The 56,056-nt window shown below is 73.9% G+C and carries 54 protein-coding genes (2 of these 54 cut by a window edge); 27 read left to right on the forward strand and 27 right to left on the reverse strand.

The features are described from left to right. A protein-coding gene (locus tag FXF60_RS03695; protein ID WP_151523903.1) for a DUF5926 family protein crosses the window boundary here: on the forward strand, positions 1-63 show its 3' end. The gene continues 843 nt to the left of window position 1, outside the view; only the last 63 of its 906 coding nucleotides appear in the window; its start codon lies beyond the left edge, outside the window; the stop codon is at positions 61-63. 29 nt (positions 64-92) lie between these two features. Beyond that, the gene (locus FXF60_RS03700; protein ID WP_151523904.1) at positions 93-1,019 is read left to right on the forward strand and encodes a glycosyltransferase family 2 protein; all 927 of its coding nucleotides are present in this window, start codon (positions 93-95) and stop codon (positions 1,017-1,019) included. Here FXF60_RS03700 and FXF60_RS03705 read toward each other — a convergent pair. Further along, positions 986-3,004, reverse strand: coding sequence for a hypothetical protein (locus tag FXF60_RS03705; protein WP_151523905.1), 2,019 nt, complete (start codon positions 3,002-3,004; stop codon positions 986-988). The genes FXF60_RS03700 and FXF60_RS03705 overlap by 34 nt on opposite strands. A 248-nt stretch (positions 3,005-3,252) precedes the next feature. Between FXF60_RS03705 and FXF60_RS03710 the strand changes: the two genes are divergently transcribed. Beyond that, positions 3,253-3,693 (forward strand): DUF4446 family protein, encoded by a 441-nt coding sequence (locus tag FXF60_RS03710; RefSeq protein WP_238335683.1) that lies wholly within the window; start codon positions 3,253-3,255, stop codon positions 3,691-3,693. Between the two features lie 177 nt (positions 3,694-3,870). Here FXF60_RS03710 and FXF60_RS03715 read toward each other — a convergent pair whose 3' ends face one another. Continuing rightward, the gene (locus tag FXF60_RS03715; RefSeq protein ID WP_151523906.1) at positions 3,871-4,911 is read right to left on the reverse strand and encodes a diacylglycerol/lipid kinase family protein; all 1,041 of its coding nucleotides are present in this window, start codon (positions 4,909-4,911) and stop codon (positions 3,871-3,873) included. Positions 4,912-4,948: 37 nt separating this feature from the next. Between FXF60_RS03715 and serS the strand changes: the two genes are divergently transcribed. From serS to FXF60_RS03755, 8 genes are all read left to right on the forward strand, one after another. Beyond that, positions 4,949-6,229 carry a serine--tRNA ligase gene (gene serS, locus FXF60_RS03720; RefSeq protein WP_151523907.1) on the forward strand — a complete coding sequence of 427 codons (1,281 nt, stop codon included), beginning with the start codon at positions 4,949-4,951 and terminating at the stop codon, positions 6,227-6,229. A gap of 84 nt (positions 6,230-6,313) precedes the next feature. Further along, complete coding sequence (locus FXF60_RS03725; protein ID WP_151523908.1) at positions 6,314-7,732, forward strand: sensor histidine kinase; 1,419 nt, start codon at positions 6,314-6,316, stop codon at positions 7,730-7,732. Next, positions 7,729-8,412, forward strand: a complete 684-nt coding sequence (locus tag FXF60_RS03730) for a response regulator (RefSeq protein ID WP_151523909.1) — start codon at positions 7,729-7,731, stop codon at positions 8,410-8,412. The genes FXF60_RS03725 and FXF60_RS03730 overlap by 4 nt, the downstream gene beginning before the upstream one ends. A gap of 154 nt (positions 8,413-8,566) precedes the next feature. After that, positions 8,567-9,451 carry an ABC transporter ATP-binding protein gene (locus FXF60_RS03735; protein ID WP_151523910.1) on the forward strand — a complete coding sequence of 295 codons (885 nt, stop codon included), beginning with the start codon at positions 8,567-8,569 and terminating at the stop codon, positions 9,449-9,451. After that, positions 9,448-10,629, forward strand: coding sequence for an ABC transporter permease (locus FXF60_RS03740; protein ID WP_151523911.1), 1,182 nt, complete (start codon positions 9,448-9,450; stop codon positions 10,627-10,629). Before FXF60_RS03735 ends, FXF60_RS03740 begins: the two co-directional genes overlap by 4 nt. A 20-nt stretch (positions 10,630-10,649) precedes the next feature. Continuing rightward, positions 10,650-11,486, forward strand: a complete 837-nt coding sequence (locus FXF60_RS03745; RefSeq protein ID WP_151523912.1) for an HAD family hydrolase — start codon at positions 10,650-10,652, stop codon at positions 11,484-11,486. 29 nt (positions 11,487-11,515) lie between these two features. Continuing rightward, positions 11,516-12,343 (forward strand): TrmH family RNA methyltransferase, encoded by an 828-nt coding sequence (locus tag FXF60_RS03750; RefSeq protein WP_437440847.1) that lies wholly within the window; start codon positions 11,516-11,518, stop codon positions 12,341-12,343. A gap of 26 nt (positions 12,344-12,369) precedes the next feature. Next, the gene (locus tag FXF60_RS03755; protein ID WP_151523913.1) at positions 12,370-13,017 is read left to right on the forward strand and encodes a VOC family protein; all 648 of its coding nucleotides are present in this window, start codon (positions 12,370-12,372) and stop codon (positions 13,015-13,017) included. A gap of 91 nt (positions 13,018-13,108) precedes the next feature. Here FXF60_RS03755 and FXF60_RS03760 read toward each other — a convergent pair whose 3' ends face one another. Continuing rightward, positions 13,109-13,894, reverse strand: coding sequence for an alpha/beta fold hydrolase (locus FXF60_RS03760; RefSeq protein WP_151523914.1), 786 nt, complete (start codon positions 13,892-13,894; stop codon positions 13,109-13,111). 73 nt (positions 13,895-13,967) lie between these two features. Between FXF60_RS03760 and FXF60_RS03765 the strand changes: the two genes are divergently transcribed. From FXF60_RS03765 to FXF60_RS03775, 3 genes are read left to right on the forward strand one after another with little or no spacing between them, the layout of a single operon-like run. Then, entirely contained in the window at positions 13,968-14,486 is a 519-nt protein-coding gene (locus FXF60_RS03765; RefSeq protein ID WP_151523915.1) for an EXLDI protein, read from the forward strand. 49 nt (positions 14,487-14,535) lie between these two features. Then, a complete protein-coding gene (locus FXF60_RS03770; RefSeq protein WP_151523916.1) occupies positions 14,536-15,309 on the forward strand; it encodes an ABC transporter ATP-binding protein in 774 nt (257 codons plus the stop codon). After that, complete coding sequence (locus FXF60_RS03775; RefSeq protein WP_151523917.1) at positions 15,309-16,145, forward strand: ABC transporter permease; 837 nt, start codon at positions 15,309-15,311, stop codon at positions 16,143-16,145. Before FXF60_RS03770 ends, FXF60_RS03775 begins: the two co-directional genes overlap by 1 nt. A gap of 12 nt (positions 16,146-16,157) precedes the next feature. Here FXF60_RS03775 and FXF60_RS03780 read toward each other — a convergent pair whose 3' ends face one another. Then, positions 16,158-16,673, reverse strand: a complete 516-nt coding sequence (locus FXF60_RS03780) for a putative immunity protein (RefSeq protein ID WP_151523918.1) — start codon at positions 16,671-16,673, stop codon at positions 16,158-16,160. Further along, on the reverse strand, positions 16,670-17,107 hold the full coding sequence (locus tag FXF60_RS03785; RefSeq protein WP_151523919.1) for a DUF6194 family protein: 438 nt from the start codon (positions 17,105-17,107) through the stop codon (positions 16,670-16,672). The genes FXF60_RS03780 and FXF60_RS03785 overlap by 4 nt, the downstream gene beginning before the upstream one ends. Positions 17,108-17,147: 40 nt before the next feature. Here FXF60_RS03785 and FXF60_RS03790 point away from each other — a divergent pair, with 40 nt between their 5' ends. Further along, positions 17,148-17,822, forward strand: coding sequence for a MerR family transcriptional regulator (locus FXF60_RS03790; protein WP_151523920.1), 675 nt, complete (start codon positions 17,148-17,150; stop codon positions 17,820-17,822). Positions 17,823-17,835: 13 nt separating this feature from the next. Here FXF60_RS03790 and FXF60_RS03795 read toward each other — a convergent pair whose 3' ends face one another. From FXF60_RS03795 to FXF60_RS03805, 3 genes are all read right to left on the reverse strand, one after another. Further along, positions 17,836-20,052, reverse strand: a complete 2,217-nt coding sequence (locus tag FXF60_RS03795; protein ID WP_151523921.1) for a heavy metal translocating P-type ATPase — start codon at positions 20,050-20,052, stop codon at positions 17,836-17,838. Between the two features lie 111 nt (positions 20,053-20,163). After that, a complete protein-coding gene (locus FXF60_RS03800; RefSeq protein WP_151523922.1) occupies positions 20,164-20,403 on the reverse strand; it encodes a heavy-metal-associated domain-containing protein in 240 nt (79 codons plus the stop codon). Between the two features lie 74 nt (positions 20,404-20,477). After that, the gene (locus FXF60_RS03805) at positions 20,478-20,759 is read right to left on the reverse strand and encodes a metal-sensitive transcriptional regulator (protein ID WP_151523986.1); all 282 of its coding nucleotides are present in this window, start codon (positions 20,757-20,759) and stop codon (positions 20,478-20,480) included. 164 nt (positions 20,760-20,923) lie between these two features. On the opposite strand from FXF60_RS03805, the gene FXF60_RS03810 reads away from it, so the two are divergent. Then, positions 20,924-23,437, forward strand: a complete 2,514-nt coding sequence (locus FXF60_RS03810) for a hypothetical protein (RefSeq protein ID WP_151523923.1) — start codon at positions 20,924-20,926, stop codon at positions 23,435-23,437. Here FXF60_RS03810 and FXF60_RS03815 read toward each other — a convergent pair. Genes FXF60_RS03815 through purB form a run of 3 tightly spaced genes read right to left on the reverse strand, consistent with a single transcriptional unit; the run spans position 23,401 to position 25,816 of the window. Beyond that, complete coding sequence (locus FXF60_RS03815; RefSeq protein WP_238335685.1) at positions 23,401-23,991, reverse strand: guanyl-specific ribonuclease; 591 nt, start codon at positions 23,989-23,991, stop codon at positions 23,401-23,403. The two genes, FXF60_RS03810 and FXF60_RS03815, sit on opposite strands and share 37 nt — an antisense overlap. Then, on the reverse strand, positions 23,988-24,353 hold the full coding sequence (locus tag FXF60_RS03820) for a barstar family protein (protein WP_151523924.1): 366 nt from the start codon (positions 24,351-24,353) through the stop codon (positions 23,988-23,990). The genes FXF60_RS03815 and FXF60_RS03820 overlap by 4 nt, the downstream gene beginning before the upstream one ends. Further along, positions 24,350-25,816 (reverse strand): adenylosuccinate lyase, encoded by a 1,467-nt coding sequence (gene purB / locus FXF60_RS03825; protein WP_151523925.1) that lies wholly within the window; start codon positions 25,814-25,816, stop codon positions 24,350-24,352. Before purB ends, FXF60_RS03820 begins: the two co-directional genes overlap by 4 nt. A gap of 92 nt (positions 25,817-25,908) precedes the next feature. On the opposite strand from purB, the gene FXF60_RS03830 reads away from it, so the two are divergent. Both FXF60_RS03830 and FXF60_RS03835 read left to right on the forward strand, forming a co-directional pair. Beyond that, positions 25,909-26,172: a hypothetical protein gene (locus FXF60_RS03830; RefSeq protein WP_151523926.1), complete on the forward strand. Its 264-nt coding sequence runs from the start codon at positions 25,909-25,911 to the stop codon at positions 26,170-26,172. Beyond that, on the forward strand, positions 26,169-26,738 hold the full coding sequence (locus FXF60_RS03835) for a hypothetical protein (protein WP_238335686.1): 570 nt from the start codon (positions 26,169-26,171) through the stop codon (positions 26,736-26,738). The genes FXF60_RS03830 and FXF60_RS03835 overlap by 4 nt, the downstream gene beginning before the upstream one ends. A gap of 21 nt (positions 26,739-26,759) precedes the next feature. Here the strand turns inward: FXF60_RS03835 and FXF60_RS03840 are convergent, their stop codons facing one another. From FXF60_RS03840 to galE, 7 genes are all read right to left on the reverse strand, one after another. Then, positions 26,760-27,098 carry a hypothetical protein gene (locus FXF60_RS03840; protein ID WP_151523927.1) on the reverse strand — a complete coding sequence of 113 codons (339 nt, stop codon included), beginning with the start codon at positions 27,096-27,098 and terminating at the stop codon, positions 26,760-26,762. 9 nt (positions 27,099-27,107) lie between these two features. After that, on the reverse strand, positions 27,108-30,560 hold the full coding sequence (gene cydD / locus FXF60_RS03845) for a thiol reductant ABC exporter subunit CydD (protein ID WP_192796577.1): 3,453 nt from the start codon (positions 30,558-30,560) through the stop codon (positions 27,108-27,110). An 8-nt stretch (positions 30,561-30,568) separates the two neighbouring features. Beyond that, positions 30,569-31,606, reverse strand: coding sequence for a cytochrome d ubiquinol oxidase subunit II (gene cydB, locus FXF60_RS03850; RefSeq protein WP_151523929.1), 1,038 nt, complete (start codon positions 31,604-31,606; stop codon positions 30,569-30,571). A 16-nt stretch (positions 31,607-31,622) separates the two neighbouring features. Next, on the reverse strand, positions 31,623-33,101 hold the full coding sequence (locus tag FXF60_RS03855; RefSeq protein WP_151523930.1) for a cytochrome ubiquinol oxidase subunit I: 1,479 nt from the start codon (positions 33,099-33,101) through the stop codon (positions 31,623-31,625). 86 nt (positions 33,102-33,187) lie between these two features. Beyond that, the gene (locus FXF60_RS03860; RefSeq protein WP_151523931.1) at positions 33,188-34,039 is read right to left on the reverse strand and encodes a M56 family metallopeptidase; all 852 of its coding nucleotides are present in this window, start codon (positions 34,037-34,039) and stop codon (positions 33,188-33,190) included. A gap of 16 nt (positions 34,040-34,055) precedes the next feature. Then, complete coding sequence (locus FXF60_RS03865; protein ID WP_151523932.1) at positions 34,056-34,442, reverse strand: BlaI/MecI/CopY family transcriptional regulator; 387 nt, start codon at positions 34,440-34,442, stop codon at positions 34,056-34,058. Positions 34,443-34,632: 190 nt separating this feature from the next. After that, the gene (gene galE, locus FXF60_RS03870) at positions 34,633-35,649 is read right to left on the reverse strand and encodes a UDP-glucose 4-epimerase GalE (protein ID WP_151523933.1); all 1,017 of its coding nucleotides are present in this window, start codon (positions 35,647-35,649) and stop codon (positions 34,633-34,635) included. A 144-nt stretch (positions 35,650-35,793) separates the two neighbouring features. On the opposite strand from galE, the gene FXF60_RS03875 reads away from it, so the two are divergent. Further along, positions 35,794-36,912, forward strand: a complete 1,119-nt coding sequence (locus FXF60_RS03875) for a DUF418 domain-containing protein (RefSeq protein ID WP_151523934.1) — start codon at positions 35,794-35,796, stop codon at positions 36,910-36,912. Then, the gene (locus FXF60_RS03880) at positions 36,909-38,657 is read left to right on the forward strand and encodes a gamma-glutamyltransferase (protein ID WP_151523935.1); all 1,749 of its coding nucleotides are present in this window, start codon (positions 36,909-36,911) and stop codon (positions 38,655-38,657) included. The genes FXF60_RS03875 and FXF60_RS03880 overlap by 4 nt, the downstream gene beginning before the upstream one ends. 33 nt (positions 38,658-38,690) lie before the next feature. Here the strand turns inward: FXF60_RS03880 and FXF60_RS03885 are convergent, their stop codons facing one another. Next, positions 38,691-39,293, reverse strand: a complete 603-nt coding sequence (locus tag FXF60_RS03885; protein ID WP_151523936.1) for an RDD family protein — start codon at positions 39,291-39,293, stop codon at positions 38,691-38,693. A 138-nt stretch (positions 39,294-39,431) separates the two neighbouring features. Here FXF60_RS03885 and FXF60_RS03890 point away from each other — a divergent pair, with 138 nt between their 5' ends. Beyond that, positions 39,432-40,067: a maleylpyruvate isomerase family mycothiol-dependent enzyme gene (locus tag FXF60_RS03890; protein WP_151523937.1), complete on the forward strand. Its 636-nt coding sequence runs from the start codon at positions 39,432-39,434 to the stop codon at positions 40,065-40,067. Further along, positions 40,064-40,552 carry a nucleoside deaminase gene (locus FXF60_RS03895; protein WP_202879540.1) on the forward strand — a complete coding sequence of 163 codons (489 nt, stop codon included), beginning with the start codon at positions 40,064-40,066 and terminating at the stop codon, positions 40,550-40,552. Before FXF60_RS03890 ends, FXF60_RS03895 begins: the two co-directional genes overlap by 4 nt. A gap of 146 nt (positions 40,553-40,698) precedes the next feature. On the opposite strand, the gene FXF60_RS03900 is transcribed toward FXF60_RS03895, so the two are convergent. The 4 genes from FXF60_RS03900 to FXF60_RS03915 are packed head-to-tail and all read right to left on the reverse strand — an operon-like array spanning position 40,699 to position 48,846. Then, positions 40,699-41,430, reverse strand: a complete 732-nt coding sequence (locus FXF60_RS03900) for an ABC transporter ATP-binding protein (RefSeq protein ID WP_151523938.1) — start codon at positions 41,428-41,430, stop codon at positions 40,699-40,701. Further along, a complete protein-coding gene (locus tag FXF60_RS03905) occupies positions 41,430-42,440 on the reverse strand; it encodes an ABC transporter ATP-binding protein (protein WP_151523939.1) in 1,011 nt (336 codons plus the stop codon). Before FXF60_RS03905 ends, FXF60_RS03900 begins: the two co-directional genes overlap by 1 nt. Further along, on the reverse strand, positions 42,437-45,211 hold the full coding sequence (locus tag FXF60_RS03910; RefSeq protein ID WP_151523940.1) for an FtsX-like permease family protein: 2,775 nt from the start codon (positions 45,209-45,211) through the stop codon (positions 42,437-42,439). The genes FXF60_RS03905 and FXF60_RS03910 overlap by 4 nt, the downstream gene beginning before the upstream one ends. Next, positions 45,208-48,846 carry an ABC transporter permease gene (locus FXF60_RS03915; protein ID WP_151523941.1) on the reverse strand — a complete coding sequence of 1,213 codons (3,639 nt, stop codon included), beginning with the start codon at positions 48,844-48,846 and terminating at the stop codon, positions 45,208-45,210. The genes FXF60_RS03910 and FXF60_RS03915 overlap by 4 nt, the downstream gene beginning before the upstream one ends. 213 nt (positions 48,847-49,059) lie before the next feature. Here FXF60_RS03915 and FXF60_RS03920 point away from each other — a divergent pair, with 213 nt between their 5' ends. Continuing rightward, positions 49,060-49,608: a SigE family RNA polymerase sigma factor gene (locus FXF60_RS03920; RefSeq protein WP_151523942.1), complete on the forward strand. Its 549-nt coding sequence runs from the start codon at positions 49,060-49,062 to the stop codon at positions 49,606-49,608. After that, positions 49,605-50,369 (forward strand): hypothetical protein, encoded by a 765-nt coding sequence (locus FXF60_RS03925; protein ID WP_151523943.1) that lies wholly within the window; start codon positions 49,605-49,607, stop codon positions 50,367-50,369. Before FXF60_RS03920 ends, FXF60_RS03925 begins: the two co-directional genes overlap by 4 nt. A gap of 316 nt (positions 50,370-50,685) precedes the next feature. Here FXF60_RS03925 and paaK read toward each other — a convergent pair whose 3' ends face one another. The 4 genes from paaK to FXF60_RS03945 form a co-directional block, all read right to left on the reverse strand. Then, positions 50,686-52,002, reverse strand: coding sequence for a phenylacetate--CoA ligase PaaK (paaK, locus tag FXF60_RS03930; RefSeq protein WP_151523944.1), 1,317 nt, complete (start codon positions 52,000-52,002; stop codon positions 50,686-50,688). Between the two features lie 91 nt (positions 52,003-52,093). Next, positions 52,094-52,633, reverse strand: a complete 540-nt coding sequence (locus tag FXF60_RS03935) for a hypothetical protein (protein WP_151523945.1) — start codon at positions 52,631-52,633, stop codon at positions 52,094-52,096. A gap of 13 nt (positions 52,634-52,646) precedes the next feature. Beyond that, the gene (paaI, locus tag FXF60_RS03940; protein WP_202879541.1) at positions 52,647-53,087 is read right to left on the reverse strand and encodes a hydroxyphenylacetyl-CoA thioesterase PaaI; all 441 of its coding nucleotides are present in this window, start codon (positions 53,085-53,087) and stop codon (positions 52,647-52,649) included. Next, positions 53,084-54,328: a 3-hydroxyacyl-CoA dehydrogenase NAD-binding domain-containing protein gene (locus tag FXF60_RS03945; protein WP_238335687.1), complete on the reverse strand. Its 1,245-nt coding sequence runs from the start codon at positions 54,326-54,328 to the stop codon at positions 53,084-53,086. The genes paaI and FXF60_RS03945 overlap by 4 nt, the downstream gene beginning before the upstream one ends. Before the next feature lie 221 nt (positions 54,329-54,549). On the opposite strand from FXF60_RS03945, the gene FXF60_RS03950 reads away from it, so the two are divergent. The 3 genes from FXF60_RS03950 to FXF60_RS03960 all read left to right on the forward strand — a co-directional run. Then, a complete protein-coding gene (locus tag FXF60_RS03950; RefSeq protein ID WP_151523947.1) occupies positions 54,550-54,999 on the forward strand; it encodes a hypothetical protein in 450 nt (149 codons plus the stop codon). A gap of 61 nt (positions 55,000-55,060) precedes the next feature. Then, entirely contained in the window at positions 55,061-55,858 is a 798-nt protein-coding gene (locus FXF60_RS03955) for a MerR family transcriptional regulator (RefSeq protein ID WP_151523948.1), read from the forward strand. A 162-nt stretch (positions 55,859-56,020) separates the two neighbouring features. Continuing rightward, positions 56,021-56,056, forward strand: partial view of a hypothetical protein gene (locus tag FXF60_RS03960; RefSeq protein ID WP_238335688.1) — the start only. It continues 960 nt past the right edge of the window; 36 of the gene's 996 nt are visible here — the first part of the coding sequence; it begins with the start codon at positions 56,021-56,023; the stop codon falls past the right edge of the window.

A 56,056-nucleotide genomic window follows, 5' to 3' on the forward strand; every position in this document is an offset into this window, starting at 1 on the left:
CTCACCCAGGAGGAGCGCCGGGCCAAGAACGCCCTGGTCTCCCGCCAGGTCACGCTGCGCTGAACGGCCCACGGAGCCGGAGGAGGACAGGGATGAGCACAGCGGAGGGCCCGGTCGAGGGCGTGCTGCAGCGGCAGGTCGTGGCCGTCGTCCCGGCCAAGGACGAGGAGGCGCGGATCGGCGCCACCATCGCCGCCCTGCGACGGCTGCCGGCGGTGGCAGCGATCGTCGTCGTCGACGACGGGTCGACCGACCAGACCGCGCACGTCGCGGAGTGGGCCGGGGGCGTCGAGGTCGTCCGGCACGAGCGCAACCGCGGGAAGGCGGCCGCGCTGACCACGGGTGCGGCCCGGGCGCACGACCTCGTCCCGGGCGCGCCGCTGCTCTTCGTGGACGCCGACCTCGAGGCGTCGGCGGCCGAGCTCGGCCCGATCATCACACCGGTCCTGGTGGGCCAGGCGGAGATGACGATCGCGGCGCTGCCGCCCCAGCCGGGGGCGGCCGGCCTGGGCCTGGTGGTCCGGAGCGCGCGGGCCGGCATCGGCCAGCTCACCGGCTGGGAGCCGGGCGCACCGCTGTCCGGCCAGCGGTGCATCACCCGGGAGGCCCTGATCGACGCCATGCCCCTGGCGCGGGGCTGGGGTGTCGAGGTCGGCCTCACGGTCGACGTGATCCGCGCCGGCGGCCGCGTGCTGGAGATCCCGTGCGAGCTCCGGCACCGAGCCACCGGCCGGGACGTCGCCTCCCAGGTGCACCGGGCCCGCCAGCTCGCCGACGTCTCGCTCGCCCTGGCCGAGCGGTCCGGTGTCCCCGACAAGGTGCGCGAGGGCGGCATCGAGGGCGGCCGGATCGTCCGCGAGCAGGGCACCCGCCTGGCCCAGGTCGCGCGGGAGCGGGGCGTCCCCGCGGCGCGCCGCGCGGCGGAGCAGGCCGGCGAGCAGCTGCAGCGGCACGGCCGGCCCCTGCTGGACCGGGCGCGCGCCGCCTACGAGGGCCGGCGCGGACCCACCGAGCGCTGAGCCCCGCCGCCGGCGAGGAGCACGATCCCGGCGGCCAGCAGCACGGTCAGGCACAGGGCGACCGCCGCGATGCCGGAGTCGTTGAGCACCCAGGCCACGGTCATACCCACCACGGCGGCCGCCGCCACCGGGGCGACCCCACGGTGCTCCCAGAGCGGTCGCGACCACGTGGGCCGACGGACCACGACCACAGCCATGGCGACCAGCGCCAGCACCGCCAGCCAGGACAACGGGTAGTCGACCAGGATGCCCAGGCTCTGCTGCAGCTTGCGGGTCACGATGCCCAGGGCCTCCCCGTCGATGACGGACTGCACGAACGCCCCGAGGTGGGTGCGTTCCTGCGGGCCGCGCGCCCAGTCGAGCACCATCGCCAGCGCGGCCAGGAGCGCGGCACCGACACCGACGAGCAGCAGCGAGCGGGGGCTCCACCGCACCCCGAGTGCGGCGAGCAGCACCAGCCCGGCACTCACGGCGGTGGCCGGCACGCTGCCGAAGTCCGCCCCGGCCTGCGGCGCGGCACCGAGGACGATCACCGAGGCGCCGAGCAGGGCGACCGCGGCGCCGGCCTCGCGCCGCCGGTGCCCGATCCACGTGAGCAGCGCCGACATGAGCACCAGCATCGCCCCCAGGACGATGCCGAAGCCGACGTTCCCCTGGCCGTAGAACCGGCCCGCGGTCACCGGTTGCAGGCCGAGCACGCCGACCAGGCCCAGCCGGGAAGACCAGATCGTGTCCACGCCGAGCAGCACGAGGGTGACGGCGGCGACGACCGCGGGCGGTCCGAGCGCGCTGCGCTGCGCCGACGGCAGCCACCAGGCGAGCGCGACGACGAGCGCGGCGGCTCCCAGCACGAGCGCGGACAGGGCCGCCCACGGCTGGCTGGCCAGCCACCAGGGCGCGAGGCCGGCCGCGAAGGTGGCGGCGGGCAGGCTCATCACCAGCAGGCCCGAGCCGGTCAGCAGGGTGCCGGAGCGAGCCCGCCCCCAGCGGCGGACGGCGGCTCCGGCGAGGAGGAGGGGCACGCAGATCGCGGCCAGCAGGCCCAGCGTCCACGGGGCCAGCCACTTCGCCGAGCTCACCGCGAGCGCGAGGTCGGCGGCCCGCTGTGCGGTGCCGTCGGCCCCGACCGTCCCGGTCACCTGGGCCACCGGCGCGCCGGGCAGGTCAGCGGGAGGGGTCACCCCGGCGAGCTGTAGCAGCGTCGCCGTGAGGTCGACGAGCTGCGCCAGGCCGGCCTGCCGGGTCGAGCCGGAGGTCAGCAGTGACGGACCGGAGCCAGCCACGACCAGCACCTGCGCGTCCGGCCGGGTGCCGACCTGTCCCATACCTGAGATGACGAGCGTCGACGCCGGGGGTAGCGCGGCGGCCAGCTCGCCGAGCGCGGCGTCGGTGTCCTCCAGCAGGTCGGTGCGGTCGCCTTCCTGGATCGCGGGCGAGGCGACCAGGTGGATGCCGCACGTGGGGTCCAGCGACGGCCGGGACAGCAACCCGGCGCTCTCGGTGTCGAGCTGGGGGCGGCCGTCGCTGCCGGGGGAGGTCGTCAGCCCGTAGGTCGCCACGCACGTGCCGGCCGCCGCCGCGGAGTCCCGGAGCCTCCCGAGAGGCGGCTCGGTCGCACCCTGCCCGTCCCAGAGCGGTCGCGCGTCGAACCCGCAACCGAGCGCCTCGCGGTCGACCCGGGTCCCCGCGCCGACGGTCAGCCAGGCGTCGGCGGCGCAGGTCACCTCGTCCGGCCCGCGCAGCACCAGGGCGGCGCTGCCACCGTCCTGCGCCATGGAGCGCAGCACCGGTGTCGCCTCACCGACGTGGTCCCAGGTCAGGCCGGGTATGCCGACCAGCACCACCGCGCCGTCCGCCCCGGTGTCGAGGGGCTCGGTGCGGGGTGCCTGGGCGGGGGCGATGCCGGCGACGACCGCCAGGGCGGCGAGGCACCACGAGCCGACCACGGCGAGCACGAGCGTCCACGCCAGCCCGCGGTGTCCCATTGCCTCACCTCCTGCGGGTGCATCGTCCCACGGCACCCCGGCGCGAGCGGTGACCTGACCTGCGGCACTCCTGTGCATCGGGTCGTGCAGCAGCTCGTGTCACAGGCGTGCTCCGAGGCACGCCTGTGTCCCAGGCTTGTGCACAGGCGTGCGTCCGGGCGTGGCTGGCCGATCCTCCCCGGGCGGACCGGCGTGTGGCGGGGGTATGCCGGGCGCTGCGGAGGTGGGCGAGCGCATACCCTGAGCGGGTGGACCCCGAGCTGCTCTCCTGGATCGCGTGCGGCGTCGCGCTGCTCGCTCTCCTGGTGGTGGCGATCGCGTGGCGGCGGTTGCGGGTGGTCGACCGCAGGCTGACCCAGCTGGTCGACGCCGGCGCGCCCACCACCCCGGAGCGGGACCGGATCGAGGCGCTGGAGGCCGAGCTGGCGACGGTGCGCGGCGATCTGGCGCAGGCACTGCGGCACGTGGCGGTCGTGCGCTACGACGCCTTCGGCGACATGGGCGGCCGGATGAGCTTCTCCGCGGCGGTCGTGGACGACACCGGCGACGGCATGGTCATCAGCTCGATCCACGCCCGGGGCGAGAGCCGGACGTATGCCAAGGGCATCGTCGGCGGTGACTCCGAGATCGTGCTCACACCGGAGGAGCGCCAGGCCCTGGACGCCGCCCGGACCGGCCAGGGCGACTGACCGGCCGCACACTTTGCGTCGACCGGCCGCACACTCTGCGTCGACCGGCCGCGCACTTTGCGTCGACCGGCCGCACACCATGCGGTCCGTGCGCGCAAACCATGCGGTCGGTGCGCGCAAACCGTGCGGTCGGTGGGCACAAACCGTGCGGTCGGTGGGCGCAAACCGTGCGGTCGGTCAGGGGTGGTGGAGGATGCCGCGGGAGCCCTGCGGCAGCCGCACCAGCAGGCTCCCGGGATCGATCGCGACGCGGATCGCCAGGGCAGACCCCAGGGTGTCCCCGTCGATCTCCAGCTCGACCGGCTTGTCCGACACGATGCGGACCTCGCGCGCCTGGAGGTGGTCGACCCGCTTGTGCCCGATCATCCGGCGGGTGCTGAGCTGGGCGATGGTCGCGGCCCAGCCGACGATGCCCTCCGGGGACAGCAGCACCGCGTCCATGGTGCCGTCGTCGGCGAGCGCGTCGGGCAGCAGCTCCATCCCGCCCTGCAGCTTGCCGACGTTGCCGACCACGACCGAGCGCACCCGCCGGTGCAGCGGGCCCGAGCCGTCCAGGCGCACGTCCACCGTGAACTGCGGTCCCTTGAGGTGCTGCACCCCGGTGACGAGATAGGCCAGCCACCCCACCCTGGCCTTGAGCTTCTCCGGTGCGGCCGCCATCACCTCGGCGTCGAAGCCGAGGCCGGCCATGACCAGGAAGCGGTGCTCCTCCCGCACGTCCGGGTCGCCGCGGTCGTCGACGGCGTCGTCGAAGTCGACGCTGCGCGCGGGCTGACCCTCCTCGTCCTCGAGCCGCGCCGCCAGCTGGGCCGACGTCGGGCGGATCAGCTCGAGCCGGCAGGTGTCGATCGGGGTCGACTCCCCGGTGAGGGCCACCTCGAGGGCCCGGTCGAGGGACTCGACCGGCAGGTCCAGGTTGCGCGCCAGCAGGTTGCCGGTCCCTCCCGGCAGCAGACCCACCGGCACCCCCGAGTGCGCCAGCGCGGCACCCACCGTCCGGACCGTGCCGTCACCGCCGAGCGGGCAGACGACGTCGACGCCGGCATCCACCGCCTCCTGCGTCTGACCGGTCCCGGGGTCCTCCGCCGTGGTCTCCAGCCACAGCGGGTCCGCCCACCCGTGCCGGCCGCATACCTGCTCCACCCGACGACGGACACGGGCCACGTCCCCGAACTTCGTGGGGTTGACGATGACCCCGGCGCGGGGCGAAGAATCCATGGCGAGAGGGTAACCCTGCGCCAGTACGCTTGCGCGCATGATCGACATCCGCGACCTGCGCACCGAGCCCGACCGCGTCCGCACCAGCCAGCAGGCCCGGGGCGAGGACCCGTCCGTGGTGGACCAGGTGCTGTCCGCGGACGCGACGCACCGGAGCTCGCTCGCGGAGTTCGAGGCCGCCCGGGCCGAGCAGAAGGCCTTCGGCAAGCGGGTGGCCCAGGCCCAGGGCGAGGAGAAGCGGGCCCTGCTGGCCGAGGTGAAGGACCTGGCCGCCCGGGTCAAGGCGCTGGAGGCCCAGGCGAACGACGCCGCCGCCGCGCGGGACCAGGCGATGCGCCACATCGGCAACCTCGTCCTCGACGGCGTGCCGGTGGGGGGCGAGGACGACTTCGTCACCCTGGAGGAGGTCGGCACGCCGCGGGACTTCGCCGCCGAGGGTTTCGAGCCGCGGGACCACCTGGCGATCGGCGAGGGGCTGGGGGCGATCGACACGGTCCGCGGTGCCAAGGTCTCGGGTGCCCGGTTCTACTACCTCCTCGGCGACGGCGCCCGGCTGGAGCACGCGCTCATGGGTCTGGCCCGGCAGCTCGCCCAGGAGGAGGGCTTCGTGCCCGCGATCGTGCCCAACCTGGTCCGCCCGGAGACGATGGCCGGCGCCGGCTACCTCGACGCGCACGCGGACGAGGTCTACCGCCTGGAGGCCGACGACCTCTACCTCATCGGCACCTCGGAGGTGGCGCTGGCGGGGCTGCACGCGGACGAGATCCTCGACCTGAGCGACGGCCCGCTGCGGTATACCGCGACCTCCACCTGCTACCGGCGCGAGGCCGGGTCCTACGGCAAGGACACCAAGGGCATCTTCCGGGTGCACCAGTTCCAGAAGACCGAGATGTTCGTCTACTGCCGGGTGGAGGACGCCGTCGCCGAGCACGACAACCTGCTGCGCATCGAGCGCCGGCTCCTCGACGCGCTGGAGCTGCCCTACCGGGTCATCGACGTCGCGGCCGGCGACCTCGGGGGCCCGGCGGCCCGGAAGTACGACTGCGAGGCCTGGGTGCCGACGCAGGGCAGGTACCGCGAGCTGACGTCGACGTCGAACTGCACCACCTTCCAGGCCCGCCGCCTCGCCACCCGCGAGCGCGACCCGCACGGCTCGGGGACGCGCGCGGTGGCCACCCTCAACGGCACGGTGGCGACCAGCACCCGCCCGATCGTGGCGCTGCTGGAGAACCACCAGCAGGCCGACGGCTCGGTCCGGGTGCCCCAGGCGCTGCGCCCCTTCCTCGGCGGCCAGGAGCTGCTCGCCCCCGCGGGGTGAATCTCCCCCGCTCGACGGAGGCGCGGCGGCCCGGCGCGGCCTAGGCTGAGCGGGGTCCGGGAGACGTCGACGAGGGAGAGTCCTGTGGTCGAGGCGATCGAGCGCTGGTTCGGGGTCGACGAGCACTGGGAGCGACCCGTGCCCGGCCCCCGGGAGCGGCGCGCCGACCTGTGGTGGGCGGTGCTGGCGCTGGCCGTCATCGCCCTGGGCCAGGAGCTCATCCGGTCGATGGGGATGCTCGAGGACGAGCGTTTCGGCGCCTGGGGGCAGTATGCCGGCGTCCTCACCCTGGTGGCGATGGTCGCCGTGCGGCGCCGCTACCCGGTGGGTGTGGCCCTGCTCGGCGGGGTGCACATGCTCGCGATGTCGCTGTGGATGCCGATGACGATGTCCCAGCTCCCCACCCAGATGACCTACTTCCTGCTGATCTTCTCCGGGATGGCCTGGGCCCGGAACAGGCGCGCCCTCACCCTGGCCATCGGCGTGGTGCTGGTGCTGCTGGTGCTGCTCTTCGCCTGGTCCTACGCCCTCGGCTCGGGCATCGAGGAGATCCGCACCAACCTGGGTGAGTCCGAGGTGCAGCAGGTCGGCCCGATCCCGCCGGTCGTCTCGGTGGTGCTCTTCTCGGTGCTCGGCAACCTCATCTTCTTCGGCTTCGCGATCGGGCTCGGCCAGGTGGCCTGGAGGGGCGCGCTGCGGCACAGCCAGGTGCGGCAGCAGGCCGAGACCATCCGCTCCCAGACCTCGCGCCTCACCGACCAGGCGGTCGTCGCCGAGCGGCTCCGGATCGCCCGGGAGCTGCACGACGTGGTGGCCCACCACGTGTCGGTGATGGGGGTGCAGGCGTCGGCCGCGCGGAAGGTCATGGACCGCGACCCGGAGGCCGCCCGCCGGTCGCTCGGGGCGATCGAGCAGGCGTCCCGCGACGGCGTGGCGCAGATGCGGGACCTGCTGGGCACGCTCCGCACCGGCGAGGGCGCCGGGTCGAACGGCGGCGCGGGCGGCGATCGGGCCCCGCAGCCCACGCTGGCCGCCCTCCCCGCCCTGGTCGAGCAGTCCACCACGCCGACCTGCGAGGTCGTCCTGGACCTGGTCGAGTCGACGCCCGGAGCGGCGGGCCGCGTGCCGCCACCGGTGCAGCTCAGCGCCTACCGGATCGTCCAGGAGGCGCTCGCCAACGTGCGTCGCCACTCGACCGCCCGGCACGCCCGGGTGAGCGTGCGGGTCGACGAGGCCCGGGACCAGGTCGAGGTGGAGGTCGTCGACGACGGCGCCGCGCGGGTCGGCACGTCCGGCACCGGTCTGGGTCTGCGCGGTATGCGCGAGCGCGCCCACCACCTCGGCGGCGAGGTCGAGGCAGGGCCCCGGCGGGCGGGCACCGGGTGGAGGGTGCGGGTGCGGCTGCCCCGGGAGGGGCACGCGACGGCATACCCCACCGGCTCCGGGTCCGCTGACCCGCTGGCGGTCGTCGACGACCCCGCCGGTGAGAGGGTGGGCCGGTGACCGCCCAGCCGTTGCGCCTCCTCCTCGTCGACGACCAGCCGCTGCTGCTGCAGGGCTTCTCGATGATCCTGTCCACCGAGCCCGACGTGCGGGTCGTGGGTCAGGCCGAGAACGGCCAGCAGGCCGTCGACGCCATCCCCGAGCTGCGCCCGGACGTCGTGCTGATGGACGTGCAGATGCCCGTCCTGGACGGCATCGAGGCCACCCGCCGGATCGTGACCGAGCACCCGGAGGTGAAGGTGGTCATCCTCACCACCTTCGACCGGGACGACTACCTCTTCGACGCGCTGCAGGCGGGGGCCAGCGGCTTCCTGCTCAAGAATGCCGACGCGGACGACCTCGTGGACGCGGTCCGGGCGGCGGCCGAGGGGCACGCCCTGCTCGCGCCGGAGGTGACGATGCGCGTCATCTCCCGGATGGCGTCCGCCGGTGCCTCGCCGTCCCCGACCGAGACACCCACCACCGACGCGCTGCCGCAGCTCACCGAGCGGGAGCGGGAGGTGCTGCGGATGATGGCCCGTGGCCTGTCCAACGCCGAGATCGCCGCCGAGGCCTTCGTCAGCGAGGCGACCGTCAAGACCCACGTCTCCAACGTGCTCGCCAAGCTGGGCGTGCGCGACCGGGTGCAGGCCGTCGTCGCGGCCTACGAGTCCGGCCTGGTCCGGCCGGAGAGCGCCTGAGGGTCCTGGCGGGCGACGCCGGACCCCCGGCTCCGTCCCGAGGGGGAGGCGAGGATCGGCGTCGTGGCCGATGTGCCGGCATACCCCCCGTCTATAGCGTGAGCAGCACGCCACCCGGCACCGAGCCGGGCGGGACGAGCGAGAGGGGCCAGACGTGCTCGAGGTGACAGGGCTGAGCCGAGCCTACGGCGACCGCCTCGCCGTGGACGATGTCGGTTTCACCGTGCCGGACGGCCGCATGGTGGGCTTCGTCGGCGGCAACGGCGCCGGCAAGACGACGACCATGCGGATGATCATGGGGGTGCTCGCCCCCTCGGCCGGCGAGGTCCTCTGGGACGGCGCACCCGTCGCCCGGGAGGACCGGGTGCGCTTCGGCTACATGCCCGAGGAGCGCGGCCTCTACCCCAAGCAGCCGGTCCTCGGCCAGCTCACCTACCTCGGTCAGCTGCACGGGATGACCCAGGCCGCCGCCCGCGACCGCTCCACCGACCTGCTCACCAGGTTCGGCCTGGGCGAGCGGCTCACCAGCAAGGTCGAGACGTTGTCGCTCGGCAACCAGCAGCGCGCCCAGATCATCGCCTCCGTCCTCGGTGACCCCAAGATGCTCGTGCTGGACGAGCCCTTCAGCGGGCTCGACCCGGCGGCGGTGGACCAGATGAGCGAGCTGCTGCGCGAGCACACCTCCGCGGGTGCCCCCGTGCTCTTCAGCTCCCACCAGCTCGACCTGGTGGACCGGCTGTGCGACTCGATCGTGGTGCTGCATGGGGGTCGCGTCGTGGCCCAGGGCACCTCGGAGCAGCTGCGCGACTCCGCTCCGCTGCGCTACCGGCTGACCACCGGCGAGGACACCGGCTGGGTCCGAGGCGCACCGGGCATCGAGGTGATCGACCTCGACGGACCCAGTGTCCTGGTCCAGCCGCAGGACGAGGCGGCGGCGGAGCGGCTGCTCGCCGACGCGGTGGCCCGTGGCCGGGTCCGCGAGTTCAGCCTCGTCCGACCTTCCCTGTCCGAGATCTACCGAGAGGTGGCCGCAGCATGAGGGCCCAGGCACCGTGGCGGCTGGTGGCCGGCCGCGAGATCATGGTCAAGCTGACCGACAAGACCTTCATCGTGAGCACCGTGCTGACCGTGCTCCTCGTCTTCGGGTCGCTCTTCGCGCCCACCTTCTTCACCCCGGACGCCCCGAGCTACGCGGTCGCCGTCACCTCGGACGAGGGGGAGGCGGTGGTGGACGGGGCGGCCACGGTCGTCAGTGCCGGCAACGCGGAGTCCGCCACGACGGCGGAGCGGGTCGCCGACCGCGACGCTGCCGAGGCCGCCGTCGTCGACGGCGACGCGGATGCCGCTCTCGTCGGCGGCCCCGGTCAGTGGGAGCTGCTCTCCGAGGGCGGCGCGCCCGGCCCGCTGGAGGCGGCGGTCACCGAGACGGTCCGCACCTCGGCCCTCGCCGAGAACGCGCAGGCCGCGGGCACCTCGGTCGACGCGCTCACCCAGGGCTCGACCGTGGGCATGGTCGACCTCGCCGAGGACGGCACGGTGATGCCGGAGGCGGTGACGTATGCCATCGGCTTCGCCTTCGCGATGATGTTCTACTTCGCGGCCATCGTGTTCGGGATGCAGATCGCCAACAGCGTGGTGGAGGAGAAGCAGTCGCGGATCGTGGAGATCCTCGCCGCCAAGATCCCGACCCGTCAGCTGCTCCTCGGCAAGGTCCTCGGCAACACGGTGCTGGCCTTCGGCCAGATCGCGCTGATCTCCACGGCCGCGCTCATCGGGCTGACCTTCATCGACCTGGACGTCGCGCTGCCAGGGCTGGCCGGGGCGATCGGGTGGTACGTCCCGTTCTTCGTGCTCGGCTTCCTCGCGCTGGCCTGCGTCTGGGCCGCGGCGGGTGCGCTGGCGTCCCGCACCGAGGACCTGCAGCAGACGACCATGCCGCTCATCATGGTCCTCGTCATCGCGCTCGTCCTGGGTCTCTACCTCGAAGGCTTCTGGCAGCAGGTGGTGTCCTTCGTGCCCGTCCTGTCGACGATCCTCATGCCGGTGCGGCTGATCGAGGGCGACGTGGCGCTCTGGGAGCCGATCCTCGCGCTCGGGCTCGTCCTGGGCTTCTGCGCGGTGACCATCACCCTGGGTGCGCGTCTCTACGAGCGGGCGCTGCTGCATACCTCGGGCAGCCTGGGCTGGCGCAAGGCCATGAGCCTCAGCAAGGACTGAGGGATCGCTAGGCTGGAGGGGTGACTGCCTCCGCCGAACCGGCCGCCGCCCCGCTGCTCGTCGCGCTGGACGTCGACGGGACGATCGTCAACCACGACGGACACCTGTCGCCGCGCGTGCGGGAGGCGGTGGCGGCGCTGGACGACCTGCCGCACGTGACCGTGGTGATCGCCACCGGACGCTCGGTGATCGCGACGCTGCCGGTGCTGGAGCAGCTGGGGCTGGCGACCCACCGCCGCCCGGTGGTCTGCTCCAACGGCGCCGTGACGGTCGCCGCGACGCCCGGCGGTGCGTCGTCGTTCGAGCTCCTCGACGTGGTGACCTTCGACCCGGCCCCGGCGATCGCGCTGGTCCGCACCCACCTCCCCACCGCGTTGGTGGCGGTGGAGGAGATCGGGGTGGGCTTCAAGGTGAGCACGCCCTTCCCCGAGGGTGAGCTGTGGGGCGAGGAGATCGTCGTGCCGGTGGAGGAGCTGACGGCACGCCCCGCGACGCGGGTCACCTTCCGCGAGCCGGACCTGAGCTCGGAGGACTTCACCGCGCTGGTCGAGCGGATCGGGCTGCACGGCGTGGCGTATGCCGTCGGCTGGAGCGCGTGGCTCGACCTCGCCCCCGAAGGGGTGAGCAAGGCCTCGGCGCTGGAGCTGGTGCGTCGCCAGCTGGACATCGAGCCGCACCGCACCATCGCGGTGGGGGACCAGCGCAACGACATCGAGATGCTGCACTGGGCCGCCGTGGGGTATGCCATGGGTCAGGCGCCCGAGGAGGTGCTGCGGGCCGCGGACCGGACCACCGGCTCGGTGGACGAGGACGGTCTCGCCGACGCGCTCGACGAGGTGCTCGACGAGCTGGCCTGAGACCAGACGCTGATGCCGTGGGGAAGACTGTGCCCGTGACCGACCCGCTGCTCCTCACCTCGCCGGCGAACCCGCGCATCAAGGCCGTCGTCGGTCTGCGTCGGCGCCGCGTCCGCGAGCAGGAGGGCCGCACCGTGGTCGAGGGCTACGAGGAGCTGATGCTGGCCCTCGGTGCGGGGGTCGTGCCCGAGCTGCTGCTGCTGTGCCCGGAGCTCATGCCGGCGGGGGCGCGGCGTGAGCTGGAGGAGGAGGTCGCCGGACTGCCGACGGAGGTGGCGCACGCCTCCCGCGCGGCCTTCGAGAAGGCGGCCTACCGGGAGGGACCCGACGGCGTGCTGGCGGTGGTCCCGCGGGTCGGCCGCCACCCGGGGGAGCTGACCCTCCCGCAGGACCCTCTGCTCCTGGTGTGCGAGGGGGTCGAGAAGCCGGGCAACCTCGGGGCGATGCTCCGCACCGCCGACGCGGCGGGGGTGGATGCCGTGGTCGCCGCGGACCCGGTGACCGACTGGGGCAACCCGAACACCGTGCGCGCCTCCAAGGGCACGGTCTTCTCCCTCCCGGTCGCCGCCGCCGAGGCGGAGGCGACCCTCGACTGGCTGGACGAGCACGGCATACCTCTCGTGGCGGCGACGCCGGACACCCCCCTCGAGCACACCGAGGTCGACTACCGCGGGCCGGTGGCGATCGCGGTGGGGACGGAGAAGACGGGCCTGACGGACGCGGTGCTGGAGCGCGCCGCGCACCGGGTGCGCATCCCGATGGCGGGCCGGGTCAACTCGCTCAACGTCGCGACCTCGGCCGCGATCGTGGTCTACGAGGCGGTCCGGCAGCGGCGTCGAGGTCCCTCACACCGCTGAAACATCCGTGTGCCACGATGTCCGGCATGCGGATCGACCACGTGAGTTATGCGGCAGGGCCGGACGGCCTCCAGGCCACGGCGGAGCGCCTCGCGGGGCAGCTCGGGGTCAGCCCGCACGACGGCGGGGTGCACCCGAGGTTCGGCACCCGCAACGTGGTGATCCCGCTCGCCGACGAGCGGTACGTCGAGGTGGTCGAGGTCCTGGACCACCCGGCCTCGGACAAGGCGCCCTTCGGGCAGGCAGTCCGGGCCCGGTCCAGCCACGGCGGCGGCTGGATGGCCTGGGTGGTGGCCGTGGAGGACCTGGCGCCCGTCGAGCAGCGGCTGGGCCGGCCCTCGGTGGAGGGCCACCGGCACACCCCGGAGGGCATCGAGCTGATGTGGCGCCAGATCGGCGTCCTCAACGTCATCGACCACGGCAACCGCCCGTTCTTCGTGCACTGGGAGTCGGCTCCGGAGCACCACCCCTCGCACCTGGAGCGCAGCGCCACCCGGCTGACCGGCCTGACGATCGGCGGCGACTTCCCCGAGGTCCGCGAGTGGCTCGGCATCAGCGACGCGCCCCAGGGTGCCTTCGAGAGCGACATCGAGTTCGGCTTCGTCGAGGACGACGACTGCCCCTGCCTCACCGAGGTCACCTTCGAGACCCCCCGGGGCAGCATCACCATCTGATGCCCGTGCAGGAACTCTGCGTCACATCCGTCGCCCTGACGACCGATGTGACACACCGTTCCCGCACCAGGGTCGCCGCCGTCGGCGGGAGCTACGTGCCGGGCTGACCGGCAGCGCGGCGGACCACGCCGCGCACCACGCCCAGGACCTCGTCCGCGTGGTCGAGGTGCACCCCGTGCGTGGCGCCGGGCCAGGAGATCAACTCGGCCCCGAAGGCCGTGGCCAGGCGCTGGTGGGCCCGCCGGATCCGGGAGCGCTCCGGGCGGTCGGCGGTGACGACGGCAGCGGGCAGCCGGGGCAGGTCCTCCTCCCGGAGCTCCCGCGCCAGGGCACCGAGGCCCACCGTGGCGCGACCCAGCTTCACCAGCCCACCGTCGACCGCCTGCTCCATCGCGGCGGCCAGTGCCGGGTCGGCGGCGGTGGACGCCTGCCTGCGGGCGAGGGCGACGAAGCCTGCTTCGAGCCGCCCACCCAGGCCGGGGACCCGCGTCAGAGCGCCGAGCACCCGCGACTGCAGCTCGATGTAGGCGGCCAGCGCGGGGTCGTTGACCGGCGTGGCGTCGAGCAGCACCAGACCGCTCAGGTCCTCGGGGTGGTCCCGGGCCCACAGGGTGGCGACGGCGCCGCCGAGGCTCTGGCCCACCGCGACCACCGGACCCAGGTCGAGATCGGCGACCAGCCGGTGCAGGTGGGCGCTCGCCCCGGCGAGGCCACCGGGGTCCGTCGACGCGCCGGTGCCCGGACGGTCGTGGAGCACCACCCGGCACCCCGGGTCCTCGACCAGGGCCTCGGGCATACCGGGAAAGAAGCCGTCGGCACCTGCCGCGCCACCCGGCAGCAGCACCACGGCGGGACCGCGCTCTCCGATGACCGTCATGGCCGCAGCCTACGGACCTCTTGCCATGTATGCACACATATACGTATACTCCGGGCATGAGTAGGCTGGGACCATGCCGAACAAGACGATCTACGTCTCCGACGCCGACCTCGCGGTCTTCGCCCGGGCGCAGGAGCTCACCGGCGGCAACCTGTCGGCGGCCATCTCCACCGCCCTGCACCGCCTGGTCGACGCCGAGGAGGGCCGGCTCGCCGGATACCAGGAGATCTCGGTCCCCGTGGGCACCGGCGGCGCCCGGTGGCGGCGGTTCCACGGCGTGCTCCTCGTCGACTGGCACTCCGCGACGGGGGAGGGAGAGGAGCACTACCGCGTCTTCCGCACGCGGGGCGGACGGTATGCCGTGCACGTCGCCCGATCCGCCAGCTACGTCCACCGCGCGGGCAAGGACGGCCAGCTGACCGGCTGGCGCAAGCACTTCGCCACCGACCAGCAGTGGGGCGAGATCCCCGCCTCGGCCGCGCTCGACGTCTACGACACCCTCGACGACCTCCGCGCGGGGGTCCCGGCCGACCTGGCCGCACTCGTCGAGGAGATCCCCACCGAACCCGAGGTCGAGGACCTCGACATCTGAGCGCTCCACGGCGTCGCCGGGAGCGCCGGCGACGACCCACAGGAGCACCATGTCCACCACCTCACCCGCGGCGATCGAGATCACCGGTCTCCGCAAGGCCTACGCCCGTCAGCTCGTGCTCGACGGGCTGGACCTCACCGTCCCGCTCGGCACGGTCACCGCGCTGCTCGGCGCCAACGGAGCCGGCAAGACGACCACCGTCTCGATCCTCTCGACCCTGGTCCCGGCGGACGCCGGGAGCGCCACCGTCCTCGGTCACGACGTGCGGTCCCAGCCCGACGCCGTGCGCCGGCTCATCGGCCTGACCGGACAGCTGTCGGCGGTGGACCCGCTGCTGACCGCCCAGGAGAATCTGCGCCTGATGGCGGACCTGCGGCTGCTGCCGCGGTCACGACGACGCCACCGCGTCGACGAGCTGCTCGAGACCTTCGGTCTCGCAGCGGCACGGCGCACCCCGACGCAGGCCCTCTCCGGAGGGATGCGCCGCAAGCTGGACCTGGCCATGACCCTCGTCGGCGACCCCAGGGTCGTCTTCCTCGACGAACCCACCACCGGCCTGGACCCGCGGGCCAGGCGCGACCTGTGGCAGCAGGTCCGCGAGCTCGTCAGCGACGGGACCACCGTGCTGCTCACCACGCAGTACCTCGAGGAGGCCGACCAGCTCGCCGACACCGTCGCCGTCCTGCACGGAGGACGGCTCGTCGCGCACGACACCCCGGCAGGTCTCAAGACCGCGCACGACGCCGGGAGCCTCGACGACGTCTTCCTCGCCCTCACCGACCCAGAGGCCCCGTCCACCGACCAGCACGAGGAGATCGCCTGATGACCGCCGCCGCCCTCACCCACACGGCCGGCCCCACCGGGCCGACCGTCGCTCTGCGCCACCTGCTCACGATGGCCCGGCGCAGCCTGCTGCGGATGGTGCGCTACCCCTCGCTCACCGTGCTGCTGGTCGTGACCCCGATCATCCTGCTGCTGCTCTTCGTGTATGTCTTCGGCGGCGCCATCGGGGCCGGCGTGGCACCCGGCGTGGTCCCGGGGGCGGCCGGGCGCGCCGCCTACCTCGACTACATCACCCCCGCCGTGCTGGTCATGACGGCCGCCAGCATCGCCCAGTCCACGGCCATCAGCGTGGCGATGGACATGACGGGCGGGGTCGTCACCCGGCTGCGGGCCATGCCGGTCGCCTCGGTCGCCGTGCTGGGCGGCCACGTGGTCGGTGCCCTGGTGCAGACCCTGCTCGCCTCGGGCGCGGTGCTCGGGGTGGCCGCGCTGCTGGGCTTCCGGCCGGCCGCCGACCTGGTCGGGTGGGTGGCCCTGCTCGGGTTCTTCACCCTCCTGGCCGTGATGCTCACCTGGATCTCGGTGGCGATGGGTGCCGCCGCCGGGTCGGTGGAGACGGCGTCCAACACCCCGATGGTGCTGCTGCTCCTGCCCTTCCTCAGCAGCGGCTTCGTGCCGGTGGAGACGATGCCGGCCGCCGTCCGGGTCTTCGCCGAGCACCAGCCCTTCACCCCGGTCATCGAGACCATCAGGGGGCTGCTGGTGGGCCAGCCGGCGCCGACCTCGACCACCATCGCGGCTGTGGCCTGGTGCGTGGGCCTGTCGGTGCTGGGCTGGTGGTGGGCGCGGAGGTCCTACCGGCGCCAGCGCGCCTGAGGGCGGTCTGGGTCAGTCGCCGAAGACGCCCCAGCAGAGGTGGTCGCGCCGTGCCTGGTCCTCGAGGACGAGCCGGCGGAGCTCGTCGGGCACCTGCTCGCGCTGCCAGTCCCGCTCCCGGAGGCGGGCCTCCTCCCGGTCCTCGTCCCCGGCGGAGGCCATGACGGCCCGGATCGCGTAGGCGGCAGCGCCCAGGTCGTGCTCGGCGACGTGCGGGACCGCGGCCGCCTGGCCGGCGGCATACGCGGCGAGGCGGGCGGCGCCGGACAGCGGACGGGCTGCTCCCATCGCGTGCCCGGCCGAGGCGCGGGAGGCCATCATCCGCATCCGGCCGTCGGCCCAGGCCCGCGCGCCGGCGATCGCCTCGCGGGGTCTGGCGTCGTCGGGGGCCTCGGTCTCGAAGGCCGGCAGCACGTGCTCGGCGCACGACGCGGCCCACCGGGCCAGCAGCTGGTGGTGGTCGTCGCTCAGCGTGCCGCCGCGGCGGGTCGTGACGAGCCGTGGGTCGCGGACCGGGTGCAGGATCACGCGTCGTCCGTGCCGTCGTGCCGTCGGTGCCATCGGCGGGCGGCGGCACGATGCGCGTCGCGCAGCAGCGTGCGCAGCTCGTCGGCCGTGGCCGGGCCGGGTGCGACGACGCTGACCCAGCCGTGGGCGGCATACACCGGGTGGGCGATGAGGACATCACGGCGGGTCGGGTCCGCGGGCGGGTCCTGACCTCGTCGACCGGCGTCGACGTTCACCCTGACGACGCCGCGGCCCAGCCCGGACGGCGGTTCGCCGGGGTAGTCCTTGGTGACGATCGTCGCGAACGGCTGCCCGGGCGGCAGGATCCCGTCCGGGGCGTAGTAGAAGAACTCGTCACCCCAGGCGAGCTCCGGGCTCCCGTCTCCGGGCTGCGGCCGCAGGGTCAGGACGCCGTCGAGACCCTGGACGAACTGGCTGATCTCCTCATGGCTCATGACTAAAGTGGATCATTGAAGTGGGTGTGGAGGGTTGAGGATGAGGACGATCGAGGTGGCCCGAGCCGCGGGGTGCTCCGTGCAGCAGGTGCGCAAGCTCGAGGCGCTTGGCGTCCTGCCCCCGGTCCCCCGCACGTCTTCGGGCTACCGGAGGTATGCCCCGGCGCACCTCTCGTGCGTCCTCGCCTATGCGGCGCTCGCCGCGGCGGTCGGACCGTCGGGTGCGCGCGACCTGATGCAGACCCTGCACACGGACGTCGGTCGGTTCCTGACGCGACTGGACCTAGCGCACGCCCGGTTGGCCTCCGACCGGGCCGACCTGGACGAGGTCTCGCAGGCGATGCGCGCGATCGGCGCCGACCCGGTCGGGGACGCGGTCGCGGCCGACGACCTGTCCGTGGGGGAGCTGGCGCTCGCGATCGGGGTGCGTGGCTCGACGCTGCGGCACTGGGAGGCGGAGGGGCTGCTGCACCCGGGTCGCGCCGAGGCGATGCGGGGCGCCCGTCGTTACGGGCCGGCGGCGGTGCGCGACGCCCGCCTGGTGCAGCAGCTGCGCCTGGCGGGCTACGGCATACCGGCCGTGCGGTCGTTGCTGCCGCGACTCCAGCACGAGGTGGACGCCGCGGACGCACTGACCCGGCGCCGCGAGGCGCTGGCTGCGCGCAGCCGGGCGCTCGTGCGCGCCGCGGCCCACCTGCACCCGGTGCTGGGGTGATGGTGCGCCCGGATCAGGCCCGTCCGAAGCCCCTGAGCCGCAGGCTGTTGAGCACCACCAGCACCGAGGACAGCGCCATCGCGCCACCCGCGATCAGCGGGGTCAGCAGGCCGAAGGCGGCGAGCGGGATGGCCAGCGTGTTGTAGCCGAAGGCCCACACCAGGTTCTGCTTGATGATCGACAGGGTGCGACGGGACAGTCCGATGGCGTCTGCGACGGCCTCGACGTCCGAGCGCATCAGCACGATGTCGGCGGACTCGGCGGCGACATCGGTGCCTGAGCCCATCGCCATCCCGAGGTCGGCCTGCGCCAGCGCTGCGGCGTCGTTCACGCCGTCGCCGACCATCGCCACGACGCGTCCCTCGCGCTGCAGCCGCTCGACGGCCGCGAACTTGTCCTGGGGCAGCACGTCGGCGGTGACGTCGGCCGCCTCGATGCCGACCTGCTGGGCGATGGCCGCGGCGGTCCGGGGGTTGTCGCCGGTGAGCAGGTAGGGCCGCAGGCCCAGGTCACGCAGCCGCTGCACCGCCCGCGGCGACGACTCGCGGGCGGTGTCGGCGACGGTGACCGCGGCGCGCGCGGTGCCGTCCCAGCCGACGAGGACGGTGGTGCCGTCGGCGCGCTCCGTCGCCTCCACCAGGACCTCGGGCACGACGTCGAAGAGGCTGGCCCGCCCCACGGTGACGACCGTGTCCTTGAGCGTCCCGCGGACCCCGAGGCCCGGCAGGCTCACGACGTCGTCGGCCCGGACCAGCGTCACCCCGCGCTCGCGGGCACCGGCGACGATGGCGCCGGCCACCGGGTGCTCGCTCCCGGTCTCGACGCTGGCGGCGGCCTTGAGCGCGGCGTCCTGGGGCAGCGACCCGGCGGTCACGACGTCGGCGAGCACCGGGTGACCGGTGGTCAGCGTGCCCGTCTTGTCCAGCACGACGGTGTCGACCCTGCGCGTGGACTCCAGGATCTGCGGGCCCTTGATGAGGATGCCCAGCTGGGCGCCGCGCCCGGTGCCGGTGAGCAGGGCGGTCGGCGTGGCCAGCCCGAGCGCGCAGGGGCAGGCGATGATGAGCACCGCCACCGCGGGTGCCAGGGCCTCGGTGAAGGTATGCCCGGTGACCAGCCACAGGACGAAGGTCAGGGCCGCGATCACCAGGACGGCGGGCACGAAGACGGCGGAGATCCGGTCGGCCAGGCGCTGCACCGGTGCCTTGCCGGTCTGGGCCTGCTCGACGAGCCGGGTGATCCGGGCCAGCGTGGTCTCGGCGCCGACCCGGCTGGCCTGGACGATGAGGCGGCCGTGGCCGTTGACCGTGGCACCGGTGACCGTGTCCTGCGGGCCGACCTCGACCGGCATCGACTCGCCGGTGACCATGGAGGCGTCGATGGTTGAGCGCCCGGAGAGGATCGTCCCGTCGGTGGCGACCTTCTCGCCCGGGCGCACGACGAACCGGTCGCCGACCACGAGCTCCCCGATCGGCACCCGGTGCTCGCTGGTGGCCATCGCGCCGCTCCCGGCCTCCTGGCGCAGCACCGCCACGTCCTTGGCGCCGAGCTGCAGCAGGGAGCTGAGGGCGGAGCGCCCCTGGGCCTTGGCCCGGGCCTCGATGAACCGCCCGATGAGCAGGAAGGCGGTGACCACCGCGGCGGTCTCGAAGTAGAGGTCCTCGGTGAAGCCGGTGAGCAGCGCGAGCACGGACCAGCCGAAGGCGGCGGTGATGCCGACCGACACCAGGGTGTCCATGGTGGAGGCACCGTGCCGGGCGTTGACCGCGGCGGCCCGATGGAAGGGCCAGGCGGCCCAGAAGTAGATCGGCGCGGTGAGCAGCAGCTGCAGCCAGTGGCCGGTCATCCCCAGCGCGTCCCGCACCGGCGGCACCATGTGCACGAGCACGACGAGCAGGGCCAGCGCGCTGGCCACGACCATCCGCAGCCGCAGCGACCCGCTTCCCACGAGGTCGTGGGTCATTTCCGGCGCCTCACCCGGGCTCTCGTCCTCGAGGGGGGTGGCGCCGTACCCGGTCTGCTCCACGACGCCCACGATGTCGGTCACCGAGAGCGCGGAGGGGAAGCTGACGCTGGCCTTCTCCGTGGCGAGGTTCACGCTGGCCTGCACCCCGTCGACCTTGTTGAGCTTGCGCTCGATGCGCGCCGAGCAGGAGGCGCAGGTCATCCCGCTGATCGCGAGGTCGACGTGCTGGTCCTCGCCGGGTGCGCTCGTGGTGGTGCTGCTCATCTCAGGTCCTCCTGCCTGTCGCCGGCCGGGCGTCGCGTGTGGTTGCGGTGGGCCCGACCGGGCGTCGCGTGTGGTTGCGGTGGGCCCGACCGGGCGTCGCGTGTGGTGGCCTCAGGCCTGGGCGGTGTAGCCAGCTTCCTCGACGGCCGCACGCGCGGCGTCGAGCGACAGGGGGCCGTCGGAGACGACGAAGACCTCGGTGTCGCCACCCTTGACCAGGTCGTCGACGCGCACCTCGAGCACGCCCTCGACCTCCTTCAGCTCCTCGGTCACCGAGGCGACGCAGTGGCCGCAGGTCATCCCCGAGACGACGAGCTTGGTGGTCTGGTTCTGCAGCGGGGTGTCGGTCATGGTGTGCTCCTTCGCGGGTCGGTATGCGGTGGGTCGGCGGCACCCTTGGCCGCCAGATGAGGACGTGGACCGGCTCAGCTCCGGACGAGCCGGGCGATCGCGGCGGAGGCCTCCCGGACCTTCTCGTCCTTGGCCTGCTCCGACTCCGCGGCGGCGTCGACGACGCAGTGGCCGATGTGGTCCTCGAGGAGGCCCAGGCTCACCGCCTGCAGCGCCTTGGTGGCGGCGCTCACCTGGGTGAGCACGTCGATGCAGTAGGTGTCGTCCTCGACCATCCGGGCGATCCCCCGGACCTGGCCCTCGATGCGGCGCAGGCGCTTGAGATAGTCGTCCTTGGAGCCGGTGTATCCGTTCACAGCCATGGCAACAGCATACCCCCTCTGGGTATGTTGTCGAGTCCTCTTCGCCCGCCGTCCTGGATACAGGGACCGGAGACCGCGCCCATCGCGGCCCGCCGGTGCGCGCAGGGGGTGCGGTCGACCGCTTGACCAGGTCTGATCAGGAGCGGGAGGCTGAGCCGGTGGCAGCCACGAAAGACTGGTCCGCGCTGCGCCGGGCACTCGCGTCGATGCTCATCGGTCTGATGATCGGCGCGCTCGGATCTGCGCCGACGTCCTCGGCCGCCACCACGACGGACCTCTGCGCCCGGGCCCTCTCCCTGGCGCAGGAGGGCGCCCTCGAGGACGCCGAGACGGTGGCGTCGGCGTTGGCCGGTGACTGCCCTACGCGGGTCGCCGAGCAGACCGCGAGGGCGCGAGCAGCATCGGATGCGCTCGCGCAGCGTGCCGCACGGGCGTCCGACCAGGAGGAGCAGCTCCGGCTCGCCCGGCTCGCGCTCGACCTGGACTCCGCCAACGGCGAGGCCCAGAGGTTGGTGGAGGAGGCGACGCCCGTGCAGCGGCCCGGCCTGTGCGCCGAGGCCGACGCGGCGGTACAGAGCGGACAGTTTGCCCGGGCCGAGTCCCTCTATGCCGCGCTCGAGGGGGTCGAGGCGGCGACGAGCTGTCGGCAGACCGGGATGGTCGACCTCGCGGACGCCCGGACGGCCGCCTGGCCGCAGCGCGTCGTCGACGCGGTGACCAAGGACGGTCTGCTCCTGCTGCTGCTCGCGGTGGTGGCCTTCGGTGCCGGTGTGCTCGCCACGGCCTGGTGGCGTCCCGCCTGGCTCTCGGCGCGCGGGCGTGCGGCGATGGCCCTCGTCCTGGCCCCACTGACCCTCGTGGCGCTCGTCGCGTGGCGCTGGTGGTCACCGGACGACCTGCGCGGGCTGATCGGGCTGGCCGGCGTCCTCACGCTCGCCCTGCTGGCCGGCGGTGCGGCGTCGCTGCTCTCCCGGAGCCGCGCGCCGTTGCGCATCGAGCTGGCACCGGGTGGGGGAGACGACGGGGCGGAGGTAGCGCGGCAGACGGTGCTGCAGCTGCACGAGCTGGCCCAGGGCCGGTCCGAGGGCATCTTCGCCGTCGACGGCACCGACCTGCACGAGCAGCAGATCGGCGGCGTGCTCGACGCCGTCACCCATCCATGGGTGAGCAGCCTGCTCAAGCTCTGGGACGCGGTGGCGCTGCGCGCGGGGGACCGCGTGGTCCTGGCGGTGGCAGCAGGACGGACGAGCGTGTCGATGTACGAGGGCCGGCGCCTGGCTCATCTGCGACTCGTCGATGCCGCCGACTTCCGGGTCGCGAGGGCGGAGGCGACCGAGGCCGAGGAGGCGAGCGCCGCCCGGGACGCCGCCACCGAGGTGGCGGCGCACCTCCTCTGGTGGCGCCTGCCGAAGCCCTCGAGGATGCCCGGCCTCCACGGCGCGAGCACGGCCAGCAGCCTCGCGCTGTCCACGGTGGCTGCCCACCGCCTCGCTGCCGGGGACCTGGACGGTGCCGGGGCGCTCGCCGCCCGCGCCTGGCACCGTGACTCCGGCAACCGTGCCGCGCGCCTGGCGATGGCCAGCGCCGATGTGCTGCGGGGTGCATCCGTGCCGGCCCAGGAGCTGAGCCTGCGTCAGCTGGGGACCCTGCTCCGCGAGGAGGAGCAGCAGGCACCTGGCGGTGACTCCCCGCTCGCCTGGCGTATCCGGTACACGTACGCCACCGGTCTGGTGAACCTGGCCGTCGAGCGGGACCCCGACCTCGAGAGCCGGCAGTGGAGCGTGGACTTCCGTCGTGCCCTCGACCTGTGGGGGACCTTCCTCGACGAGGAGGCGCGTCGGGGCCTGCCGCTGAGCGACGGCGCGCAGGAGCCGGGGGCCCGTCCCCGACGAACCCCGCACCCGGAGGAGCAGGTGCTGTGGGACTACCTGGTCAGGGCGTCCCGCAGCGCGGCGGAGGCGGTGGCCGTGGCGCTGCGGCCCTGGCCCGGCCCCATCCCCTCCACCGGCGGGCTGAAGGACATCACGGCAGGGTCGCGCACGGATCACCGCAACCTGGCCTGCGGGTGGGCGACGGCCTACCACCTCACGCCGGAGCAGTTCCCCATCGAGCGGACGGGTCAGGCGCGGCGGTGCGTCGAGCAGATCCGGCTGGCTGCCCCCGAGGCCGCCCAGCGGAAGGGTGTCCTGGCTGACCCCTTCCTGGCCTGGGTCGAGGACTCCGCGCCCTACCGGGGGCTCATGCAGGAGTGGGACCTGGCGCCGGGACCCTATTCCGGCATCCAGTCCTTCGGAGCGCTCGCCCCCGCGCTGGCCCGCAGCCACGGCACCCCCGAGGAGCTGGTGCGTGCGCTGGAGCGCATCGACGGCCGCGAGACGCTGCGCGCCGCTCACGGGATCGACGAGGAGACGTTGCGCGCCTGGCGGGGGGCCGCCCAGTGGTTGGCTGCCGGGGTGGAGCCCGGTCTCGTGAACCGCTACCAGGGTGCGGGCCTGCTCGACCGCGAGCAGGTCCGGCGCATCCAGGACGCGGCGGTGGCGAGGCGCCTCGCCGCGCACTGCGCCGTGAGCGGGGACGCCGAGCCCTCCAGGGACGACCGCGCACTGATGCGCCGCGCCGCGCCGGTCCTCGCTCGTCAGCCTGCCGGGGCGAACTCGCAGAAGCTCTGGTAGTGGTCCTCGGTGTAGTACCAGACCTCGGGGTCGACCTCGCCGCCGCCGGTGACGACCCGCTTGGCGCCCCGGTGGTCCAGCCCGGGGGTCTCGACGGTGAACTCCTGGTAGTAGCCGAACGACTCGTCCGGGAGAAAGCCCTCGCGGTTCTCGAAGGTGATGCCATCCCTGCCGTAGTCGTAGGGACCGCCGACCTCGATGTCGTCGACGACCGGGTCCAGCTCGTCCGGGAGCATGCCCTCGGCGCAGGCGTCGACGTCGTCCCAGTCGCGGGTGTCGACGCCGACCGGATCACCTTGGTCGGCGTCGGCGGCCGGGTCGCTCTCCTGGGTGGGCTCGGGAGCGTCCACGCCGGACCCTGACTGCTCCTCGCCGGAGTCCTCGGTCATCGAGCCGAAGGTCGTGTCCTCGGAGGTGGACCCGCCCGGTGTGCCCTGCCCGGTCGGTGCCGCCGCGTCGTCGGTGCCCTGACCGCCCTGGCCGACCATCAGCCAGAGCACGATCGCGGCGCACAGCACGAGCAGCCCGGTGGCGACCGGGCGGGACAGCCTCACGACTGATCACCGCCAGCCGCCCGCCGGGGCCCCAGCGCCACCACGGCCAGCGAATCGGCGTCGTCGAGGATCTCGGAGAGGATCCACCAGGCCCGGCCCTCGGTCTCGGCGAACAGACCGGCGTCCTCCCACAGCAGCGCCACCTCCTGCCCGCCCCAGCTCTGGGCGAGGTCGCGGAGCGAGTCGACGAGGGCGTCCAGGTTCAGCGCCGCGGTCCGCGGCAGCCGGAGCGCCTGGGCGACCTGCGCCTGCATCTCGCGCAGACCCCCGCCGACCGGCGTGCTGACCTCGGCGACGGCATACCCCGCCTGGGCGAAGTGGGCCCGCGCGTCGTCCGCGCGCTCCGCGGCGAGGATGATCACCGCTGCTCCAGGTGCCGGACGAGCTCCGGCGCCAGGCCGACATACGTGGCCGGGGTCAGCGCGGCGAGCCGCTCCTCCTCCTGCGGCGGCAGGCCCAGCCCGCGGACGAACTCGACCAGCTCCGCCTGCCCGATCCGGCGCCCCCGGGTGAGCTCCTTGAGCCGCTCGTAGGGGTTGCTCATCCCCTCGGCGCCGCGCGCCGCCAGGGCGCGCATGACGGACTGGATCGGCTCGGCGAGCACCTCCCAGTTGGCGTCGAGGTCGGCGGCCATCGCCTCCGGCACCGCGTCCAGACCGGCCAGGCCGCGACCGACGTTGTCCAGGGCGAGCACGCTGTGGCCGAGCGCGGTGCCGATGTTGCGCTGCATCGAGGAGTCGGTGAGGTCGCGCTGCAGCCGGCTGGTCACCAGCGTCGAGGCGAGGACGTCCAGCAGCGCGTTGCTCACCTCGAGGTTGGCCTCGGCGTTCTCGAACCGGATCGGGTTGACCTTGTGCGGCATGGTGCTGGAGCCGACGGTGCCCTGCCCCCGCACCTGGGCGAAGTACCCCATCGAGATGTAGGTCCACATGTCGGTCGCCAGGTTGTGCAGGATGCGGTTGAACCGCGCCACGTCGGCATAGAGCTCCGCCTGCCAGTCGTGGCTCTCGATCTGCGTGGTGAGCGGGTTCCACTGCAGGCCGAGGTGCTCGACGAAGGTGCGGCTGACCTGCTGCCAGTCCGCCCCCGGGACCGCCTCGACGTGCGCTCCGTAGGTGCCGGTGGCGCCGTTGAGCTTGCCGAGGTATGCGCATCGCTCGACCCGGCGGAGCTGCCGGGTGAGGCGGTGGGCGAGCACGGCGAGCTCCTTGCCCATGGTGGTGGGTGTCGCGGGCTGCCCGTGGGTGTGGGCGAGCAGCGGCACGTCGGCCAGCTCTCCCGCCATCGCGGCGAGCTGGTCCACCAGACCGTGGGCCTTCGGGAGCCAGACCTCGATGATCGCCCCCTGGACGAGGAGGGCGTAGGAGGTGTTGTTGATGTCCTCGCTGGTGCAGGCGAAGTGGATGAGCTCGGCAAGCGCTGCGGTGCGGGTCGCGACGTCGCCGGGCTGCCCGGACTGCGCGGAGCGCTGCAGGATGTCCGCGAGCCGGCGCCGCAGGAAGTACTCGATCGCCTTGACGTCGTGCACCGTCTCGGCCTCGATCTGGGCCAGCTCGGTGACCGTCGCGGCGTCGAAGTCGACGACCAGGGCGCGCAGCGCGGCCTGCTCCGCCTCGGTGAGCGCGGGGGCGCCGGGCACCGCCTCCTGGGTCACGAGGTGGATGAGCCACTCGACCTCGACGTGCAGCCGGGCCCGGTTGAGCGCAGCCTCGGAGAGATGGTCGACCAGCGGGGCCACGGCGCCGCGATAGCGACCGTCCAACGCCCCCAGGGAGGGGGCGGGGTCGAGCTCGGCGAGCGGCGTGCGGGAGGCGGGCAGCGGCATACCGGCATTGTGGCAGGCAGCGGGATAGACCCCTGCATCCCGGCGTCAACGTGGAGTTGACAACCAGGTCTGTCAACCGTATGTTGACACGTATGACGACGCGCAGAGACACCGCCATGAGCACCTTCCGGACCTCGGCCGGGCTGGCCGCCATCATGGTCGGCTTCGTGACCCTGCTGCTCTCCCGGCAGATCGACGGCGGCTTCTGGCACGGCTTCTTCCAGGGGGCGACGGTCGCCCTCATGGTCCTGGGCGCCTTCTTCGTCGGCAGCGGCATCTGGCCGCGTCGCCGCGCCGACGGCGACGAGCAGGAGCACTGGCTGCCCAGCCGTGACGGCTCGGGGGACGGGCGATGAGCCACGCCGCCCCGACCGAGCCCGAGCGCGGGCAGGACCTGCTCGCCCAGCTGGGCCGGGTGATCGTCGGCGGTGAGCAGGAGCTGTCGTCGGCCGAGACGCTCACCCCCGAGGCACACCTGTGGCTGGTCCGCCGCAGCGCCGAGGCGCACGGGGCGACGGCAGACCTGCTGCAGCAGGCCGTCGGCTCGGCCCGGGCGGCCGGCGTGAGCTGGGCGCGGCTGGGCGAGGAGCTGGGGCTGAGCCGCCAGGGGGCCCAGCAGCGCTTCGGGCCGGCCACCGAGGTGGCCGACGACGCCGACGAGGACGTGCGGTGGCTCGGGCCGGTCACCGCGGTGGACGAGATGGGGGAGCTGCAGCTCGCGGGCGAGCTCGGGTGGCACACCGTGGAGGCCGGGATGTTCCGGCACCGGATGGTGCGGACCGCCACGCAGTGGGAGCACCGGCGGGTGGTGTGGACGCGGCCGGCCCGGCACTACCTGACCGACGGGTGGGAGGTCGGCGCCCGGGCCTTCCCGTGGCTCTACCTGGTGCGGGACACCGGTCGGAGCGCGGCCACCGGGTGAGGACCCGGGGCCGGTGGCGGCTCAGTGGCGCTTGGTGTCGGGGTCGACCTCGTCGGCGCTGACGTAGTCGCCGGTGACGCGGTCGCGGTGCTCACGGGCGATGCGGGTGGCCTCCTCGGCCTCGCTGTGCAGCTTGTCCGCGCGCACCTGCGCCTCCCGGGCCTTGCCCTGCAGCTCGCGGGCGCGTTCCTCCGCGCTCTGGGCGTAGGACTCGCCGGACTGGGCCTGCTCGCGCAGCCCGGCCGCCTCCTGACGCGCTGCGACGATCCGCCGGTTGCGCGCGACCAGCGCCCAGACGACCAGCGCCGCGAGGACGAGCACCGCGGCGAGCACGATCCAGAAGGTGACCATGTTGTCCATCCCCGCAACCTAGCCGATGAGCGGCGCCGCCGCTCGGCCGTCCGCCGGGTATGCGGCGCACCCCACCGGCTGGGTGCGCCAGGTCCCGACTGGTGGCTGCCCGTGGCCGACCAGCACCACGGCGCGCTCCGCTCCCCACCGCTCCAGCAGGCCCCCGAGCGCCCGCTGGGCGGTGGCGTCGTCGAGGTGCGCGGTCGGCTCGTCGAGCAGCAGCAGCGGCCGGCCGGAGACGAGCGCCCGCGCGAGCGCCAGCCGGGCTCGCTCACCGCCGGAGAGCCCGGCCACGAGGGTGTCCAGGCCCTCGGGGAGGGTGGCGAGCCACGCACCCAGGTCCACCGCCTCCAGCGCCTCGACGAGCTCGGCGTCGCGGGGGCGCTCCCGCCGGGCCAGGGCGAGGTTGGCCCGCACCGACCCGGCGAAGGCGTGCGGCTCGTCGTCCACCAGCGCGACCAGCGACCGGACCTGCTCGAGCTGCACCTGCTGCACCGGTCGGGTCCGCCCGTCGCTGCCGGCTAGGCGGTAGGCCCCGCCCGTCGGGTCGAGGTGGCGTGCGAGGACCGCCAGCGCGGTGGACTTGCCCGCGCCGTTCGGCCCGGTCAGGTGGACGCGGTCTCCGGGCTCGACGGTGAGGTCCAGGGGGTGCAGGTCCGGAGGGGTGGGGGCGCCGGACGAGGGATCCCACCGGGCGGACACGTGATGCAGCGCCGCGGACAGCGGGCCGGGCGGCAGCGGGGCCTCACCCGCAGCGTCCACCGCCGGGTCCTGCTGCAGCACCGCGGCGACCCGTCGGCCGGCCGCCCGCGCCCTGGCGCGTGCCCCGGCGATCTCGGGCAGGCCCACCCAGGTCTCGGCGAGCGCGACCGGCACGAGCGCGACGAGCGCGGCATAGGGGCTGCTCAGCCCACCCGTCGCCTGCGCCGACCACGCGGCGCCGGTGACCACGGCGATCGTGCTGGCGACGACCGCCCAGGCCACCGTCACACCCGCCGCGCGGGCCCGCGTCAGCCGGGCCTCGCAGCGCCGCTGGTGCGCCTCGAGAGCCGCGAGCCGTCCCAGCAGCCGCTCGTGACCACCGTCGCGCCCCGTCACCGCCTGCACCGCGAGCAGGTCGGCGCACCAGGACGTCACCTGCTCCTGCACCCGTCCGAGGGCCACCACGGCCGCGTCCTGCGCGAGCCGCTCGACGGCATACCCGAGCACGGCGACCGCTGCCGCCAGCGTCCCACCGGCCGCGACGGCCAGGCCGGCGACCGGCAGGTGCCACGCCGCGACGACCGAGCCCACCGCGGTGGCGACGACCGCCGACCACGCCGGCACGGTGAACCGCACCTGGTCGTCCACCACGTCGTCCAGGTCGCGGGCCATGGCCCCCAGGAGCGCGCCCTTGCTGCCCCGCCCCAGCCGCGCCGGGGTCAGCGGCACGAGCGCGGCGAAGACACCCGCGCGCCGCCGGGCCAGGTCCGCGAGCGCGACGTCGTGGCTGACGACGCGCTCGGCATACCGCAGCACCGGTCGGAAGATGCCGAAGGCCCGCACCCCGACGACCGCCACCAGCAGGGTCAGCACCACCGGCATCGTGGAGGCCTGCACGATGAGCCACCCCGAGGTGGCGGTGAGGGCGACGCCGCAGCTCACCGAGGCGCCGCCGAGCAGGCACGCCAGGGCCAGCCCGCCGCGGCGGCCACCCGGTCCGGCGGGCCGGGGGACCTGGTGCTGGTCGTCGCGGTCGGGGTGCGAGGACGGTGTGTCACATCCGTCGTCCTGGCGACCGATGTGACACACCGTTCCTGCACCACCGTCGAGGTCCCACCGCTGGTCGGCGAGCGCCATGAGGAGCGGGTCGTGGGTGACCACGACCACGCGGCGCTCGCGGGCCAGACCGAGCAGGACCTCGTGCACGAGCGGTATGCCGTCGGCGGCGACGGCGGCCGTCGGCTCGTCCAGCAGCAGCAGCGGCGCCGGCGACAGGAGGGCGCGGGCCAGGGCGAGCCGGGCACGTTGCCCGGCGGACAGACCCAGCCCGTCGTCCCCGAGCCGGGTGTCCAGGCCGTGCCGGTCGGCGAGGTGGGTCCACAGGCCGACCTGCTCCAGGGCCTGCTCCAGCTGGGCGTCGGTCGCGTCCGGGGCCGCCAGGGCAATGGTGTCGCGCACCGTGCCGGGCAGCAGCAGCGGACGTTGCGTGGCCAGGTGCGCCGGGGGTGCGTCGACCTGGCCGGACGCGGGCGTGCGCAGCCCGGCCAGCAGCTCGAGCACGGTCGTCTTGCCCGCGCCGCTGGGGCCGGTGAGGACGGTGAGACCGGGGCCCGCCGGGGTGCTCAGCGTCACCTCGGGCAGCGTCTGCGCCCGGCCGAGGTGGGCATACCGGACGCCGGTCAGGCCGATCGCCCCGTCCCCCCGTGCCGACGGACGTGCACCACGCGCCTCCCTCTCGCCCGTCGGGCCTGGATCGGACCGTCGTGCACGTCGGTCCGCACGCCCGGCGGGCCCCTGACCCCCTGTCCGGTCGGGTGAGGCGGCGGCTGGGGAGGTGAGGATGCCGTTGGCGGACAGCTCCTCGAGCACCTGCGCGCCGTCGGCGGCGTTGTGGAACTCGGCGCCGACCCGCCGGATCGGCCAGTACGCCTCGGGAGCCAGCAGGATCGCGGTGAGCCCGACGACGAGGTCCATGCCGCCGTGCGCCAGCCGCAGCCCCACCGCCACCGCGACCATCGCCACCGAGATGGTCGCCAGCAGCTCCAGGGCGGCCGTGGACAGGAAGGCGGTGCGCAGGGTGGCGACGCTCGCCCGACGGTGCCGCTCCCCGACCTCGCGCACCACGTCGACCTGGGCCCGCGCCCGGCCGTAGGCGACCAGCGTCGGCAGCCCGCGCATCACGTCGAGGAAGTGCCCCGACAGCAGCTCCATCGCCCGCCACCGACGCCGGGTCTCGTCCCGCGTGTGCAGGCCGATGAGCGCCGCGAAGACGGGGAGCAGCGGCAGCGTCAGCACCACGACGAGCGCGCTCCACGGGTCCACGACCAGCAGCGCGACGAGCGCCAGCCCGGGCACCACGGCGGCAGTGACGAGCGCGGGCAGGTAGCGGGAGACATACGGCTCCAGCGCCACCACCCCGTCGCCCGCGCGGGTGATCGCCACCTCCGTCGTGGGCCGCTGCTCGACCGGGCGGGACAGCCACCGACGCAGCACCGCCTCCCGCACCACGGCCACCACCCGCAGGCCCGCCCACCGCGCCACGGCCTCACCCACGCCGGCGAGCACCCCGCGCAGCACCAGCAGCCCCACCAGCGCCGTGAGGTATGCCGTGAGCTCGGTCCCGCGGGCGACCGCACCGACGACCAGCGCGAGCACCACGGCCTGGGCGATCGCGATCGCACCAGAGGCCACACCGACGAGGGACAGCGCGGCCACCGGACCGCGGGTGGCGGGCAGGGCCCGCAGCAGCGCAGGGTCGAAGGGTCGCACGGGGCGGCTCAGCGCCCCGGGCGCTGCGGCTCCACCGCGGCGTGGTGCACCTCGGTCGGGATGTGGTGCCCGGAGATCCGTCTGCGGAAGGTCCAGTAGCTCCACGCCGTGTAGAGGAGCATGACCGGCGTGAAGACGAGGGCCACCACGGTCATGATCCCCAGCGTCTTGGCGGTCGAGCTGGCGTTGGTGGCGGTCAACGACCAGTCCGGGTCGAGGCTTGAGGGCATGACGTCGGGGAAGAGCGCGAGGAACAGCGACGTGGTGGCCAGCGCGATGGCGACGAAGGTCCCGGAGAAGGCCCAGCCCTCACGGCCGCGGGCGGCGAGCGCGAGCCCGCCGAGGAGCGCCGCGGCCGCCAGCCCCGCCGCCCACCAGGACAGCGGCGTGCCCGTCCGTCCGTGCAGGAGCGTCAGCCAGGCCACCGCGAGGACCGCCGCCACGACCCCCAGGCGGAGCGCCAGGGCCCGGGCGTCGTGCCGCAGCGCCCCGTCCGTCTTGAGCGCGACGAAGAGCGCGCCGTGGGTGAGGAAGAGGGCGAGCGTGGTCAGCCCGCCGAGCAGCGCGACGGGGCCGAGGAGGTTCCAGAAGCCACCGGCATACTCCATCTGCGCGTCGATCGGGACGCCGCTCACGATGTTGCTGAAGGCGATGCCCCACAGCACGGCCGGGAGCAGGGAACCGGCGACGACCATCGCGTCCATCCGCGCGCGCCAGGCGGGCGAGTCGACCTTGCCGCGGTACTCCAGCCCCACGCCGCGCAGGATCAGCCCGACGAGGATGAGCAGCAGCGGCAGGTAGAAGCCGGAGAAGAGGGTGGCGTACCAGTGCGGGAAGGCGGCGAAGATCGCCCCGCCGGCGGTGAGCAGCCAGACCTCGTTGCCGTCCCAGAACGGTCCGATCGCCGAGAGCATCTGCCGCTTGCGCGTCTCGTCCTTCCCCAGCACCGGCAGCAGCATCCCGACGCCGTAGTCGAAGCCCTCCAGGCAGAAGTACCCGACCCAGAGGACGGCGATGAGGACGAACCAGATCGTGGTGAGCTCCATGGTCACTCCTGTGGCGTCAGTAGGTGAAGACGAAGGCGTCGTCGTCGTCCCGGTCGGCGGGGTCGTAGGACGCGTCCTCGGGGACCTGCTCGGCACCGGCCCGGCCGTAGCGCAGCAGCAGCTTGACCTCGACCACGGCGAGCGCGCCGTAGAGCAGGGTGAAGACCACCATCGAGGTCAGCACCTCACCGGTCGTCGTCCCGGGGGAGACCCCCGTCCGGGTGGTCATCAGCCCCATCACCAGCCACGGCTGGCGGCCCATCTCGGTGAAGATCCAGCCGAAGGAGTTGGCGAGCAGCGGCATGAAGAGCACGCTCCCCGCGGCCCAGCCCCAGAGCCGGTGCCGCAGCACCGGCCGGTCCTCCTCGCGGTCGTCGCGCGCCGTCGCCGAGCCGCGCAGCCGCCAGAGCACCGCGAGCGCGACCCCCATCGCGGCCAGACCGAGGCCGATCATCAGCCGGAAGCTCCAGTAGGTCACCGGGATCACCGGGCGGTAGTCCTCGGCCGCGGTGAGCTCGGCACCGGCATACGTCAGTTCGTAGCGCTCCTGGATGTGGTCGATGCCCTCGACGGCGCCGTCGAGCGAGCCGGTCGCGAGGTAGGACAGCAGCTTGGGGACGGTGAGCGCCCACACCTCCTCGCGACCGTCGAGGGTGCCCACGGTGATGATCGAGAAGGGTGCGCCCTCGCCCTCGGGGACGTCCTCGTAGAGCCCCTCGGCCGCCGCCATCTTCATCGGCTGCACCTCGGTCATGATCTTGCCCTGGAGGTCCCCGGAGATCGCCGAGCCGGCGCCCGCCAGGAGCACGACGACCGCGCCGAGCCGGGCGGCCCGGCGATACATCGGTGCGTCGGTGCGCGGCGTGCCCGGTCGCCACAGGTGCCACAGCGCGAAGGCGAGCACGAAGGCGCCGCCGGTCATGTATGCCGCGGTGATGACGTGCGGGAAGGTCACCAGCTGCACCGGGTTGGTGAGGACGGCGAGGAAGTCGGTGAGCTCGGCACGCCCGGTCTCGGGGTTGACGCGGTAGCCGACCGGGTTCTGCATGAAGGAGTTGGCGGCCAGGATGAAGTAGGAGGACAGCAGGGTGCCGATGTGCACCAGCCAGATCGCGGCCGCGTGCAGCTTCTCCGGGATGCGTCCCCACCCGAAGATCCACAGGCCCAGGAAGGTCGACTCGAGGAAGAACGCGAGCAGCGCCTCGATCGCCAGCGGCGCACCGAAGATGTCGCCGACGAAGCGGGAGTAGTCCGACCAGTTCATCCCGAACTGGAACTCCTGCACGATGCCGGTGACCAGCCCGAGCGCGAAGTTGATCGTGAAGAGCTTGCCGAAGAACTTCGTCAGCCGTAGCCACCGGGTGTCGCGGGTGCGCATCCACTGCGTCTGCATGAGCGCGACGAGGAGGCTGAGCCCGATCGTGACGGGGACGAAGAAGTAGTGGTAGACGGTGGTGATGCCGAACTGCCAGCGGGCGAGATCCAGGGCCTCCACGGTGTGCCTCTCGTCGACGGAGAGCGTTAAAACTACGTTCCGTCGTAAATACTACTACACGTAGGGGATGGCGGTGGGTGGGTCGCTCAGCTCAGCGCGAGGACGGCGACGGCGCAGGGCACGGCGAGGACGGCCAGGGCGAGCACGGTCACCGCGATCCGGGTATGCACGGGCGCCGGCGGTCGGGCGAGCAGCCGGATCCGGGCGGTGACCTCGGCGGTCGCGGACGGGGCCATGCCCACCAGGGCCCGCGCGAGGTCGGTGTGGTCGGTGCGCTGCTCGGCGATCCGGTCGGCGAGCGCCTCGGCGAGCAGGTGCACCTCGGCGAGGGCCGAGGGGACCCGCAGCGGGCGGGGGACCGCCTCGTGCAGCACGGTGAAGAGCTCGAGCAGCAGGTCGTGCCGGGCGTCCAGATGCCCCTGCTCGTGGGCGAGCACCGCCCGCAGCTCGGCGTCGCCGAGCCGGTCCAGGGTGGCCTGGGTGAGCACGATGCGCCGGTCCCGTCCGGGCAGGCAGTAGGCGGTGGGGTTGCCCTGGGCGATCACCGCGACACCCGGGAGGGCGACGTCGCCCGCCGCTGCGGACGTGTCGTCCAGGCGTCGCCCGACCAGGTCGACCAGCTCCCGGTGCTCCTGCCGCCGGCGGCGCAGGTCGGTGCCGACCTGGTGGCCGGAGAGGAGCAGCCGGGCCACCATGAGGGCGGACAGGGCCAGGGCGAGGCCGAGCAGCAGCGGCTGGTCCAGCCCGGTGGTGCTCACCGCGACGGGTGCGGCGAGCAGCGCGCAGGCGACGCCAGCGACGCTGACCGCCTGCCAGAGCAGCAGGCCGGGCCCCGGCATCCGGCGCAGGGCGCGCCAGCGGGGCAGCAGGCGCGGTGCCCCCAGGGTGAGGGCCAGGGCCGCCAGGACCACCGACGCGGTCAGCACCGGCCCGGCCATGGGGAGGGCTCCGGCGTCAGGCGCGGCGGCGCTCGACCTCGGCCAGGGCGGCGCGCAGGTCGTCGAGCTCGCCCGGGCTGGCGTCGTCGAGGAAGTGCAGCATGGCCGCCGTGCGGTCGGCCTTCACCGTGTCCAGCGCGGAGCGCAGGGCCGTGGCCGCGAGCTCCTCACGGCTGGCCGCCGCGGAGTAGCGCCAGGCCCGCCCGTCCCGGGTGCGGTCGGCGATCCCCTTCTTGGCCAACCGGTCCAGCACCGTCATCACCGTGGTGTAGGCGAGCTCCTTGTGCTGCCGCTGCTCCAGCTGGTCGATGACGTCCCGGACCGACAGGTCGGGGCCCTCGGACCAGAGGATCTCCATGACGACGCGCTCCAGGTCGCCCAGGGAGGTGCTGCGTAGCGGCATACCCGCAAGGCTACGCCCTGCCCCCGTCGGCCCACCCGACCGGCCGCACGGTCTGCGTCGACCGCCCGCACGCTTTGCGTCGACCGACCGCGCGGTTTGCGTCGACCGACCGCGCGGTTTGCGTCGACCGGCCGCACGCTTTGCGTCGACCGGCCGCACGCTTTGCGTCGACCGGCCGCGCGGTATGCCGTCAGTCCGGGTAGCCCTGCGGGTTCGCCTGCTGCCACCGCCAGGTGTCCGCGCACATGTCCTCCACCGACCTCGTCGCGCGCCAGCCGAGCTCGGACTCGGCGAGCGCGGGGTCGGCATATGAGCTGGCGATGTCGCCGGGGCGCCGGGCCACGATCTCGTAGGGGATCTGCTGGCCGCTGGCCCGCTCGAAGGCCGACACCATCTCCAGCACGGAGGTGCCCCGCCCGGTGCCGAGGTTCCACACCGACAGCGGGCGCTCGTGCGTGCTGATCCACCCCAGCGCGGCCACGTGGCCCTCGGCCAGGTCCTCGACGTGGATGTAGTCGCGCACCCCGGTCCCGTCGACGGTGTCGTAGTCGTCCCCGAAGACGGAGAGCTTGTCCCGCCGGCCCACGGCGACCTGGGCGATGAACGGCATGAGGTTGTTCGGGATGTCCGACGGGTCCTCGCCGATCTGGCCCGAGGGGTGGGCGCCGACCGGGTTGAAGTAGCGCAGCAGGGCCACCTTGAGCTGCGGATGGGCGTGGGTCACGTCGCGCAGGATCTGCTCGTTCATGACCTTGGTCCAGCCGTAGGGGTTGGTGGCCGAGGTCGGCAGCGCCTCCGTCATCGGCACCGGCGCGTCCTCGCCGTAGACCGTGGCGCTGGAGGAGAAGACCAGGTAGGGGACGTCGTTCGCGACCATTGCCTCCACCAGACGCAGGGTGGCACCGATGTTGTTGCGGTAGTAGTCGATCGGCTTGGCGACGGACTCACCCACGGCCTTGAACGCGGCGAAGTGGATCACCGCGTCGAAGGACTCCTGGGCGAGCAGCGCGTCCAGCTTGTCGCCGTCCGCGAGGTCGAAGGCGTGCACCGGGACGGGTATGCCGGCCAGCTCCTCCAGGCGGGGGGTCACCGAGGGCTTGCTGTTGGAGAAGTCGTCGACCACGACCACCTCGTGCCCGGCCCGGGCCAGGGCGATCACCGTGTGGGACCCGATGTAGCCGGCACCGCCGGTGACCAGTACGCGCATACGCCTCATGCTGTCAGACGCACGACCCGGCCGGAGGCGTCGGCCGCCCGGTGTCCTCACCCGGCCGACGGTGCCCTGCGGGGGTATCGTGGTGACGTAGTGGCGACACCGACGAGCAGGACCCATCCCGACGGTTCGGGCGCTATGGACGAGAGCGGCCCCGGAGCGGTCCCTCGCAGCGCGTCGGGCGCACGCCTGGACGGGGTCGACATGGCCCGCGCGGCGGCGGTCGCGGGGATGGTGGCGGTGCACCTGCGTCCGCAGCAGGACGAGGACGGCCGGTCCGGCGTCGGTGACCTCATCCTCAACCTCCCCTACGGCCGGGCCTCGGTGCTGTTCGTCCTGCTGGCCGGCGTCGGGGTCTCGCTGCTCCACGCCCGCACCCCGGGACGAGGGCTGGTGCCGACGCTGCTCTGGCGCGCCGGGCTGCTGCTGGTGATGGGGCTGAGTCTGCAGCTGCTCGACCACGGTGCCTCGGTCATCCTGGCGACCTACGCGGTGCTGTTCCTCCTGGCGCCCTTCCTGGTCCGCCTCCCGGACCGTGCCCTGCTGGTCGGCGCGGGCGTCTGCTGGTTGGTCGGCCCCGTCGTCCTGGTCCTCACCGACCACCTGCGGCCGCACGGGGTGGTGCAGCCCGAGCTCGGGGACGGCCTGGCCACGGTCCTGGCCGCGCTGCTCGTCACCGGTCGCTACCCGCTGGTGGTCTGGGTGGTCCCCTTCCTGGTGGGGCTGTGGCTGGGGCGTCGCCCCCTGGGGGAGGCGCGGTTCGTGCGTCGCCTCGGCGTCGTGGGCGTCGCGGCGAGCGTCACCGGGCTGGTCGGGGGCTGGCTGCTGTCCCCTCTCGCGGCGGCAGCGATGCCGTGGGACCTGGGCCGGTTGGCCTCGGGCGAGGGTCACTCGGGTATGCCGCTCTGGCTGCTGGAGAGTCTCGGCCTGGGCTGCGTGGTGCTGGCGTGCGCCTTGGCCGCCGGTCTGACCGGTGCGGGCCGGCGTGGCTCGTGGCTCTGGCCGGTGTCGGCCGCGGGGCGCCTCGCGCTGACCTACTACATCGCCCATCTGGTCCTGCTCGCCCTGGTTCTCCGCCCGCTGCAGTGGCCGCCGGACCCGTGGTCCGGCATTGCGACGCTGGCCGTGCTGACGGTCCTCGCCCTGGCCTTCGCCCCCGTGTGGCTCCGGACCTTCCGGCACGGCCCGGCGGAGTTCCTGCTGCGTCCGCCGACGTTCACCCGGTCCTCCGGGAGCCGGGCGCGGAGGAGCTCGTGACCCGCCCGGCCGGGATGCGCCGATCGGGCCGGCGGTGCGTGGCCGTCCTCGCGGTGGGTGTGCTGGCCCTGTCCGCCTGTGACACGGGTGGGACGGACCCCGGGTCCGACGCCCCGACCGGCGCCACGTCTGCCGGGCCGACCGCGACGGCGACCCCCTCACCTCCGGACGACGAGTCACCGTCGACCGACGACGCCTCGGCCAGCACCGAGGCGGCGACCACCACCGCCGCGCCGGAGACGGTGCTGGACGAGCACGGTGTCAGCGCCGGACACCCGCTGGCGGTCGAGGCGGGCATGGAGATCCTCGAGGCCGGTGGCAACGCGGTCGACGCCGCCGTCGCGGCGGCCTTCGCCGTGTCCGTGGTGGAACCCTTCGCCTCCGGCATCGGCGGCGGCGGCGCCACGATCGTGGCCGCTCCGGACAGCGAGCCCCGCGCCTACGACTACCGCGAGGAGGTCCCCCGGGACGGCGTGGTCCCGGCGAGCGGGGCCGGGGTGCCCGGGTTCGTGGCGGGGATGGGCACGCTGCACGAGGAGCACGGATCGCTGCCCTGGGAGCGGGTGCTGCGCCCCGCCCAGGAGCTGGCGGAGGAGGGCTTCGAGGTCACGCCGTTCCTGGCCGTGCGGATGCGCAGCGACGGCGGCCCGGCCGCGGTGACGGGTCTGCCGCACTTCTCGCCGGGCGGGGCTCCGCTGCAGGCCGGGGAGGTCCTCGTGCAGTCCGACCTCGCGGACACGATCGGGACGCTGCGCGAGGAGGGTCCGGACGACTTCTACACCGGCTCGTTGGCCGACTCGCTGACCTCCACCAGCGCCGAGATCGACCCGGAGTCCCTCGGTGCCTACGAGGTGCTCTCCGGTGACCCGGTGCGTGGCGACCTCGGTGCATACTCCCTGCTCGCGAGCCGGCCCGCGCTGCCCGGTGCGGCGATGATCCAGATGCTGCAGACCCTGGAGTCGGGCGGCATCGAGGACGTCGACCCCGACTCCGCGGACTACGTCCGCCAGGTGTCCGACGCCTGGCTCCAGGCCGAGGAGACGGTCCGCACGCGGCTGGGCGACCCGCGCTTCGTCGACGTCCCGGTGGACGACATCGTCGCGGCGCCCCCGCGCACCGCCACGCCTGTCGCCGCCGCGGCCCCGGCGCCGCAAGAGCCCTCGGAGCCCGGCTCTCCCGCCAACACCACGCACGTCACCGTCGTCGACGAGGACGGCACGACCGTCTCGATGACCAACACCATCATGTTCTTCTGGGGCTCGGGCCAGATGGTCGACGGCTACTTCCTCAACAACCACCTGAGCCGGTTCGAGGCGATCGCCTCGCCGCTCAACCAGCCCGGCCCGGGACGGCGGCCCGTGACCTGGACCAACCCGATGATCGTGCTCGACGAGCAGGACCGGCCGGTGCTCGGCATCGGCAGCCCGGGGGGCGAGCAGATCCTCAACATCATGGGCACGGTGCTGACCCGCTGGGCGCTGCTGGACCAGCCGCTCGACGATGCCGTTTCCGCCCCGAGGTTCCGCTACGACGAGGACGTGCAGACCCTGTTCACCGAGGACGCCATGCCCGCCGGGGTCCGGCAGGACCTGGCCGCCGACGGCTGGCAGGTCGAGCTGTGGACCCGTGAGCGCGCCGGCTTCGGCTCGGTGCAGGCGCTGGAGATCGACTACGGCGCCGGCACGCTGCGCGGGGCGGTGGACACCCGGCGCGAGGCCGACAACGACATCCGGTCCAGCGGGTAGGGGTGAGCACCTCCTGCCCGCAGGTCGCTCCCGTCAGGGCCGGAGCAGGCCCAGGCCCACCCGCGCCCGCGGATGCCCGGAGACGACGGCGCCGCTGACGATGAGGTCGTGCACCGCACGGTTCTTGGGGTCGCGGAACGGCCACATCACGCAGATGACGAAGAAGATGCCCACGGTGGCGAAGCTCAGCATCATGAGCAGCCCCCCACGCAGCAGCCCGACGAAGCCGCCGAGGTGCGAGCCGTCCGTGTCCCGCACCAGCTCGAGCCCGAGCAGCGCCTTGCCGGGCGACTGGCCCTTCGACCCGTTAAGCCAGGCGAGGTAGCCGACGGCGCCCAGCCAGGCCAGACCCGCCAGGTCCTCCAGGGGATCGGCCAGGCTGCTGACGACCCCCAGGGCCAGGGTGACGGCGAGGAGGAGGGACCAGTCGATCAGGGTGGCCGCGGCCCGCTCACCCCAGTCGGCGTGGCGCAGCCGAGGCGGTGCCGCAGGGGTGGGCACGGTGTCCTCGGGCTGGCCGGCACGCGGCCACCCGGGGGAGTACTGGGGGATCGGGGGCGTGCTCCACGGCGCCGCGTCGGACGGCCCGCTCGGCTGGTCGCGCTCGCGGTCCGGCGGCGGCGGTGTCCAGGTCATGGCGTGCTCCACTTCGCTGGACGGGTGACGGGTGAGCGGGTCCAGCACCGCAAGGGTATGACGATCGGCCGCTTCCGTCCGCTCCGATGAGTCCGCGCGGTGCCGGTGGTCGACCCCAGGAGCCACGAGGAGGAAGACATGCCACGACCGGACGACGAGATCCGCGCCATGACCACCGAGCAGCGGCGGGACACCGCGGCGCTGCTGGAGTCGCTCAGCCCCGAGCAGTGGGGGCAGCCCTCCGGGTGCGAGGGGTGGACGATCCACCAGCTGGTCGCGCACCTGACGCTGCCCTACACGTCGCGCCTGACCCGGGTGGTGCGCGAGGTGCTGCGGGCCAGGGGAAGCTTCGACCGGGCCGCCGACCGGATGGCGCGTGCGGACGCCAGGACGCATACCCCGCAGGAGCTGGTCGTGATCCTGCGGCGCAACCTCGACCATCCCTGGAGCCCGCCCGGTGGCGGCCCGGCCGGTGCGCTGTCGCACGACGTCATCCACTCCTACGACCTCACCGACCCCCTCGGTGTCCCCCCGGTGGTGACGGCGGCGCGGGCCACGACGGTGCTGGAGGCGTTCCGCCGCCCGCACCTCAAGGGCTTCGGCGTCGATCTCTCGACCACACGTTTCGAGGCCACCGACGCAGATCTCGCGGTCGGGGCCGAGGCGGCGGTGGCCCAGCAGGTCGTCACCGCACCGCTGCTCGACCTCGTCCCGCTGACGACCGGGCGTCGGCTCGGCACCGACGGCGCAGGTCCGGCTACCGTCGGAGGGTGAGCATCAGCGAGGAGGACAGAGGTCACCTGACGCGTGCGGTCGAGCTGGCCGAGGCGGCCGTGCTGGCCGGGGACGAGCCGTTCGGGTCGGTGCTGGTGGCCGGCGACGGCACGGTGCTCCTCGAGGACCACAACCACGTCGCCGGTGGTGACCGCACCCAGCACCCTGAGCTCGCCATCGCGCGGTGGGCGGCGACGCACCTGGAGCCCGAGGCCCGGGCCGCCAGCACGGTCTACACCTCGGGCGAGCACTGCCCGATGTGTGCTGCCGCGCACGGCTGGGTCGGGCTGGGGCGGATCGTGTATGCCTCGTCCACCGCGCAGCTCACCGGCTGGCTCGCCGACCTCGGGCGGCCGCCCGGGCCGGTGGCGCCGCTATCGATCCGGGAGGTCGTGCCGGAGGCCGTGGTGGACGGTCCCGACCCGGAGCTGGCCGAGCGGGTGCGCCGGCTGCACTCCCGCTGGGCCGGAGCCGACCGACGATGAGCCGGGGCGGTGCTGCTGACCGGTCCCACCACTCATACGCAGAAGACGTTCCTCTGCGCTGATGCATCACCGCACAGGAACAACTTCTGCGTATGAGTCAGGTGCCAGCCGTCGGACGGCAGTGCCGCTCGGGACAGGTTCCACGGTTACCCCTCGCTCGATACCCGCGCCCCGTCGTGCAGCTCGACCACCTGGTCCGCGCGGCCCATGAGGATCGGGTCGTGCGTGGAGACCACCGAGGCGATGCCGCGCTCGTGCGTCAGCTGCACCAGCAGGTCCATGATCATCGCGCCGGTGTCCGAGTCCAGCTGCCCGGTCGGCTCGTCGGCGATGAGGATGTCGGGGTCGCTGACCAGCGCCCGCGCGATCCCGACCCGCTGCTGCTGGCCGCCGGAGAGCTCGTAGGGCCGTTGCCTGCTGTGCCGTGCCAGCCCGACGAGCTCCAGCGCCTCCTCGACGCGACGGTTCCGCTCGGCCACCGGGGTCTTCTGCAGGCGGAGCGGCACCTCGACGTTCTCGGCCGCCGACAGCACCGGGACCAGCCCGAAGCTCTGGAAGACGTAGCCGATCCGCTCGCGCCGCACCGCGAGCACGTCCTTCTCCGCGAGCTCGGAGAGCACCCTGCCGTCGTCCAGCAGCACGCTCCCGTCGGTCGGCCGGTCCAGGCCGCCGAGCAGGTTGAGCAGGGTCGTCTTGCCCGACCCCGAGGGCCCGCGCACCACGGTCAGTCGCCCGGCGGGGACGTCCAGGCTCACCCCGGCGAGCGCGTGCACCTCACCGGCGCCGGTGCCGAACCTCCGGTGCAGGTCACGTCCGCTGAGCACGGTCGCGGGGGCACGGCTCCCCGCCTCGCCCCGGTATGCCGTCGGCTCGCTCATCACCGCTCCTCTCCCTGGGTGCCGGTCCGGTCGGTGGTGGCCCGGCCGGTGGCGTGCTCCTCGTCGTCCGGCCACACCTGCACGTGGCTGGCCTCGGCCTCCAGCCGCACCCGGTCGCGCAGCCCCAGCTCCTCGACGTGCGCCTTGGGCAGCTGGATCCGCCCGGCCCGGTCGATGACGGTGTACTCCCGCGCGACGTGCTGCTGCTCACCCGACTCGTCGGTCACGACATACCGCAGCACCTCGGTCGAGGTGCGGCCGTCCCGGATCGCGACGGTGCGCCGCACGTGGTCGGACACGGAGGGGTCGTGCGTCACCACCAGCACCGTCGTCCCCAGCTCGCCGGCCGAGGTGCGCATGGCCTCCAGCACCTGGGCCGAGGCGGTGTCGTCCAGCTCACCGGTGGGCTCGTCGGCGAGCAGCACCGCGGGGGAGTTGGCCAGGGCGGTGGCGATCGCGACGCGCTGCTGCTGGCCACCGGACAGCTCGCTGGGCCTGCGGGTGGCGCAGTCGCCGATGTCGAGCAGGTCGAGCAGCTCGGTCACCCGGCGGGCGCGTTCGGCGCGGCCGGAGATGACCATCGGCAGGGCGACGTTCTCCGCGGCGGTGAGGAAGGGGAGCAGGTTGCGCGACGTCTGCTGCCACACGAACCCCACGGTGTGCCGCTGGTAGTCCACCCGCTGGGCCCGGGTCATCGCCAGCAGGTCCACGCCCGCGACCCGGGCGCGGCCGCCCGTGGGCCGGTCCAGGCCGGAGAGGATCCCGAGCAGCGTCGACTTCCCCGACCCGCTCGCGCCCACCAGCGCGACGACGTCGCCCGGGTCGACGACGAGGTTGAGGCCCTGCAGCGCCTGGACCTCGACGCCCTCGGTCGAGTAGATCCGGACCAGGTCCTCGCACCAGATCTCCCCACGCCCCGACCGGGCAGGGGTTGCGGGGTCCCCGACGGCCTGTCCGGTCGGGGGTGGGTGGTCCCCGAAGGCCTGTCCGGTCGGATGTGGAGTGCTCATCTTTCCTCCCCGACGCGCAGTGCCTGCGCGAGGTTGGTGCGTCCGGCGAGCCAGGCGCTGGTGGTGACGGCGATGACGACGGTGAGGACCACCGCGCCGAGCACCGTGCCCAGCAGCGGAAGGTCCAGGGACAGGGTGGGTTGGGTGCTCCCGCCGGTCAGCCCGGTGAGGTCGAGCCCGCGCAGCAGCACCCAGGGCACGCCCAGCCCGAGCGCAGCACCCACGACGATGGACGTGATCAGCAGCGGGGCCAGCTCCCAGGCCGTGAGCGCCCGGGTCTGCCTCGAGGCCAGCCCCAGGGTGCGCAGGGTGGCGAGCAGCTTGGTGCGGGCGGTGGAGCCCATGAGCTGCACCACGACCACGGCGAGCACGGTGAGCACCCCGGAGACGACGGTGGCCCCGACGAAGAGCTGTCGCAGCCCTGCCGTGACGGGGGCGTCCGCGAAGGCGTCCAGCCGGGTGGTGACGGTCGTGACCACCCCGCCGGTGCCCACGAGGTCGGTCACGGCGTCGGCCACGGCCTGCGGGTCGGTGCCCTCGGACACCCCGATCAGCGTGGTGCTCACCCTCGGCAGGCTGCCACCCGCGGCGACCCAGCGCTCGCCGTCGACGAGCACCCCGGCCCCGGTCACGAGGATCCCGGGCAGCTGCTCCCGGTGCCCGACCACCTCGACGGCGCCCAGGCGGGAGACCTCGACGTCGCCGGACCAGCTCTCCTGCGGCACCATCTCGCCCGCGCCGCGCAGAGTGACGACGGAGGGTATGCCGTCGTCGTCCCAGAACGCGGGCGGCAGGTCGGGGACCGGCGCGGACAGGGCATACACCTGCTCCACCTGCGGCTCGGCCACCCAGACGCGGATCGCCTCCCGCTCGCCGTCGACCAGCAGGTCCCGGGTCGCCCCGGTGTCCGCGACCCCGCCCACGGCCGCGACCCCGTCGATCTGCTCGATCTCGGCGCGCAGCTCGTCGGTGAGCACCGGCCCGCTGAGGCGGACCGCCGCACCGTTGCCCTCCCAGGCGGCGACCTCGGCGCCGCGCGTCACCGTGGACAGCAGCACCGCACTGATGAGGGCGATCGCGGTGCCGAGGACGACCGCCAGCGCCGGCACCAGGCCGCCGGCCGGGTCGCGGAGCGCCCGGGACGCCCCGAGGAAGGGGGTGAGCGTGGATCGTCCGCGCAGCGCCGAGGCGAGCAGGCCGAGCGGCAGGGGGTAGAGGCGGAGGGTGACCACGCACGCGGCCAGCGCGAGCAGCACCGGGGTCGCAGCCACCAGGACGTCGATGCCGGTCTGCGCCGCGTCGTCCCCGCGTGCCCCGCGGTCCAGCAGGCGCCACGTCGCCACCCCCGCCAGCGCCACGACGGCCACCTCGACCACCCAGCGCCAGCGGCTGGCGCTGCGCGCCGACAGGTCGCTGCGGTGCTGCAGCAGGGAGGCGTCGTCCACCGAGGCCGCGAGCGCGACCGAGGGGACCAGCGCGACCGCCGCCGTCGCGACCCACTGCCACCAGGGTGTCGGGCCGGGCACGAGGAGCATCGCGGCGACGTGCCCCAGCGCGGCGGCGGGCACCCCGAGGAGGAGGCCCTCGGCGGCGATCAGACCGCGCAGCTGGCCGGGCGAGGCACCGCGCGCCAGCGTCATCGCCAGGGCCTGCCGACGTCGGTGCACGACCAGCCGGGCGGCGAGCGAGGCCACCGCCACCGCCACCCCGAGCGGCCCGGCGGCCACCACCGCCAGCAGCGAGGAGGTGGCGCGCTGCTGGCTGATGATGCGCCCCAGCGCCTCGGTGAGCTCGGTGGTGAACAGCGGGACCTGCGCGGTCTGCGTGTCCACCATCTGCTGCGCGGTCGCCACGGTGTGCTGCTCGGCCAGGAAGCCGTTGACCTGGGAGCGGAGCGCCTCGACCTGCCCGGTGCTGCCGGTGATGGTGTCCGGCAGGACGGGGAACCACATCCGCATCCGGGCCGACGCCGGAGGCCCGAGGCTGCCGCGGTTCTCCGGCGCCAGGAAGGCGGTGGCGTAGGCGCTCTCCCCGAGGTTGGGGTCGTAGAGCGTGCCCATGGTGGCGCCGTTGTCGACGTGCTGCCAGCGCGGGTCGTCGGGGTCGGTCGGGGTGTAGGTGCCCGCCACGACCAGGCCCTCGACGACGTCGCCCACGTCCAGCAGCAGCTCCTCCGCCGTCGAGTCCAGGATCATGACCGGCACCGGCACGTCCTCGCGGTCGGCGGGCGGGCTGCCCAGCGGGCCGTACTCCGGCGGGCCGACCACCAGCTCGGGCCAGTCCCCGTCGACGAGGTCGACGTGCTCGGTCAGGTCGGGGTCCACGGCCACGCTCAGCGTGGCCTCGTAGTAGCCCGACTCCACGGGCGGGGCATACGCGATGTCGTCGGCGAGCCGGACGAGGAACTGGGCCGGCCCGAGCGTGGTGCGCAACGGCTCGGGCTGCGCGGCGCGGATCTGCTCGGCTCCGTCCACCAGGGGCGCCCACCCGTCGGTCGACGGGTCCCCGGTCAGGTCCTCCGCCGACCCGAAGATGACGGTGCGCTGCCAGTCGCCCCGCAGGTCGCGCTGCGCGGCGGACAGCGAGTCGATCTCCTGCACGAGCTGCCGCGACTGGACGTCGACGAGCCCCCGCGGCACCACGGTCAGCAGCAGCGCGACCGTGCCGATGAGCAGCGCGAGGCCGAGCGAGACCCAGGGGTCGGCGGCGAACTGGCGGCCGGCCAGGTCGGCCGCGCGCACCCGGTGGGGTATGCCGTGGCGCGGGCTCACCGGATCTCCTCCCGGTACTCCCGGTCCAGGGCCTGGACGCGGACGCGCGACCCGAGCAGACCGGCCAGCAGCGCCGTGCCCGCGGCGGTGACCGCCACAACCGCACCCCACGGCGCGGCCTCCAGCCGGAGGGCGGCCGGCAGCTGCAGCCGTCCGGGCTGGGTGGTGGACGAGGCCAGCTCCGGGACGACCGCCTGCCCGACCAGCCACCCCGCGAGCAGCCCGAAGGCGATCGCCGCCGCCACCACGCCGACCAGCTCCATCGCCCGCGAGCGGGACTGCAGGGCCGGCGGCATACCCAGGGCGCGGAGCACCGCGACCTCGGCACGGCGTGACGACAGCTGGGTCGCGGCGACCGCGGCGATCCCGGTCAGCGCCAGCAGCACGGCACCGGCGGACGCGACCCAGAAGACGAGCCGGGCGGCGCTGGTGGCGTCGGTGACCGAGATCCCGCCGGGTCCGGTGACCGCCCGCAGGTCGTCCCGGGCGGTCAGCGCGTCCACGGCCGACTCCGCGTCCCCGGACGGGACCGCCCAGACCTGCGTCGGCCAGGTGAGGCTGCGCTGCCGCTCGGCGAGCACCCGCGAGACGGCGCGGGAGTCGGCGAGCGCCGCCGTCTCCCCCCGCTGACCGGGGAGGGCGGTGACGATCTCACCGACCACCGCCGGCACGGTCGTGCCGACCAGCCGCAAGGTCACCGGGTCGCCGACGTCCAGTGCCGCCGCGGCGGCGACCTGCGTGGTCAGCGCCACCGGCACGGTGCCGGCGCTCGCGTCCTCCTCGTCCTCCTCGGCCGGGGCCGTCGGGTCCTGGCCCAGCAGCGGATCGGTGCGGTAGGTCGCGCCGGGCGACACGACGACCTCGATCGTGCCCAGCCGCACGTCCGGCGCCTGCAGGTGCCACGTGGGTGCGGAGGTGTCGAGCCAGGGCGGGACGTAGACCTCGTTGCTGTCCACGAAGGTCGAGAAGACCGGGACACCCTCGCCCACGTAGCGCTGGTCGACCTCGATCCCGGTCTCGAAGGTGGGGTCCTCGACCGCCTCGGCGTCGGCCAGCAGCGGCGCCACCTGCTCGGGGTCCATCGCGGCGGCGCTGCCCCAGCCCGCTGCGTCGCCGAGCAGCTCCTCGCCGTCCGCGGACAGGGTCAGGTCGACGTCCAGGGTGGTCGAGCCGAAGCCGGAGAGGAGATCCAGCGGCACGCCGGGCTGCGACTCCGGCGAGGCCAGGGTCACCGCGCGGATCCGGTGCTCGCGTCCCTCCGGCAGCACGAAGCGCAGGCTCGCGGTCGTGCGGGCCTCGGTCGAGGTGAGGTCGCTCAGCGTCTCCGGGTCGTAGGCGAGCTGCGGGCCGTCGGCCTGGACCGGCTCGGCGGTGACGGACGAGGTCATGCCGGTGGCGACGTCCTCCACGAGCAGGGTCAGCTGGATCTCGAGCGGCGCCGCGGCGACGGCGACCTCCTCGGCCAGGGCACGCGCGATGCCCTCCCGCGAGGCGTCGACGGGGAGCTCGCCCTCGCCCTCGGAGCCGGGCTCCGGGTCCCAGCCCGCCTCCGCGAGCTCCTCGACGATCTCCCGCTGCGTCTCGGCGAAGCCGTCCAGCCGGGCCAGCTCCCAGGCGTCCACGTCGCGCTCGACGACGAGGTCGGCACTCAGCTCGGTCGCACCGTCGGGTATGCCGATGGCCGCGTCGCCCTGCGGCTCCCCGTCGGCGTCGAGGACCTGGGCCAGGCCGGGCGGGACGAGACCGCCCGGTATGCCCGCGGGCACGTTGGCGACCTGGTCGAGCCCTCCGGGCGCGCCGGTGGGCGCGAGGGTGAGCGGGACCTCGACGTCACCGACCCGGGCGTCCGGCTCGAGCCAGACGAGCGCGGCGGCACCGACCCCCGGCAGCTCGGTGAGGTCGGGCGGTGGCTCCGGCACCCGACCCGGCTCCACGGTGGCGGGCGGTCGCACCAGGTCTGCCCGCAGCGGTGCCCCCTCGCCGACCGTGGCGAGGTCGTCGCGCAGCTGCGCGCTGGTGCCGGAGTAGAGCGCCGCCAGGGTGGTGGAGCCCACGGCGAGGACGGTGAGGACCACCGGCACGGCATACACCTGGAGCCGGCGGCTCACCTGCGCGGAGGACAGGTGCGTCGCGGTGGACCGCGCCCGCCGGGTGAGCAGCTCCACGCCCCGGCTGAGCGGCCCCAGCAGGGCGACGGCGACCACCGCGGCGGCGGCGAGCAGCATGGCGGGCGCGGCCCCGGCCACCAGGTCGGTGCCCAGGGTGCCGTCCGCGGCGCGGGTGAGGGGTGACCCGGCCCGACGCAGCTGCCACCAGCTCAGGGCCGCGGCGCTGAGCACCAGGACGAGCGTGGCCACCGCGGTCGCGGCACGGGCCCGCCCGGAGCGGTCGGTGACGGCCTGGCCGCCGGCGAGACGCCGTGCCTGCAGCCAGGCGATCGCCGCGAGCGCCAGGCCCACGCCGAGCAGGGTCAGCGCACCGGCGACGACGATGCGGGTCGCGGCACCCTCGCTGCCGGGGACCAGCTGCAGCCCGGCCCAGGCCAGGGTGGTCCCGGTGAGGGCGCCCACCACGGTGACGGCGAGCGACTCGACGAGGGTGCTGAGCAGCAGCTGCCGGCGGGTGGCGCCGCGGGCGACGAGCAGCTGCGCCTGCGGCTCCCGGGTGGTCGCCAGCAGCCGCGCGAGCTGCACCACCGCGAGCACCGTCACCAGGACGAGCACGGAGAGCGGCACGACGCCGAGGGAGCGGGCGGTGGCGAGGTTGACGGCGGCCTGCCCGGCGGTGGGGGCGAGGTCGCCCTCGACCTGCACGCCGCGCACGGTCAGCCCCTCCACCTCGCGCAGCTGCGCGCGCAGCGTCTCGGCGCCGGTGGCCAGGACGCGCAGGTCGTCGGGCGTGATCGCGTCGGTGTCCGGTCGCACCGGCCAGCGGACGAACGGGGCGCCGACCTGCTGCGCGAGCGCCTCGTCCACCACGACCGGGCCGAGGGTCGACTCCTCGTCGGTCACGCCGGTGCGCACCAGCGGGTCGCCGAACCAGAAGGCGTCCTCGGGGTCGACCGGTTGCCAGGTCCCGGTGATCTCGAGGGCGCGGTCGGCCACCACGAGCACGTCGCCCGGCGCCAGGCCCCAGGTCTGGGCCGCGCCGACGTGCAGCGCCGCCGGTGCCGGGGCGTCCGGCGAGCCGTCGGGCGCCATGGCGCCGGGCCAGGTGCCGTCGACCAGTGTCACCAGGTCGGCCGGGGGCGCCTCGCCGGGTGCGAGCTCCGGTCCGCCGGTGACGACCAGCTCGCCGTCGAGGGGCTGCCCGTCGTGCTCGACCGGCCGGGGCTCGCTGACCACCAGCCGGCCGATGCTCACCGGTGCCGGGGCGAAGGCGTCGCTGATCGTGCTGCGGGCGAGCTGGTCCTGGCGCTGCGGGTCCTCGGCGAGACGGGTCTGCACCTGGACCCCGCTCTCGGTGGGCTCGCCCTGGCTCAGCGCGGCGCGGGCGGCGCTGCTCGCGGCGGCGGCGGAGTAGCCGACCGTGCCCGCGATGATCGAGGTGGTGACGGTGACGAGCGCGAGCAGCGTCAGCAGCAGTCCCCAGGAGGCGCGGGCGCGTGCTGCCGCGAACTCCTGCCAGGACGTCATACGGCGGACCCTAGGCAACCCGGCGACGACACACCCGTCCCCGGCCACCCACCGTGACCAGATCGTGATGCCGTCGCCATGACGTCCCAACGCGCGAGCACCCTGTCGAGGTTGGGCGGACCGGCACGCCGCGGGAGCCGGCACCCAACCCGCGGGGGCGCCTGGCGCGTTCCAGGAGGAGAATCAGGTCGGGCGACGTCGAGGAGGAGGAGTATGCCGGGACCCACCGGCGACGACTACGTCGCCTTCGTCACCGCCCGGCAGGGGCCGCTGCTGCGCGCCGCCTACCTCATCTGCGGCGACGAGCACCTGGCGCACGACCTGCTCCAGGACGCGCTGATCAAGCTGGCGAGCCGGTGGGAGCGGTTGCGGGACGAGGCGCCGGAGGCCTACGTGCGCCGGATCCTCTACCGCGACGCGATCTCGCGCTGGCGCCGCACCCGGCGGGAGCGCCTGGTCGACCAGCACGACCCCGGCGGGGAGCTCGCGCGGCTGCGCACGCGGGAGCCGGTCGAGGGCTGGGTCGAGGGGGCGCACGTGCGGCAGGCGCTGCTGCTGCTGCCGCCGCGGCAGCGGGCGGTGGTCGTGCTGCGCTACTACGAGGACCTGTCCGAGGCGGACATCGCCACCACGCTCGGCATCTCCCGCGGCACCGTGAAGAGCCAGGCCAGCGACGCGATGACGACGCTGCGCGGGTTGCTGCCCGAGGTCGAGGGATGGGTGCCGCGGATCGTGCGCGGCGAGGAGAGGGGGACCGCGTGAGGAGCCAGGACCTGCCGCGGCTCCTCCGGGAGGCGGGGGACGAGGCGGCCGAGCCGGACCTGGCCCGGTCCACGTGGGAGCGGGGTCGGCGATCGCGTCGCCGACGGCTCGTGCTCACCGGGACGACCGGCCTCGCAGCGCTCGCCCTGGGGGTCACCGCCCTCACCCTGTCCCGGCCCGACCTGCCCGGTGCCGAACCGGCCGGCCGCGGGGGCGCCGCCGTGGGTGGAGCGGCCATCGAGCTGCCGGTGGACGGCGCGACGACGGACCCGGGCGGGCAGGCCGAGCGGGTCTGGCGGACGCTCTACACCGCCTGCCTGGAGGACCTCGACTACGAGGTCGCCGGTGTCTCCGACGACGGCGGGCTCGCCGCGACCAAGCTCGGCGTCCAGGCCGGGGAGCGCGACCGCGACCTGCGGCGCTGCCGGGCCGAGCTGGTGCTGGACTCCCCGGTCACGCTGGCCGCCTCGGAAGAGCCTGCGGAGGGTCCGTGGCCCGCCACCGGCGAGTTCCCGGCCGAGACGAGCAGCTACGGCATGGACCAGTCGATGCGGGTGGTGCTGACGGCGCGCTACCACGAATACTTCATCGCCAACGCGTGCCTGCAGGAGGCCGACCTGCCGACGTCGGTCCTGCCCCCGGCCGAGGACTTCATCCACGAGCTGGCCCGCGAGCAGCTCCCGGCCTGGCATCCCTACCTCGAGGCCGCCGAGCAGGGCCGCTACGCCGACGCCCGCGCCGCCTGCCCCCTCACCCCCTGACCCCCCATCCCCACCGGGCGTCGCTTGTGGTTGCCTCTGTCCCCACCGGGCGTCGCTTGTGGTTGCCTCTGTCCCCACCGGGCGTCGCTTGTGGTTGCCCTGGGGCATACCGGGCGTCGCCTGTGGTTGCCGCTGCCGGAATTCGACCTCTCGAATCGTCGCCATGGCGAACAATCCAGTAGTCGAATTCGGGGGGAGGGGGGCGGGCCACCACACGGGCCTCACCGGCCCCAACGGCGCCGGCCTCGTCGACGCCAAGTCCCGCGGGGGTCAACCCTTCCTGCGCCAGCCTCGTCGACGCCAGGCCCCGCCGGGGTCAGCCCTCCCGCTGGTCCACGATGCGCCGCGCCTTGCCCACCGACCGCTCCACGCCGCCTTCGGCCAGCACTACCACCTGCGCCGTCGTGCCGATCCGGTCCTTGACCTGCCTGGACAGGTCACCGGCGAGGCGGTCCCGCTCCTCGCTGCCCAGGCCGGGCTCACCCTCGACGTTGATCGTCAGCTGGTCCATCCGGCCCGGTCGGGTCAGCACGCACTGGAAGTGCGGCGTCAGCCCGGGCGTGGCGAGGACGAGCTCCTCGATCTGGGTGGGGAAGACGTTGACCCCGCGGACGATCATCAGGTCGTCGCTGCGACCGGTGATCTTGGCGAGCCGGCGCATACCTGGCCGTGCCGTGCCGGGGAGCAACCGGGTGAGGTCGCGCGTGCGGTAGCGGAGCACCGGCATCGCCTCCCGTGTCAGCGCGGTGAGCACGAGCTCGCCCTCCTCGCCGTCGGGCAGCGGCTCCTCCGTGATCGGGTCGATGACTTCGGGATAGAAGTGGTCCTCCCACAGGGTCAGGCCGTCCTTGGTCTCGACGCACTCCTGGGCGACGCCCGGCCCCATCATCTCGGAGAGTCCGAAGATGTCGGTGGCGTGCATCTGGCACCGCTGCTCGATCTCGGCGCGCATCGCCTCGGTCCACGGCTCGGCCCCGAAGACCCCGATCTGCAGCGAGGTGTCGGCCGGGTCGATGCCCTGCTCGGTCATGGCGTCGACCAGGGAGAGGAAGTATGACGGGGTCACCATGATCACGCGCGGGCCGAAGTCGGTGATGAGCTGGATCTGCTTCTCGGTCTGCCCTCCGCTCATCGGCACCACGGTGCAGCCGAGCCTCTCGGCTCCGTAGTGCGCGCCCAGGCCACCGGTGAACAGGCCGTAGCCGTAGGCCACGTGCACGAGGTCGCCGGGCCGTGTGCCCGCGGCGCGGAGCGAGCGCGCCACCAGCCCGGCCCAGGTGTCGACGTCGCCCTGCGTGTAGCCGACGACGGTCGGGCGGCCGGTGGTGCCGGAGCTCGCGTGCACCCGGACGCACTGCTCCCGGGGGACGGCGAACATGCCGAAGGGGTAGTGCTCGCGCAGGTCGGCCTTGGTCGTGAACGGGATGTGCCGGAGATCCTCCAGGCTGGTGATGTCCTCGGGGGCGATGCCCCGCCCGTCCAGCTGGCGTCGGTAGTGATCGACCCCGTCGTAGGCACGGCGGACGCACCGCTGGAGCCGCTCGAGCTGGGCCTCGCGCAGCCGGTCGACGGACCAGGTCTCGGCCTCGTCGTGCAGGTCGGGGCGGGAGTCGATCTCGGGCAGCGGCGCCATGACCGCAGGCTACGCCGTGACCCCTTCCATGCACACCGGGCGTCGCGCGTGGTTGCCCCTCAGCCCACCGGGCGTCGCTTGTGGTTGCCCCTCAGCCGACCGGGCGTCGCCCATGGCCGCCCTGGTCGGCCGCGCGGAGGTCCTGCACGAGTCGCGGGACCCGCCACCGGGTCACCTCGCGGTGCCAGGTGGTCGGTGGGTAGGCCAGGCGCACGACGAAGTAGTTGACGTACTCCAGGACGGCGAAGACCCAGACGCCCAGGGTCAGCACCACCGGCCCGGGGCCGTCGGCGCCGCGCACCAGGATCATCAGCAGCCCCAGCGCCAGCAGCAGCGGGTCGAGCACGCGGAAGGCGCGGTATGCCCTCGCCCACCCGGTCGGCATCGTGCCGGTCCTGACCCAGGACCGCGCGAGCAACCAGTAGGTGCCGGCCTGGACAAGGACGAGGACCAGCGGGCCGAGCGCCCACCACAGGGTCACGCGGGCGTCGCTGCTCCAGCGCGGCCCCAGCACTGACCAGGCGAGCACGACGAAGACCCCGGCCGCGACGAGCTCCCCCAGACCGAGGGAGAGGTAGCGCCGACGCAACGCCTTTCGCCGCTCCGGCCCGAGCGCTCCTCCCGACGTCACCCGCTGCCGCCGGTCAGGAGGACTGGCGCACGGTCCGGGAGTGACCGCGGAACTCGGCGACGACGGCATTGTCGGTGGCCCGGCATACCGTGACGTCCGTGATGCCGCTGCGGCCGTAGGTGACGCGCTCCACCGCCGTGGCGACGAGGACGTCGTCGAGCCGGGAGGGGAGGAGATAGGTGATCTCGCCGCTCGCCGCGACGGTGGTGCGGCCGGTCGCGTTGCAGGCCAGGGCGAAGGTCGAGTCGGCGAGGGTGAAGACGTAGCCGCCGTGGGCGATGTCGTGGCCGTTGACCATCGCCTCGGTGATCGTCATCCGGGTGCGGGCGCGGCCGCGCCGTCGGCCTTGCTCGGAGGTCTCGACGGCGAGGTCGAGGAGCTCGATGCCGAGCGCCGCGGACGCCTTGTCCTGGTCCCACATCCGCCGGACGTGGGTGAGATCGGTGTCGCTCACAGTGCCTCGCTCGGTCGGTAGCGCCCGCCCGGGTAGAGCCGGTCGAGCTGGTCGATCTGGGCACGCACGGTGTCGGCCCCGATCTGGGCCAGCCACTCGAACGGCCCGCGCGGGTAGTTGGTGCCCAGCTTCATCGCGGTGTCCACATCGTCGGCGGTGGCCTCGCCGCGGTGCACGAGGTCCACCCCCTCGTTGACCAGCATGGCGAGGGTGCGGGCGACGGGGTCGGTCTGCAGCGGACCACCCACGAGGGCCTGCACCTGATGCTCGTCGGGCCGGGCGTCGACGGGCCGGCCGTCGGCATACTCGAAGACGCCGCGGCCGCTCTTGCGCCCGAGCCTGCCCTCGCGCACGAGGTCGCGCTGCCAGTCGGTCGGGGCGTAGCGCGGGTCCTCGCCGGTCTGGCGCCAGACCGACTCGCCGACGGCGAGGTTGACGTCCTGCCCGATGAGGTCGGTGAGCTCGAAGGGGCCCATCCGGAAGCCGGCGCCGCGCAGGGCCCCGTCGATGGTCGCCGGGTCGGCGAGCCCCTCGGCGAGCATCCGCTGGGCCTCGCCGTAGAACGGCCGGGCGACCCGGTTCACGATGAAGCCAGGGGTGGAGGTGCACCGCACCGGGGTCTTGCCCCAGCGGCGCATCAGCTCCGCGGCGGCGTCCAGGACTCCCTCGCCGGAGCCGTCTCCGGTGATCACCTCGACGAGCTTCATCAGCGGCGGCGGGTTGAAGAAGTGCAGCCCGATGACCCGCTCCGGCCGCGCCATCGGCGGGGACGTCCCCCCGTGGAGCGCGGCGTCGTGGCCCGTGCTCGCCTGTCCCACGATGTCGTCGATCGACAGCGAGGAGGTGTTGGTGGCCAGGACGGTGCTGGCCGGCTGGGCACTCTCCAGCTGGCGGAAGAGGGCGCGCTTGACGTCCAGGTGCTCGACGACGGCCTCGACGACCAGGTCGACCGGGGGGATCGTGGTCATGTCGGTGGTGGTGTGCGGCCTGATCCGCTCCAGCGTGTCGTCCGCGTCCTCGCGGGTGACCTTGCCCTTCGCGACCAGCTTGTCGAAGATCTGCCGCAGCGTGGCCAGCGCCTTGTCCGCGGCGTCCGGCTGGGCGTCGACCAGCACCACCGGGTGCCCCGCCTGGGCCGCGACCTGCGCGATCCCTGCCCCCATCGCCCCGGCGCCGATGACGGCGACGGTCGTCCCGGCAGCGGGACCGAGCAGGGGAGGTGGCGTCGACGGCTCTGGCATGGGTCCACCTTGGCACGAGCGGCCCGCCGCCGACGACGGTGTCGGGGGAGGGTGCATCGGCATACTGGGCGCATGGGCATGAACATGGGGCTGGTGTATGCCGAGGGCGCGAAGCTCGAGGATCTCGCCGCGGTGGGGCTGCGACCGACCGGGGCGCGGACGAGGCGATCGTCTCGACCGACCCGGAGACCGTCGTCGCGCGTTAGGTCGGAGACTGGCTCGTGCTGGTCGGCCCGCTCCTGCTGATCGCGACCGAGGACGAGATGCTCGCGCGCTCGCTCGGGCGTCGGGTGGTCGCCGCGATGTTCGGCAGCACGGGCGACACCTACTCCTTCGCGGTGTGCGAGCCGGACGGGACACGGCGACACCTCGTCGACTCGATGGGGCGGCGCGAGGTGGACGACGGCGAGGCGCTCCCGCAGGAGGAGGGCGTCGAGCTGCTCACCGAGGACACGACGCAGGCACTCCTGGCGGGCGTGACGGGGGTCGACGTCTGGGCCCACGTCGTCGAGCAGGACTGGGAGGTCCTCGAGAGCGAGGGGGACCCGAGTGCCGCCGAGCCCGGCACAGGGGCATACCCGGGGGTCGCGGAGCCGACCCACGACACCGGTCAGCGGACTGCGGAGCCGCCCCCGCGCAAGGGCTTCTTCGCCCGCCTCCTCGGCCGCTGAGCAGGGGCTCGCGCCCAGGTCTTGACTCTCACACCGTGTCAGGATCTGGAGTGGGATCGCCATGTTGAGTATCGGAGAGTTCGCCAGGCTGGCCGGGGTGTCGGTGCGCATGCTGCGTCACTACGACCAGCTCGATCTGCTGCGCCCGCGGCAGGTCGACCCGCACAGCGGTTACCGCTCGTATGCCGCCGCCCAGCTCGCCCGCGCCAACCAGCTCATCGGCCTGAAGGACCTCGGGTTCACGCTCGAGCAGGTCGGTGTGCTGCTGGACGGCGAGCTGAGCGAGGCAGAGGTCGTGGCCCTGATGCGGGCCCGGCGCGACGCGCTGCGTGCGCAGATCGAGACGGACGAGCACCGGCTCGCGACCGTCGAGGCGCGGCTCCGATCGATCGAGAAGGAGAATCCGATGTCAGAGTTCGTCGAGACCCCGCTGCCCGAGCTCGTGCTCGTGCAGCAGTCCGTCCGGATCGAGGAGATGTCGCAGGTCGAGGAGGCCATGAGCGGGATGTTCCAGCAGGTGAACCACCTGCTCGGGGACACGCCGCTGCGTGGACCCGGCGTCGCGACCTACACCGCGGACGGGGACGGCATGATCGCGGCCGCCGCGGAGCAGATCGGTGATGCGCCGACCCCGGACGGCCTGGAGTCGGCCACGGTCGCCGCGGAGCCGCGCGCCCTCACCGTCCGCTACTCCGGCCCCGACCTCTCGGGCATACAGCAGGCCTGGCAGGGTCTGGTGGCCGAGGTCGAGGCGCGGGGCCTTACCCCGCGCGGCACGTGCCGCGAGGTGTATGACGTCACGCCCTTCGACGGCGGCGGCGCCGGGTGGTCGGTGGACCTGCAGCAGCCCGTCGCCTAGCCGCCCCCCACCCTCAGTTCTGGACATAGGAATCTGGGGCCCAGTCCCCAGATTCCTATGTCCAGAACGGTATGCCGCAGGGCCTGTGGACAACCTCGGACCCGACCCCCGCGGTCCGGTGATGCTGGGCGCAGGGCGGAAGACCTCGACCCGACCGTCGCGGTGCGACCACCGCACCTCGACCGCCGAGGCTACGGC

The organism is Serinicoccus kebangsaanensis (assembly GCF_008919445.1).
Taxonomy (GTDB): Bacteria; Actinomycetota; Actinomycetes; order Actinomycetales; family Dermatophilaceae; genus Ornithinicoccus; species Ornithinicoccus kebangsaanensis.

What these genes read in the sequence shown, in the direction of transcription:
- FXF60_RS03700 (WP_151523904.1), top strand. Translation starts at nt 93, where the DNA reads ATGAGCACAGCGGAGGGCCCGGTCGAGGGCGTGCTGCAGCGGCAGGTC.
- FXF60_RS03705 (WP_151523905.1), bottom strand. Translation starts at nt 3,004, where the DNA reads ATGGGACACCGCGGGCTGGCGTGGACGCTCGTGCTCGCCGTGGTCGGC.
- FXF60_RS03715 (WP_151523906.1), bottom strand. Translation starts at nt 4,911, where the DNA reads ATGGATTCTTCGCCCCGCGCCGGGGTCATCGTCAACCCCACGAAGTTC.
- serS (WP_151523907.1), top strand. Translation starts at nt 4,949, where the DNA reads ATGATCGACATCCGCGACCTGCGCACCGAGCCCGACCGCGTCCGCACC.
- FXF60_RS03740 (WP_151523911.1), top strand. Translation starts at nt 9,448, where the DNA reads ATGAGGGCCCAGGCACCGTGGCGGCTGGTGGCCGGCCGCGAGATCATG.
- FXF60_RS03755 (WP_151523913.1), top strand. Translation starts at nt 12,370, where the DNA reads ATGCGGATCGACCACGTGAGTTATGCGGCAGGGCCGGACGGCCTCCAG.
- FXF60_RS03760 (WP_151523914.1), bottom strand. Translation starts at nt 13,894, where the DNA reads ATGACGGTCATCGGAGAGCGCGGTCCCGCCGTGGTGCTGCTGCCGGGT.
- FXF60_RS03765 (WP_151523915.1), top strand. Translation starts at nt 13,968, where the DNA reads ATGCCGAACAAGACGATCTACGTCTCCGACGCCGACCTCGCGGTCTTC.
- FXF60_RS03770 (WP_151523916.1), top strand. Translation starts at nt 14,536, where the DNA reads ATGTCCACCACCTCACCCGCGGCGATCGAGATCACCGGTCTCCGCAAG.
- FXF60_RS03775 (WP_151523917.1), top strand. Translation starts at nt 15,309, where the DNA reads ATGACCGCCGCCGCCCTCACCCACACGGCCGGCCCCACCGGGCCGACC.
- FXF60_RS03785 (WP_151523919.1), bottom strand. Translation starts at nt 17,107, where the DNA reads ATGAGCCATGAGGAGATCAGCCAGTTCGTCCAGGGTCTCGACGGCGTC.
- FXF60_RS03790 (WP_151523920.1), top strand. Translation starts at nt 17,148, where the DNA reads ATGAGGACGATCGAGGTGGCCCGAGCCGCGGGGTGCTCCGTGCAGCAG.
- FXF60_RS03795 (WP_151523921.1), bottom strand. Translation starts at nt 20,052, where the DNA reads ATGAGCAGCACCACCACGAGCGCACCCGGCGAGGACCAGCACGTCGAC.
- FXF60_RS03800 (WP_151523922.1), bottom strand. Translation starts at nt 20,403, where the DNA reads ATGACCGACACCCCGCTGCAGAACCAGACCACCAAGCTCGTCGTCTCG.
- purB (WP_151523925.1), bottom strand. Translation starts at nt 25,816, where the DNA reads ATGCCGCTGCCCGCCTCCCGCACGCCGCTCGCCGAGCTCGACCCCGCC.
- FXF60_RS03830 (WP_151523926.1), top strand. Translation starts at nt 25,909, where the DNA reads ATGACGACGCGCAGAGACACCGCCATGAGCACCTTCCGGACCTCGGCC.
- FXF60_RS03835 (WP_238335686.1), top strand. Translation starts at nt 26,169, where the DNA reads ATGAGCCACGCCGCCCCGACCGAGCCCGAGCGCGGGCAGGACCTGCTC.
- FXF60_RS03840 (WP_151523927.1), bottom strand. Translation starts at nt 27,098, where the DNA reads ATGGACAACATGGTCACCTTCTGGATCGTGCTCGCCGCGGTGCTCGTC.
- cydB (WP_151523929.1), bottom strand. Translation starts at nt 31,606, where the DNA reads ATGGAGCTCACCACGATCTGGTTCGTCCTCATCGCCGTCCTCTGGGTC.
- FXF60_RS03860 (WP_151523931.1), bottom strand. Translation starts at nt 34,039, where the DNA reads ATGGCCGGGCCGGTGCTGACCGCGTCGGTGGTCCTGGCGGCCCTGGCC.
- FXF60_RS03865 (WP_151523932.1), bottom strand. Translation starts at nt 34,442, where the DNA reads ATGCCGCTACGCAGCACCTCCCTGGGCGACCTGGAGCGCGTCGTCATG.
- galE (WP_151523933.1), bottom strand. Translation starts at nt 35,649, where the DNA reads ATGCGCGTACTGGTCACCGGCGGTGCCGGCTACATCGGGTCCCACACG.
- FXF60_RS03875 (WP_151523934.1), top strand. Translation starts at nt 35,794, where the DNA reads ATGGACGAGAGCGGCCCCGGAGCGGTCCCTCGCAGCGCGTCGGGCGCA.
- FXF60_RS03885 (WP_151523936.1), bottom strand. Translation starts at nt 39,293, where the DNA reads ATGACCTGGACACCGCCGCCGCCGGACCGCGAGCGCGACCAGCCGAGC.
- FXF60_RS03890 (WP_151523937.1), top strand. Translation starts at nt 39,432, where the DNA reads ATGCCACGACCGGACGACGAGATCCGCGCCATGACCACCGAGCAGCGG.
- FXF60_RS03900 (WP_151523938.1), bottom strand. Translation starts at nt 41,430, where the DNA reads ATGAGCGAGCCGACGGCATACCGGGGCGAGGCGGGGAGCCGTGCCCCC.
- FXF60_RS03905 (WP_151523939.1), bottom strand. Translation starts at nt 42,440, where the DNA reads ATGAGCACTCCACATCCGACCGGACAGGCCTTCGGGGACCACCCACCC.
- FXF60_RS03915 (WP_151523941.1), bottom strand. Translation starts at nt 48,846, where the DNA reads ATGACGTCCTGGCAGGAGTTCGCGGCAGCACGCGCCCGCGCCTCCTGG.
- FXF60_RS03920 (WP_151523942.1), top strand. Translation starts at nt 49,060, where the DNA reads ATGCCGGGACCCACCGGCGACGACTACGTCGCCTTCGTCACCGCCCGG.
- paaK (WP_151523944.1), bottom strand. Translation starts at nt 52,002, where the DNA reads ATGGCGCCGCTGCCCGAGATCGACTCCCGCCCCGACCTGCACGACGAG.
- FXF60_RS03945 (WP_238335687.1), bottom strand. Translation starts at nt 54,328, where the DNA reads ATGCCAGAGCCGTCGACGCCACCTCCCCTGCTCGGTCCCGCTGCCGGG.
- FXF60_RS03955 (WP_151523948.1), top strand. Translation starts at nt 55,061, where the DNA reads ATGTTGAGTATCGGAGAGTTCGCCAGGCTGGCCGGGGTGTCGGTGCGC.